Annotated in this window: 54 protein-coding genes, 2 tRNA genes and 1 other RNA gene (2 of these 57 running past the window's edge); 26 read left to right on the forward strand and 31 right to left on the reverse strand. The window is 69.7% G+C overall.

Features of this window, described 5'->3' with window-relative positions; all coding sequences use genetic code 11:
* A protein-coding gene (locus NE234_RS16485; protein WP_252781163.1) for a penicillin-binding protein crosses the window boundary here: on the forward strand, window positions 1-298 show its 3' portion. Its footprint begins 2,027 nt before the window's first position; only the last 298 of its 2,325 coding nucleotides appear in the window; the start codon falls outside the window, past its left edge; the stop codon is at window positions 296-298.
* Window positions 299-371: 73 nt separating this feature from the next.
* Here the strand turns inward: NE234_RS16485 and NE234_RS16490 are convergent, their stop codons facing one another.
* Window positions 372-821, reverse strand: coding sequence for a GatB/YqeY domain-containing protein (locus NE234_RS16490; RefSeq protein ID WP_252781164.1), 450 nt, complete (start codon window positions 819-821; stop codon window positions 372-374).
* A gap of 66 nt (window positions 822-887) precedes the next feature.
* Here NE234_RS16490 and NE234_RS16495 point away from each other — a divergent pair, with 66 nt between their 5' ends.
* From NE234_RS16495 to NE234_RS16505, 3 genes are all read left to right on the forward strand, one after another.
* Window positions 888-1,790: a metallophosphoesterase gene (locus tag NE234_RS16495; RefSeq protein ID WP_252781165.1), complete on the forward strand. Its 903-nt coding sequence runs from the start codon at window positions 888-890 to the stop codon at window positions 1,788-1,790.
* A gap of 156 nt (window positions 1,791-1,946) precedes the next feature.
* A tRNA-Pro gene (locus NE234_RS16500) sits at window positions 1,947-2,020 on the forward strand.
* A gap of 446 nt (window positions 2,021-2,466) precedes the next feature.
* Window positions 2,467-2,976: a hypothetical protein gene (locus NE234_RS16505; protein ID WP_252781166.1), complete on the forward strand. Its 510-nt coding sequence runs from the start codon at window positions 2,467-2,469 to the stop codon at window positions 2,974-2,976.
* Window positions 2,977-3,274: 298 nt separating this feature from the next.
* Here the strand turns inward: NE234_RS16505 and NE234_RS16515 are convergent, their stop codons facing one another.
* A complete protein-coding gene (locus tag NE234_RS16515) occupies window positions 3,275-3,991 on the reverse strand; it encodes a site-specific integrase (RefSeq protein WP_252781167.1) in 717 nt (238 codons plus the stop codon).
* Window positions 3,973-4,242, reverse strand: a complete 270-nt coding sequence (locus tag NE234_RS16520; protein WP_252781168.1) for an N-terminal phage integrase SAM-like domain-containing protein — start codon at window positions 4,240-4,242, stop codon at window positions 3,973-3,975. Before NE234_RS16520 ends, NE234_RS16515 begins: the two co-directional genes overlap by 19 nt.
* Window positions 4,243-4,261: 19 nt before the next feature.
* Between NE234_RS16520 and NE234_RS16525 the strand changes: the two genes are divergently transcribed.
* Window positions 4,262-5,029, forward strand: a complete 768-nt coding sequence (locus NE234_RS16525; protein ID WP_252781169.1) for an HAD family hydrolase — start codon at window positions 4,262-4,264, stop codon at window positions 5,027-5,029.
* Between the two features lie 415 nt (window positions 5,030-5,444).
* The gene (locus NE234_RS16530) at window positions 5,445-7,364 is read left to right on the forward strand and encodes a tetratricopeptide repeat protein (RefSeq protein WP_252781326.1); all 1,920 of its coding nucleotides are present in this window, start codon (window positions 5,445-5,447) and stop codon (window positions 7,362-7,364) included.
* Window positions 7,365-8,016: 652 nt separating this feature from the next.
* On the opposite strand, the gene NE234_RS16535 is transcribed toward NE234_RS16530, so the two are convergent.
* Both NE234_RS16535 and NE234_RS16540 read right to left on the reverse strand, forming a co-directional pair.
* Window positions 8,017-8,376 (reverse strand): hypothetical protein, encoded by a 360-nt coding sequence (locus tag NE234_RS16535; RefSeq protein WP_252781170.1) that lies wholly within the window; start codon window positions 8,374-8,376, stop codon window positions 8,017-8,019.
* Window positions 8,377-8,614: 238 nt separating this feature from the next.
* Window positions 8,615-8,914, reverse strand: a complete 300-nt coding sequence (locus NE234_RS16540; RefSeq protein WP_252781171.1) for an NUDIX domain-containing protein — start codon at window positions 8,912-8,914, stop codon at window positions 8,615-8,617.
* Window positions 8,915-9,219: 305 nt separating this feature from the next.
* Here NE234_RS16540 and NE234_RS16545 point away from each other — a divergent pair, with 305 nt between their 5' ends.
* The 5 genes from NE234_RS16545 (at window position 9,220) to NE234_RS16565 (ending at window position 13,333) form a co-directional block, all read left to right on the forward strand.
* Window positions 9,220-9,624: a hypothetical protein gene (locus NE234_RS16545; protein WP_252781172.1), complete on the forward strand. Its 405-nt coding sequence runs from the start codon at window positions 9,220-9,222 to the stop codon at window positions 9,622-9,624.
* A 91-nt stretch (window positions 9,625-9,715) separates the two neighbouring features.
* Window positions 9,716-10,444, forward strand: a complete 729-nt coding sequence (locus NE234_RS16550; protein ID WP_252781173.1) for a hypothetical protein — start codon at window positions 9,716-9,718, stop codon at window positions 10,442-10,444.
* Window positions 10,441-10,803: a transcriptional regulator gene (locus NE234_RS16555; protein WP_252781174.1), complete on the forward strand. Its 363-nt coding sequence runs from the start codon at window positions 10,441-10,443 to the stop codon at window positions 10,801-10,803. Before NE234_RS16550 ends, NE234_RS16555 begins: the two co-directional genes overlap by 4 nt.
* Window positions 10,800-11,537, forward strand: coding sequence for an ABC transporter ATP-binding protein (locus NE234_RS16560; protein WP_252781175.1), 738 nt, complete (start codon window positions 10,800-10,802; stop codon window positions 11,535-11,537). Before NE234_RS16555 ends, NE234_RS16560 begins: the two co-directional genes overlap by 4 nt.
* A 5-nt stretch (window positions 11,538-11,542) precedes the next feature.
* Window positions 11,543-13,333, forward strand: coding sequence for an ABC transporter permease (locus NE234_RS16565; protein WP_252781176.1), 1,791 nt, complete (start codon window positions 11,543-11,545; stop codon window positions 13,331-13,333).
* A 62-nt stretch (window positions 13,334-13,395) separates the two neighbouring features.
* Here NE234_RS16565 and NE234_RS16570 read toward each other — a convergent pair whose 3' ends face one another.
* The gene (locus NE234_RS16570; RefSeq protein ID WP_252781177.1) at window positions 13,396-14,160 is read right to left on the reverse strand and encodes an SDR family oxidoreductase; all 765 of its coding nucleotides are present in this window, start codon (window positions 14,158-14,160) and stop codon (window positions 13,396-13,398) included.
* 101 nt (window positions 14,161-14,261) lie between these two features.
* Here NE234_RS16570 and NE234_RS16575 point away from each other — a divergent pair, with 101 nt between their 5' ends.
* Both NE234_RS16575 and NE234_RS16580 read left to right on the forward strand, forming a co-directional pair.
* Window positions 14,262-15,104: a helix-turn-helix transcriptional regulator gene (locus NE234_RS16575; protein WP_252781178.1), complete on the forward strand. Its 843-nt coding sequence runs from the start codon at window positions 14,262-14,264 to the stop codon at window positions 15,102-15,104.
* A 480-nt stretch (window positions 15,105-15,584) separates the two neighbouring features.
* Window positions 15,585-16,670 carry a phosphatidylinositol-specific phospholipase C domain-containing protein gene (locus tag NE234_RS16580; protein ID WP_252781179.1) on the forward strand — a complete coding sequence of 362 codons (1,086 nt, stop codon included), beginning with the start codon at window positions 15,585-15,587 and terminating at the stop codon, window positions 16,668-16,670.
* Between the two features lie 90 nt (window positions 16,671-16,760).
* Here NE234_RS16580 and NE234_RS16585 read toward each other — a convergent pair whose 3' ends face one another.
* The 3 genes from NE234_RS16585 to NE234_RS16595 all read right to left on the reverse strand — a co-directional run bounded on the left by NE234_RS16585 (window position 16,761) and on the right by NE234_RS16595 (window position 18,960).
* A complete protein-coding gene (locus NE234_RS16585) occupies window positions 16,761-17,540 on the reverse strand; it encodes an IclR family transcriptional regulator (protein WP_252781180.1) in 780 nt (259 codons plus the stop codon).
* A 117-nt stretch (window positions 17,541-17,657) separates the two neighbouring features.
* The gene (locus tag NE234_RS16590; protein ID WP_252781181.1) at window positions 17,658-18,221 is read right to left on the reverse strand and encodes a DJ-1/PfpI family protein; all 564 of its coding nucleotides are present in this window, start codon (window positions 18,219-18,221) and stop codon (window positions 17,658-17,660) included.
* Between the two features lie 139 nt (window positions 18,222-18,360).
* Entirely contained in the window at window positions 18,361-18,960 is a 600-nt protein-coding gene (locus NE234_RS16595) for a peroxiredoxin-like family protein (RefSeq protein ID WP_252781182.1), read from the reverse strand.
* Between the two features lie 71 nt (window positions 18,961-19,031).
* Here NE234_RS16595 and NE234_RS16600 point away from each other — a divergent pair, with 71 nt between their 5' ends.
* Window positions 19,032-19,673 carry a TetR/AcrR family transcriptional regulator gene (locus NE234_RS16600; protein ID WP_252781183.1) on the forward strand — a complete coding sequence of 214 codons (642 nt, stop codon included), beginning with the start codon at window positions 19,032-19,034 and terminating at the stop codon, window positions 19,671-19,673.
* Between the two features lie 12 nt (window positions 19,674-19,685).
* On the opposite strand, the gene NE234_RS16605 is transcribed toward NE234_RS16600, so the two are convergent.
* The 5 genes from NE234_RS16605 to NE234_RS16625 all read right to left on the reverse strand — a co-directional run bounded on the left by NE234_RS16605 (window position 19,686) and on the right by NE234_RS16625 (window position 23,450).
* Window positions 19,686-20,381, reverse strand: a complete 696-nt coding sequence (locus NE234_RS16605) for a hypothetical protein (protein ID WP_252781184.1) — start codon at window positions 20,379-20,381, stop codon at window positions 19,686-19,688.
* Between the two features lie 131 nt (window positions 20,382-20,512).
* Window positions 20,513-21,619 carry an AAA family ATPase gene (locus NE234_RS16610; RefSeq protein ID WP_252781185.1) on the reverse strand — a complete coding sequence of 369 codons (1,107 nt, stop codon included), beginning with the start codon at window positions 21,617-21,619 and terminating at the stop codon, window positions 20,513-20,515.
* Window positions 21,616-22,266 (reverse strand): nicotinamide riboside transporter PnuC, encoded by a 651-nt coding sequence (pnuC, locus tag NE234_RS16615; RefSeq protein ID WP_252781186.1) that lies wholly within the window; start codon window positions 22,264-22,266, stop codon window positions 21,616-21,618. The genes NE234_RS16610 and pnuC overlap by 4 nt, the downstream gene beginning before the upstream one ends.
* Window positions 22,267-22,372: 106 nt before the next feature.
* The gene (locus NE234_RS16620; RefSeq protein ID WP_252781187.1) at window positions 22,373-23,188 is read right to left on the reverse strand and encodes a PIG-L family deacetylase; all 816 of its coding nucleotides are present in this window, start codon (window positions 23,186-23,188) and stop codon (window positions 22,373-22,375) included.
* Between the two features lie 34 nt (window positions 23,189-23,222).
* Window positions 23,223-23,450 (reverse strand): hypothetical protein, encoded by a 228-nt coding sequence (locus tag NE234_RS16625; RefSeq protein ID WP_252781188.1) that lies wholly within the window; start codon window positions 23,448-23,450, stop codon window positions 23,223-23,225.
* Between the two features lie 172 nt (window positions 23,451-23,622).
* Between NE234_RS16625 and NE234_RS16630 the strand changes: the two genes are divergently transcribed.
* Both NE234_RS16630 and NE234_RS16635 read left to right on the forward strand, forming a co-directional pair.
* A complete protein-coding gene (locus NE234_RS16630; protein WP_252781189.1) occupies window positions 23,623-24,573 on the forward strand; it encodes a D-alanyl-D-alanine carboxypeptidase family protein in 951 nt (316 codons plus the stop codon).
* Window positions 24,574-24,585: 12 nt separating this feature from the next.
* Complete coding sequence (locus NE234_RS16635; protein ID WP_252781190.1) at window positions 24,586-26,349, forward strand: S9 family peptidase; 1,764 nt, start codon at window positions 24,586-24,588, stop codon at window positions 26,347-26,349.
* Window positions 26,350-26,379: 30 nt separating this feature from the next.
* On the opposite strand, the gene NE234_RS16640 is transcribed toward NE234_RS16635, so the two are convergent.
* Together NE234_RS16640 and NE234_RS16645 are read right to left on the reverse strand one after the other, a co-directional pair.
* Window positions 26,380-28,101, reverse strand: coding sequence for an ABC transporter ATP-binding protein (locus NE234_RS16640; protein WP_252781191.1), 1,722 nt, complete (start codon window positions 28,099-28,101; stop codon window positions 26,380-26,382).
* A gap of 870 nt (window positions 28,102-28,971) precedes the next feature.
* The gene (locus NE234_RS16645) at window positions 28,972-29,634 is read right to left on the reverse strand and encodes a TetR/AcrR family transcriptional regulator (protein WP_252781192.1); all 663 of its coding nucleotides are present in this window, start codon (window positions 29,632-29,634) and stop codon (window positions 28,972-28,974) included.
* A gap of 157 nt (window positions 29,635-29,791) precedes the next feature.
* Between NE234_RS16645 and NE234_RS16650 the strand changes: the two genes are divergently transcribed.
* Window positions 29,792-30,511, forward strand: coding sequence for a hypothetical protein (locus tag NE234_RS16650; protein WP_252781193.1), 720 nt, complete (start codon window positions 29,792-29,794; stop codon window positions 30,509-30,511).
* Window positions 30,512-30,572: 61 nt separating this feature from the next.
* Here the strand turns inward: NE234_RS16650 and NE234_RS16655 are convergent, their stop codons facing one another.
* From NE234_RS16655 to ffs, 7 genes are all read right to left on the reverse strand, one after another.
* Entirely contained in the window at window positions 30,573-31,637 is a 1,065-nt protein-coding gene (locus NE234_RS16655) for an aspartate-semialdehyde dehydrogenase (protein WP_252781194.1), read from the reverse strand.
* Window positions 31,634-32,902 (reverse strand): aspartate kinase, encoded by a 1,269-nt coding sequence (locus NE234_RS16660; protein WP_252781195.1) that lies wholly within the window; start codon window positions 32,900-32,902, stop codon window positions 31,634-31,636. The genes NE234_RS16655 and NE234_RS16660 overlap by 4 nt, the downstream gene beginning before the upstream one ends.
* A gap of 243 nt (window positions 32,903-33,145) precedes the next feature.
* Window positions 33,146-33,709 carry a DUF5063 domain-containing protein gene (locus NE234_RS16665; protein ID WP_252781196.1) on the reverse strand — a complete coding sequence of 188 codons (564 nt, stop codon included), beginning with the start codon at window positions 33,707-33,709 and terminating at the stop codon, window positions 33,146-33,148.
* Window positions 33,702-34,301 carry a recombination mediator RecR gene (gene recR, locus NE234_RS16670; protein ID WP_252781197.1) on the reverse strand — a complete coding sequence of 200 codons (600 nt, stop codon included), beginning with the start codon at window positions 34,299-34,301 and terminating at the stop codon, window positions 33,702-33,704. Before recR ends, NE234_RS16665 begins: the two co-directional genes overlap by 8 nt.
* 225 nt (window positions 34,302-34,526) lie before the next feature.
* Window positions 34,527-34,883, reverse strand: a complete 357-nt coding sequence (locus NE234_RS16675) for a YbaB/EbfC family nucleoid-associated protein (protein ID WP_252781198.1) — start codon at window positions 34,881-34,883, stop codon at window positions 34,527-34,529.
* Window positions 34,884-35,106: 223 nt separating this feature from the next.
* Window positions 35,107-37,224: a DNA polymerase III subunit gamma and tau gene (locus NE234_RS16680; protein WP_252781199.1), complete on the reverse strand. Its 2,118-nt coding sequence runs from the start codon at window positions 37,222-37,224 to the stop codon at window positions 35,107-35,109.
* A 22-nt stretch (window positions 37,225-37,246) separates the two neighbouring features.
* An RNA gene (gene ffs, locus NE234_RS16685) (signal recognition particle sRNA small type) lies at window positions 37,247-37,343 on the reverse strand.
* A 50-nt stretch (window positions 37,344-37,393) separates the two neighbouring features.
* On the opposite strand from ffs, the gene NE234_RS16690 reads away from it, so the two are divergent.
* The 3 genes from NE234_RS16690 to NE234_RS16700 all read left to right on the forward strand — a co-directional run bounded on the left by NE234_RS16690 (window position 37,394) and on the right by NE234_RS16700 (window position 39,519).
* Entirely contained in the window at window positions 37,394-37,735 is a 342-nt protein-coding gene (locus tag NE234_RS16690; protein ID WP_252781200.1) for a DUF952 domain-containing protein, read from the forward strand.
* A gap of 10 nt (window positions 37,736-37,745) precedes the next feature.
* A tRNA-Ser gene (locus NE234_RS16695) sits at window positions 37,746-37,833 on the forward strand.
* Between the two features lie 465 nt (window positions 37,834-38,298).
* Window positions 38,299-39,519 carry an ATP-binding protein gene (locus NE234_RS16700; RefSeq protein WP_252781201.1) on the forward strand — a complete coding sequence of 407 codons (1,221 nt, stop codon included), beginning with the start codon at window positions 38,299-38,301 and terminating at the stop codon, window positions 39,517-39,519.
* A 393-nt stretch (window positions 39,520-39,912) separates the two neighbouring features.
* Here NE234_RS16700 and NE234_RS16705 read toward each other — a convergent pair whose 3' ends face one another.
* A complete protein-coding gene (locus NE234_RS16705) occupies window positions 39,913-40,605 on the reverse strand; it encodes an SDR family oxidoreductase (protein ID WP_252781202.1) in 693 nt (230 codons plus the stop codon).
* A gap of 175 nt (window positions 40,606-40,780) precedes the next feature.
* Between NE234_RS16705 and NE234_RS16710 the strand changes: the two genes are divergently transcribed.
* Window positions 40,781-41,710, forward strand: coding sequence for a helix-turn-helix transcriptional regulator (locus NE234_RS16710; protein ID WP_252781203.1), 930 nt, complete (start codon window positions 40,781-40,783; stop codon window positions 41,708-41,710).
* Between the two features lie 391 nt (window positions 41,711-42,101).
* Entirely contained in the window at window positions 42,102-42,497 is a 396-nt protein-coding gene (locus tag NE234_RS16715; protein WP_252781204.1) for a hypothetical protein, read from the forward strand.
* A 106-nt stretch (window positions 42,498-42,603) separates the two neighbouring features.
* On the opposite strand, the gene NE234_RS16720 is transcribed toward NE234_RS16715, so the two are convergent.
* The gene (locus NE234_RS16720) at window positions 42,604-43,947 is read right to left on the reverse strand and encodes a ricin-type beta-trefoil lectin domain protein (protein ID WP_252781205.1); all 1,344 of its coding nucleotides are present in this window, start codon (window positions 43,945-43,947) and stop codon (window positions 42,604-42,606) included.
* A 267-nt stretch (window positions 43,948-44,214) separates the two neighbouring features.
* A complete protein-coding gene (locus NE234_RS16725) occupies window positions 44,215-44,772 on the reverse strand; it encodes a MarR family winged helix-turn-helix transcriptional regulator (RefSeq protein WP_252781206.1) in 558 nt (185 codons plus the stop codon).
* A 151-nt stretch (window positions 44,773-44,923) separates the two neighbouring features.
* Here NE234_RS16725 and NE234_RS16730 point away from each other — a divergent pair, with 151 nt between their 5' ends.
* Both NE234_RS16730 and NE234_RS16735 read left to right on the forward strand, forming a co-directional pair.
* Window positions 44,924-45,838 (forward strand): NADP-dependent oxidoreductase, encoded by a 915-nt coding sequence (locus tag NE234_RS16730; protein ID WP_252781207.1) that lies wholly within the window; start codon window positions 44,924-44,926, stop codon window positions 45,836-45,838.
* 34 nt (window positions 45,839-45,872) lie between these two features.
* Window positions 45,873-46,838 (forward strand): alpha/beta hydrolase fold domain-containing protein, encoded by a 966-nt coding sequence (locus NE234_RS16735; RefSeq protein WP_252781208.1) that lies wholly within the window; start codon window positions 45,873-45,875, stop codon window positions 46,836-46,838.
* Between the two features lie 158 nt (window positions 46,839-46,996).
* Here NE234_RS16735 and NE234_RS16740 read toward each other — a convergent pair whose 3' ends face one another.
* The 3 genes from NE234_RS16740 to NE234_RS16750 all read right to left on the reverse strand — a co-directional run bounded on the left by NE234_RS16740 (window position 46,997) and on the right by NE234_RS16750 (window position 49,710).
* Window positions 46,997-47,887 carry an alpha/beta fold hydrolase gene (locus NE234_RS16740; RefSeq protein ID WP_252781209.1) on the reverse strand — a complete coding sequence of 297 codons (891 nt, stop codon included), beginning with the start codon at window positions 47,885-47,887 and terminating at the stop codon, window positions 46,997-46,999.
* A gap of 72 nt (window positions 47,888-47,959) precedes the next feature.
* The gene (locus tag NE234_RS16745) at window positions 47,960-48,865 is read right to left on the reverse strand and encodes an epimerase (RefSeq protein WP_252781210.1); all 906 of its coding nucleotides are present in this window, start codon (window positions 48,863-48,865) and stop codon (window positions 47,960-47,962) included.
* A gap of 143 nt (window positions 48,866-49,008) precedes the next feature.
* A complete protein-coding gene (locus tag NE234_RS16750) occupies window positions 49,009-49,710 on the reverse strand; it encodes an HAD family hydrolase (protein WP_252781211.1) in 702 nt (233 codons plus the stop codon).
* A 107-nt stretch (window positions 49,711-49,817) separates the two neighbouring features.
* Here NE234_RS16750 and NE234_RS16755 point away from each other — a divergent pair, with 107 nt between their 5' ends.
* The gene (locus tag NE234_RS16755; RefSeq protein WP_252781212.1) at window positions 49,818-54,035 is read left to right on the forward strand and encodes an nSTAND1 domain-containing NTPase; all 4,218 of its coding nucleotides are present in this window, start codon (window positions 49,818-49,820) and stop codon (window positions 54,033-54,035) included.
* Between the two features lie 9 nt (window positions 54,036-54,044).
* On the opposite strand, the gene NE234_RS16760 is transcribed toward NE234_RS16755, so the two are convergent.
* Together NE234_RS16760 and NE234_RS16765 are read right to left on the reverse strand one after the other, a co-directional pair.
* Window positions 54,045-54,398, reverse strand: a complete 354-nt coding sequence (locus NE234_RS16760) for a CU044_2847 family protein (protein ID WP_252781213.1) — start codon at window positions 54,396-54,398, stop codon at window positions 54,045-54,047.
* 73 nt (window positions 54,399-54,471) lie between these two features.
* Window positions 54,472-55,683 carry an MFS transporter gene (locus tag NE234_RS16765; RefSeq protein ID WP_252781214.1) on the reverse strand — a complete coding sequence of 404 codons (1,212 nt, stop codon included), beginning with the start codon at window positions 55,681-55,683 and terminating at the stop codon, window positions 54,472-54,474.
* 81 nt (window positions 55,684-55,764) lie between these two features.
* On the opposite strand from NE234_RS16765, the gene NE234_RS16770 reads away from it, so the two are divergent.
* Window positions 55,765-56,104 carry the 5' portion of a CGNR zinc finger domain-containing protein gene (locus NE234_RS16770; protein ID WP_252781215.1) on the forward strand. It continues 257 nt past the right edge of the window, so 340 of the gene's 597 nt are visible here — the first part of the coding sequence; its start codon is at window positions 55,765-55,767; its stop codon lies off the right edge, out of view.

Genomic DNA, 56,104 nt, shown 5'->3' on the forward strand with positions numbered 1-56,104 from the left:
CAACGTCCAGGGCATGCCGGTGCAGCAGGCCAAGCAGAAGATCGAGAAGGCCGGGTTCAGCGTGCAGATCTCGCCGCGCGCGGTCGACTCGAACCAGCCCGCGAACACCGTCGTCTACACCTCACCGAGCAGCGGACAGCAGGCCGACCAGGACACCACCGTCATCCTGTTCCTCAGCAACGGCAGCGGCTCGGTCGGCGCCGGCGGCGCTAACGCCAACGGCAAGGGCAAGCGCGGCAACGGCAAGGGCAACGGCAAGAAGGGCGGCGGCTTCAGCTGGCCGCCGTTCGGCAACTGACCTCCGGAACGGCACAAGGTCCCGTCCCCGGCCGAGCCGGGGACGGGACCTTTCTCGTATGCGCGAAGAGCGGTCAGCCGGCGAGCTGACGCTTGACCTCTCCCGAGACCCGCTTGCCGTCGGCGCGGCCGGCGACCTTCGGCGTGACCGCCTTCATCACCTGGCCCATCGCCCGCGGCCCCTCCGCGCCGATCTCCGCGATCGTCGCGGCCACCAGATCAGTCAGCTCGGCGTCGGACAGCTGGGCCGGAAGATAGTCATCCAGGACCACACCCTCGGCCCGCTCCGCCTCCGCCTGCTCCGTACGGCCCGCGTCGGCGAACGCCTCGGCCGCCTCGCGGCGCTTCTTGGCCTCCCGCTGCAGCACCTTGACGATCTCGTCGTCGGAGAGCTCGCGCGCCCGCTCGCCCGCGACCTCCTCGTTGGTGACGGCCGTCAGCGCCATGCGAATGGTGCGGGTGCGCACCTCATCGCGTGCCTTCATCGCGGCCGACAGGTCGGCCTGCAGCTTCTCCTTCAACATAGGAACAATCTTGCCCTGCGTACGGGCTTCGGCGCCCGGCAATAATCGGTGCGTCGTTCTGGCACGATGGGGAGGGTGCGAAAGAGATACGCGATCCCCCTGGGCGTCCTCGGCACCGGGGTCGCCGGCATCGGTTACGCGTCGGTCATCGAGCGCAACTGGTTCCGGCTCCGCCGCTACGACGTGCCGGTGCTCGCCCCCGGCCAGCGGCCCATCAAGATCCTGCACATCTCCGACACGCACCTGACGCCGGGCCGCCGTCGGCTGATCAAATGGGTCAGCGCGCTCGACGCCCTCGAGCCCGACCTGGTCGTCAACACCGGCGACTCGATCTCGCACCGCGACGCCATCGGCCCGTTCCTCGACCTGCTCGGGCCGCTGCTGGACCGTCCGGGCGTCTTCGTGTACGGCTCGAACGACATGTACTCCCCGGTCCCGAAGAACCCCGCCCGCTACCTCTGGCGCACGAGCCAGAAGGACTACAGCAAGCGGCGGACCGTCCCCGACCTGCCGTACCGTGAGCTCGGCGCCGCGATGACCGCCGCCGGCTGGCTCGACCTCAACAACGCGACCGGCACGATCAAGGCGGGCGACACCGAGATCTGGCTCGGCGGCATCAACGACTCCCACATCAACAGGGACCGGTACGACGAGATCGCCGGCCCGGCCCAGGGCCCGCTCAGCATCGGCGTCATGCACTCGCCCGAGCCGCGCAACCTCGACCGCTTCGTCGCCGACGGCTACCAGCTGCTCCTGGCCGGCCACACCCACGGCGGCCAGCTCTGCGTCCCGTTGTACGGCGCCCTGGTCACCAACTGCGGCATCGACCGGGCCCGTGTGAAGGGCCTCAGCCGGCACGGTGACGCCTGGCTGCACGTCTCCGCCGGCCTGGGCACCTCCCCGTACGCCCCGGTCCGCTTCTGCTGCCCCCCGGAGGCCTCGCTGTTGACGTTGGTCCCGGCGTCCTGAGCGGCGCTTCGGCCTTGATCCCTGGCACCCACTGCGCCCTAGGGTCGGCATCCGCCAGGGATCAAAGGCCGGTTCGGCGGTAACCATGGCGCGGGGAGGGTCAAAAGTCCGCTAGACTCGTCGAGGCGCAGGCGTTGAAAGACGACCTGCAGCCACCGGGGTGTAGCGCAGCTTGGCAGCGCGCTTCGTTCGGGACGAAGAGGTCGTGGGTTCAAATCCCGCCACCCCGACACAGGTCAAGGGCCACTCGCGATCATCGCGAGTGGCCCTTCTTGCTGGCGTACAGCAGCGAAGTACAGCAACGCCTACGAGCGAGCTGCTTGCCAAGACGCTCCAACGCTCGGGAAGCACAAGGCTCCGTAAGTTGACTTACGGAGCCCCGTCGGGGACCCCTGCGTAACGATGGTTCTCCCCTTCACCGAGTTACAGCAGCGCCTACGAATCGAGTTGCTTGCCGAGACGCTTCAACGCCTTGAGCGTCTTGCCGTCGGACACCTCGGTGTAGACGTTCATGGTCACGTCGATCTGAGCGCGTCAAGGGGTGCAGGGCGCCCCAGGGGACGTCGAGCGCGCCAAGCATACTTTTAGACCCTTATCTACAGGGGTTGCCAGGTATCGATTCATCCAATACCGTTAGACCTGCCAACCCCGGCCAAGCAAGGTCTCTGGAGGTGTGATGATTCAGATCACGCTCGGCAAGAAGAAGCCCGTCGACCCCGACAGTGATCCTCTCCAGCGTTCGCAGATCGGCTGGGAAGAAGGCTTGACAGGCGAACAGCTCTTCGCGACCGCTCGCGGCACCTGGGTCATGGGTACGAAGGCCGATCAAGAACGGTACGCCGTCATCAGCGGTGACGGCCGCATCCGCGGGGCCATCGAGATCGATGAGATCGAGCCCACCAATGACGGACGCCGTGCCTTCATCGGCCGGCTCCTACAGCCCGGCGATCCCGTCTACGACCACTACATCGGCAAACGAGCCCCCAACGGCAAACAGCAAAACCCCATCACCTACTTCTCCTCGCCTCTCGACCAGCGTGTCTGCGCCTGCGACTGCGGCACCCCTATAACACGAGGCGATTTCCTCCCCGGCCACGACCAGCGCGCTATTCACGAACGGATCGCCAAGATCGGCACCGTTAAGAACTTCATCGCCTGGTTCGATGAAACGTGGCCTGCCGGCTGACACCGGCCGAACCCAACCGCGAGCCAAGGCCCATCCACGAAGAGCGCGCAGGTTCCGATCCCAGGCCATCCAGGATCTCCGGAACCTGCGCGCTTCCGCTTCCGGCGTGATGATCTACTGGCACGTGGAGCGCACGAATGTCTGTATCTACTCCTAGCTCGAGAGCTGTTCGTCATCTGAGGTCGCGGCGGTGATCGAGGGTCTGCTGCGACGCTGCACGGATACCGAGATCGAGTTGAACTACGTCGAACACACGGCGCGAACCTCGTCGGTTCACCTTCACCAAGTAGAGCAACGCCTACGAATCGAGTTGCTTGCCGAGACGCTTCAGCGCCTTGAGCGTCTTGCTGTCGGAGACCTCGGTGTAGACGTTCATGGTCACGTCGATCTGAGCGTGCCGCAAGATGTGCATGGCGACGCGGGGATGTACGTCGAGCGCAGCGAGCAGCGTGGCGCAGGTGTGCCGAGTGTCGTGAACGGTGATCCGGCGAACGCCCGCTCTGTCGCACCTCGTCTCGAACCGGCGGTTGAAGTTGCGCGGCTCGAACGCCGTCCCGTTCCGGGTGGTGAAGACGAGACCCGACTCTGTCCACTCCTCCCCCACCGCGGCCTTGCTCTGCTCCTGGTCCTTCCGCCGGGCACGCAACGCGGCCACGCAGATCTCCGGGAGGGGCAGCGTCGCGTCCGAGGCTTCGGTCTTGGTCTCACGGTGAAGGAGCTGTCCCCGAACCCGCTGGAGCTGCCACATGATGTCCAACTCACCGGCGTCGAGGTTGACGGCACTCCACGGAAGCCCGATGACCTCACCCTCGCGGAGACCCAGAATGAGGATCAGGACGTACGCCGCGTAGAGCGGATCACCGTCCCGCTTCGCCGACTCCAGGAAACGGCGCGCCTCGTCGACCGTCCAGGGCTTCACCTTGCGCTTGCGCGGCTTGGAGACCTTGAGCAGGCCGGCCACGTTCTTGGCGATCAGCTCCTCAGTGACCGCGTTCGTCAGCGCACTGCACAGCACCGTCCAGGCATCCCGGATGGTCCGGCCGGAGGCGATCTGTTGGCAGAGCAGTACCGCTTACCCCGCGCGCAGCAGCGCCGCTTCTTCTCCGGTCGCCGGGCGTCCTTGCCCTGGGCGCAGCACTGGCAGGTCTCCCGAAGCGTGTTCAGCCAGGCCCGCACGTCCCGCACGGCGAGCTTGTCGAGCCGCTTCTTGCCCAGGCCCGGCAGGATGTAGAGGCGCGTCAGGGTCTCGTACGTCGCGCAGGTCAACGGCGCGTAGTCCGGTTCCTTGACGACCTCCCGAAGCCAGTACGCCAGGTACTCGGCCAGGACCGGCGACTTAGTAGCAACGACCCCGCCCCGCACTGCCCTGGCCGACGTCCTGGCCCGCAGCCGGCATCTGCTGTTCGACTTCGACGGCCCGATCTGCGGGATCTTCTCCGGACTGCCCGCCCCCACCATCGCCGCCCACCTACGCGACCTGGTCACGGGAGAAGGCATCGAGATCACGGGGGACGCCGCAGCCTCCGGTGATCCGTTCGACGTGTTGCGCTACGCCGCGACCATCAGCCCGGACCTCACCCGGACCGTCGCGGCCGAGCTGCGCGCCATGGAACTTCGCGCCGTCGAGGTAGCCGACGCCACCCCACACGCCCGACAGGTCATCGAGACCGCCCGCAACGACGGACGCGCCATCGCCGCCGTGAGCAACAACTCCCGCGAAACAGTCGCGCGCTACCTCACGACCGCCGGCCTCGCACCGATGTTCACCGCCATCATCGGCCGCACCGAACCAGACCCCCGGCTGCTCAAACCCGACCCCCACCTCATCGGCCAGGCCGCCAAGGAACTGGACGCGGCACCCGCCGACTGTGTTTTGATCGGCTACTCCCTCAGCGACATCCAGGGAGCACACAACGCCGGAACGCTCAGCATCGGCTACGCCAACAAGCCCGGCAAGCTCGAACGCTTCACCACCGCCGGAGCCGACGCCGTCATCACAGACATGGCCGAACTCATCCCGCACCTCACCAGGCGGCAGCCCGCTACCGACTGACCAGGAGACAGCGAGACACCGCCGCGAGCACCAGACGAGACACCAGCGCTCCAGGGGCGAAAGACGGCCAGACCTGCCGGATGAGGACTTTCTTTACGTCTTCAAGGGCGCCCCGGCTACGCCGGGCCGCCGGCGGCCGCCCGGCCCTCGGGCCGGGCCTGCGGCCTCTGCGGGCCGATCCCGGCCCGAACCGGGCGGCCGCCCCACTCGCGTGGAGGCGCCATGAATCCGGGGAAGCAGACCATTCCGGCTGGGCGATCGTCATCTGCCGGGGTCACGATTGCGCTTCTGTCTGGTTTTGCGGTGTGTCGGGTGGCAGCCTGGATCGTCGAGGCGGGTTAGAACGGGGTGCGCATTGGGTCGGCAGGACTGGTTTGGGCGGGGCGGTATTTGGGCTGTCGTAGCGGCCTTGTTTGTGGCTGTTCCGGCCGTGATGACGGCGGCGGGGGTTAAAGACTGGCGGTTACTCGCGCTGGGGGCCGCCACTGCTGCGGTGGCGGGGGTGTTCGCCGGCCCAGCGCAGGAACGTTTCAAGAGTCTCATCACGCGCCGCGATGAACAGTCCAAAGCACTCGCTGCGGGCAGCATCACCACGGGTGGCAGAGCCTTGCGGGTGCGTGATGTCACCGACCCGATCCGGCTTGGGATCCATCCAGCCCCGGCACTACGCCGATACGGCCACGGTGCCGCGTCGGCGATGGCCGAGCGGGTACCGGTGTACGTTCCCCGCGACATCGATGAGGAGATACGGCAGACGATCGCCCGCAGTGGTTTCGTGTTGCTGGTCGGCGACTCCGCGGCCGGGAAGTCGCGGGCTGCGTTCGAGGCGATCGTTGCGGAACTGCCTGATCATGTGTTGATCGCCCCCACCGACCGGAAAGCGTTGCCCGCCGTGCTGAGTGAGGCGGCGCTTCATCGACGGTGTGTGCTGTGGCTCAACGATCTGGAGAGATATCTCGGCGCTGAAGGCCTTACCCGCACCGCCGTTGCCGGGCTGCTGGCTGGGAATAACCATCGCGTGATCGTCGCCACGCTGCGTGCGACCGAAGAGGCCCGATACCGCGATGCCGGCGAACTAGGGGACGGGGACGCCCGTCAGCTTCAGCAAGATGTCCATCAAGTCTTGGACCAGGCCCACCGCATCCATGTCGGACTGTCGTTCACGCCCGCAGAACGCATCCGCGCCGAAGACCTGGCTACCGAGGATCCGCGGATCAGCGACGCCCTCACCCATGCCGACGCATACGGAATCCCCGAATACCTTGCCTGCGGTCCGCAGTTCCTCGCCGAATGGGAGAACGGTTGGGCAAAGGGCACCCATCCCCGAGGCGCCGCGCTGATCGCCGCCGCCGTCGATTGCCGTCGCGCTGGATACACCGACCCTCTACCTCGTGCACTGCTTGAAGAAATCCACACCCACTACCTCGCTGAAAAAGGCGGCACGCGGCTGCGCCCCGAAGCTATCGAGAAGGCGTGGGAGTGGGCGACGAGAGTTCGGGACAATGGCAACGCGCTCCTCCAGGACACCGAAAGCGGAACCGTGGAGGTGTTCGACTACCTCACCGACATCACCCAGCGCCATACTCCGCCCGGCGACCATGTCCCCGACCACATCGTCACTGCCACACTCACTTACGCAAGCCCCGTCGACGCCCGCACCATCGCCGGCACCGCCCACGCGCAAGGGCGCTATCAACTCGCGGAAAAGGCCAGCCGCCAAGCCCTGACCGCAAACACCGAACAACTCGGACCCGATCACCCGGACACCTTGACCAGCCAGAACAACCTGGCTTTGGCGCTGTCTGATCTGGGACGGTTGGAAGAGGCCGAGGCCGAACACCGCGCCGTCCTAGATGCCCGTATTCGGGTGTTGGGGCCAGAGCACCCGAACACCTTGACCAGCCGGGGCAACCTGGCTGTGGTGCTGTCTGAACTGGGGCGGCTGGAAGAGGCCGAGGCCGAACACCGCGCCGTCCTAAATGCCCGTATTCGGGTGTTGGGGCCAGAGCACCCGGACACCTTGACCAGCCGGAACAACCTGGCTTTGGTGCTGTCTGAACTGGGACGGTTGGAGGAGGCCGAGGCCGAACACCGTGCCGAGTTGGAGGCGTGTATTCGGGTGTTGGGGCCAGAGCACCCGAACACCTTGACCAGCCGGGGCAACCTGGCTTTGGTGCTGTCTGAACTGGGGCGGCTGGAAGAGGCCGAGGCCGAACACCGCGCCGTCCTAGATGCCCGTATTCGGGTGTTGGGGCCAGAGCACCCGAACACCTTGGCCAGCCGGAACAACCTGGCTGCAGTGCTGATTCGGTTCAAGCAGAAAGAGAATGGCTGACGCGCCGCTTCCGGTCCTCGCAGCCTAGCGGCTCCTGCGGTCCGGGTCGGCTTGTCCTCTGATCACGGCGGTTCTCGCCGCGCATCGGAATGACGCTCGTACAGCACGCAAGTACAGCAACGCCGCAACACAGCACCAGCCACGGCCGTACGTCACCACATATCGGGACAGGACATGCCAGCGCTGGCTATGGCTTTGCCGAGAGTTCGGGACGAAGAGGTCGTGGGTTCAAATCTCGCCACCCCGACCAGCCCAGAGGCCCTGTACCGCGACGGTACAGGGCCTCTGTCCATGTTCGGCCGCCTAAGAGGCCGCCTATCGCCTCTGGCCAGGCCGACTTCGATCCGAACGCCTTGCCGATGATCTCGGCTTCTCCTGTGATGACCGGGCGGAGCTCCTGCCGTTAGACGGCCTCGGTAGTCGCGGTCGTTTGGCGTGACCGACCAGTCGCGCGATCCGCTTGATGGGCGCGCCGTGCCTTATGACTTAGGGCCATCCCCGAGACGGTCTTTGCCTGCTTTGGGGGTAATCGCGCTGGTAGGGCGGGTATCCGGAGTCGAAAGCCGGCGACGAAGGGATCCGATCATGAATCAGTGGCGCAAGAGCACGCACAGTGATCCTTGGTTTACCGAGTGCGTGGAGGTGCGGGTGGTCACCTGGCAGGAGCTCGAGGATACGGCGAGCAGCTAGAGCCGCGTCCGAGACCGCTCAACTGGCTGTAGGTCACCAGCGCGGGCAGCGTGACCGCGCTGGTGTCCGCTCCCTCCCCGGGCAGTTCCAGGGTTCCGCGCCAGGTCTGCACCGTGATGGATGCGACGATGCGGCAGCGGCACATCACGAACTCTACGTCGCCGTAGGAGTACAGGCACGGCCACCCGTGGCGCTCGTCGATCCGCCCGATGTCCCATGGCATCCCGTAGACGGCGGCCAATTCGTGAAGGCCGGCACCGAGGTGAAGCGACCCGACCCTGCCGGTCGATCCGAACTCGACCAAGACGTCGAGTACATCCATTCGCAGAACCCTCTTGTACGCCCACACGACACTGCGGCAGATCCTCGAACAACCTGCCGATCATGGCATCCACCCCTCGGGCCACGACCGAGGTCGACGCCTCGAACGCATCGCCGGAGGTTCTCCGAAGGACTGCTGAACCGCGATGAGCCGCGACCTCCCGGAATGACCACCCCCGGAACCCGCTGACGTTCTCATCGGCGAGTTCGTCGTCGGACAGCATGCCACGCGGCCGGAATCACTCGGTACGGACGAGGAAGTAGTCGTTCACGACGCCGTCATAGCCCGGCGCGTGGTCGGTCCCCTCGACTCTTTGACGCCCTACGTGCGGCGGGTCGGCGTCGATGACGAGACCTACCTCTTCGAGCAGTTCCCGGCGCAGTGCGGCGAGCGCCGGCTCACCGGTTTCGACGCCCCCACCGGGAGCCGCCCACACGACGGTCCCCGTCGTCTGCGGCAGGGTGAACCGGCACAACAGGATGCGGCGTCTTCGTCCAGAACGATGGCGCGCACCGAGTGCCGCAATCTCCGAGGACATCGCGGAAGCGATAGCCACACCCCTGGACGCGGCGAGATCATCGAAGGATGAGCCGGCATCAGTGGAAGGCGTTGCGCCCGGCGAGCGGCCGGTCCATGACAGGAGTGAGACGCCGTCGCGGTCGCTCGGCCTTGGTCGCCATGCTGGTTCTCCCGGGCATGGCGGCATGTTCGAGTCCTGGTGCAGGCGGCCGCGTCGATACCTCATCACCGCGGCGTACCTACCAGAGCCTGGTCACGATCGTCCCTTCCCGCCATGTCTCCTACCCCCAGCAGTTACCGCCGGGGGGATGCTCGCTCGAGGGGATGCCACCGGACCAGTACCCCATCTGGCTGTGCGTGCCGGGCATGGTCACCTCCGGCGTGAACGAGTCGAACTACCCGACGACCGGGTGCGACCCGGCCTACGAGCGCCGTATGCGACCACCCACCTCTGAGCTCGAAGAGGCGACGCGCCGGGTGCGGGAGGAGTTCCGCCTGGGTCCTCCAGTGCACTGGCGGCTGGACTGGCTCGTGCCCTTGTCGCTGGGTGGCGCCAACGACCTGCGGAATCTCTGGCCCATCCCCTGGCCCGAGACCGCGGCGCGGAAGAAAAAAGTGGATCAGGACATATTCCGGGCGGTCTGTGCCGGGACCGTCAACCTCACCGCGGCACAAGGTGTCATAGCGGGCAATTGGGTCTTCGCAGAGCAGTCCCTCGGTATCGACTGATCGGGACCGACGACGGCACCCGCTCCCCGGGCCCGTCACACGTCTGAGGAAGTCTGTTGCGGAGATCGGTTTGTAATGGAAACCTGCTGCCATGACAGACGAAGCGGCCGCCGCCGCGGACATCGCCCGAGAGGTGCTCTCGACCACCCGGCAACTGGCCCGGCGCGTACGCCGTGCGCAGCGCGGCACCTGGTTCCCGCTCGTGCTGCTCGGCCTGGTGGTCCTCGCGGCCGCGCCCTTCTACCGCTTGGGCCGGCACGCCGTCACCTGCGACCCGACCCGGGGCGCCCGCGGCGGCGTCGAGATCATCAGCGGCGGCGCCTGCACCCAGGTCGTCGGGTGGCCCGCCGGCGTCTACTGGCTCCTCGCCCTGGTCATGGCGTACGCGGCGATCGCCGCCTTCTACGTCTACCGGGCGCGCAGCCGCGGGGTCGGCGCCCGCATCCTGCCGTACGTGGGCGCGGGAATCGCCGCCGGACTGGTCTTCGGCATCGCCTCCGCCTGGGCTCGGCAACTCGGCCTGGAGGAATACTCTCCGGGCGGTCCGGTCGCCGTCGGGCTGGTACCGCTGATCTCCATCGGCCTGGCGCTGTTCGTGCTGGCCCGGGTGGAGGGCAACCGGCCGCTCTTGGCGTTCGCCATCGGTTATCTGGTGATCGCGGTCCTGACGTGTGGGATGGGAACGCGGAGCCTGGGGCTGCACATCCGCTTCGACCTCGCCCCGACGTGGAACTTCCTGCCGGGCCTGGTCGTCGCCGGCGGTGTGCTGCTCCTCGGCGGCGTGGGCTTCGCCCTGGCCGAACGGCGGCGCAGGGCATGACCCATCCGGCGAACGCACTCGACGACGTCGTTCACCAGCGCATCCGGCTGGGCATCCTCACCGTCACCCACGAGGCACGGCGAGTGGAGTTCGGCTTTCTGCGGACCACGTTGGACCTGACCGCCGGCAATCTGTCCCAGCATCTGACCGTGCTGGAGAAGGCCGGGCTGGTGGAGATCGAGAAAGGCTACGAGGGCAGACGCGGCCGTACGTGGATCGCTCTGACCGCAGCCGGCAAGAAAGCGCTGTACGACGAGATCGCCCAGCTCAAACAGCTCATCCGCCAGGTCGAGGAGGCTCCTGCGGCCGGCCCGGCCGCCGAACCCGCACGGATCGACAACGAACGTGAGGGCGGATGAACGAGTTCGGCGGTGTGCTGCAGGTGTGCGGCCTGTTCAAGGAGCATGGCCAGGGACAGAGCTTGGTTCGCGCGGTCGGCGGAGTCGACCTGTACGTTCCGGCGGGGCAGATGCTGGCGGTGATGGGGCCCAGCGGCTGCGGGAAATCCACACTGCTGCATCTGCTGGGGGGCCTGGAGCGGCCCACCGATGGACAGGTGTGGCTGGCCAGCCGGCGCATCGACACCGCGAGTGAGCGGGGTCTGGCCCGGCTGCGGCGCCGGTCGGTGGGGTTCGTCTTCCAGGCCTTCCATCTGGTGGAGGAGTTGTCGGCGGCGGAGAACGTGGAACTGCCCGCGCTGTTGGCCGGGCGCTCGGCGCGCGCGGCCAGGCGCCGCGCGGCCCTCCTGCTGGAGCGGTTCGGGCTCGCCGACCGCGCCCGGCATCTGCCCGGGCAACTGTCGGGAGGACAGCGTCAGCGGGTGGCCATCGCCCGGGCCCTCGCCAACGAGCCGCCGGTCCTGCTGGCCGACGAGCCGACCGGGAACCTGGACACCGCGGCGACGCTCGATGTGCTGCGGATCTTCGCGGACCTGCGTGCCGCAGGGCAGACCCTCGTGGTCGTCACGCATGACGGGCGGGTCGCGGCCACCGCGGACCGGGTGATCTCGATGCGCGACGGGATGTTCGTCGACGACACCCGGCCGGCAGGCGGCACCGGGCGCCTCGACGGCCCGTTCGGGTCGGAGGGCTGACGGCCGTGGGCCGCATCCTGCTCGTGTTCCGTCTCGTTCTGGCCGACGTGCGCCGCCATCCCGGCCAGGCGGTGATGCTCCTGGTCTCGATCACCGCCGCCACCGCCATGCTGAGCGTGGGCATGTCGCTGAACGGCGCGACCGAAACGCTCTACCGGCAGACCCGTGCCGCCACCGCAGGTCCGGACTTCGTGGCGTTCTCCCCAGGCACCGGCCGAACCGCGACGTCGGCCCTGACTTCGTTGGCGCACGCGCCCGAAGTCGTCGCCCACAGCGGACCGTACCGCCAGTTCTACACGACCCTCACGGCGCACGGCGCCACGGCGAACGTGGTGATGCAGGCCGCCGATGCCACACCCGGCCCGACCGACCGTCCCTTGGTCACCTCGGGCACCTGGGTACGCCCCGGAGGCGTCGTGATCGAACGCGGCTTCGCCAACGCTCTGGGCGTCCACGTCGGCGACCATGTCACCGTCGCCGGCCACTCGCTTCCGCTCGTCGGGATCGCCGTGACCGCGGCTTACACCGTCTACCCGTTCGCGCAGATGGGGGTCGACGGGCTGAGCGACTACAGCGGTCTGGTCTGGCTGAACGAGCCGGACACTCGAGCGCTGGTCTCCCCGCATATGTCGGTGACCTCCGCCATCTACCTGAAGTTGCGTGACCCCGCCGCGACCGGAGCGTTCCTGGACTCACACCGGGCGTCCGTGGATCCCACCCAGGCCACCACGCACTTCGTCACCTGGCAAGACATGGCCGTCCAAGACTCGGTCATGCTCAAGGACGGCCAGCCGATCCTGGTCATCGGCAGCTGGCTGCTCTGTTTCCTGGCCATCGCCGGCGTGGCCACGCTGGCCGCCGGACGCGCCGCCAGGCAGACCCGCCGGGTGGGACTGCTCAAGGCCGTCGGCGCCACACCCGGCCTCATCGCCGCCGTCCTGCTCGCCGAATACCTGACCCTGGTGCTCCTCGCCGACGCACTGGGGCTGACCGTCGCACGGCTGACCGAGCCCACCATCATCAACCCCACCGCCAGCCTCATCACCGCCGCCACCGGACCGACCGGCACCACCATCGCCGTCACGACCATCATCGCCTTGGCCGTGGCGGCCCTCACCACCCTCGGCCCGACCATCCGGGCCCTGCGCACCGAAACCGTCACCGCACTGGCCGACACCGCCCACCAGCCCCAACACCGAGCCCACCTGACCAGGATCTCCGCACTGCTGCCGACCCCGCTCCTGCTCGGGCTCCGCCTGATCGCCCGCCGACCCGGCCGCGCGTTCCTGCACGCGTGCACCATGACGGCCGCACTGACCACGATCACCGCGCTGCTCATGGAATACGCCCAGCCCGCCAGGGGCTACGGCCTGGACGGCTCTCCCAGCCTGACCAACCTGAAGGACGCCCAAGGACGACACCTGATGCTGGCCGTCACCGCCGCGCTGATCACCCTCGCCGTCATCAACACCATCACCATCACGTGGACCACGGCACAAGAAGCCCGCCCCACCATGGCCATCGCACGCACCCTCGGCGCCACCCCCGGACAGATCACCGCCGGACTCTCGGTCGCGCAACTACTGCCGACCCTGCCCGGCGCGCTCGCCGGCATCCCCCTGGGCATCATCCTGTGCCTGCCGTTCACCGCGGGGAACGTGACCTGGCCGCCCGCGTGGTCGCTGCTCACCGCCGCACTCGCCGCCCTACCGGCGACAGCCGCGCTCACCGCCATACCCGCCCGCATCGCAGCCCGCCGATCCGTCGCGCAGACCCTCAGCGCCGAGGCGACCTGAGGGGAGAGCGCCGCCGGCGTCGAACACGGAGTGCCCTTCTCGGCGTCGGCGGCGCGCGTCGGTCATTTTCCGTGCGGGTCGGAGGAGTTGAGCGTGGCGACGACCTGGTCGTAGTCGCCGCGGGCCTCCCCGTAGCGCAGGAACTTCACGCGCTCGACCTGGATCTCCTTCGCGTCGGGCCGGGTCTCGAGCAGCTCCATGACCTCCGTCACGAACTCGTCGAGCGGCATCGCGAACTCGCTCTCCTCCTGGCCCGGCAGCAGCGAGGTGCGGACGGCCGGCGGCTCGAGCTCCACGATCTTCACGCTCGTGTCGGCGAGCTGCAGCCGGATCGACTCGCTCAGCATGTGGATGGCGGCCTTGGACGCGTTGTAGCTCGGCGTGACCTTGAGCGGCGTGAACGCCAGACCCGAGGAGACGGTGACGATCGTGGCGTCCGGCTGAGCCTGCAGGTGCTCGATGAACGCGGCGATCAGCCGGATCGGGCCGAGCACGTTGGTCGTCACGACGGACTCGGCCGAGGCCAGGAACGACTCGGGCCGGTGCCAGTCCTCGATCTTCATGATGCCGGCCATCGCGATGAGGACGTTCAGGTCCGGGTGCCTGGCCAGGACCTGCTTCGCGGCGGCCTCGATGCTCGCGGCGTCCGCCGTGTCGATCTGCACGGTGTCGATGCCGGGGTGCTCGGCGGCGATCTGTTCCAGCAGTTCGGTACGGCGGCCGCCGACGATGACGGTGTTGCGCTTGGCCTGGAGTTCGAGGGCGAGGGCGAGACCGATGCCGCTGGTGGAGCCGGGGATGAAGATGGTGTTTCCGGTGATGTCCATGGCTCCAGACTCACCGGTCGAACACCCTGCGTACAGAGAGCGGTCATCGGGGGATCGGCGGTCCCTGGTTCGCCCGGAGGCGCCGGCCGAATAATGGGTGCATGGATCGTGCAGCACTCGCGGACTTCCTGCGTCGCCGCCGCGACGCGCTACGCCCCGAGGACGTCGGGCTTCCCGAGGGCGCGCGCCGCCGGGCTCCCGGCCTCCGGCGGGAGGAGGTCGCGGCCCTCGCCGTGATGTCGACCGACTATTACACGCGGCTGGAGCAGCAGCGCGGTCCGCAGCCGAGCGAGCAGATGCTCGCGTCGCTCGCCCGGGCGCTGCGGCTGTCGAACGACGAGCGCGACTACCTGTTCCAGGTGGCCGGACAGAACCCGCCGGCGCCGATGTCGGCCGCGACGTACGTCGCCCCGGCGCTGCTGCGGGTGCTGGACCGCCTCTCCGACACCCCGGCGCTCATCCTGTCGAACCTGGGCGAGACGCTCGTGCAGAACCGGATGGCCGAGGCACTGTTCGGTGACAAGTCGGGCTACACGGGCCTCGCCCGCAGTGAGATCTACCGGTGGTTCACCGATCCCTCGGAGCGGCTGCGCTATCCCGAGAACGACCGGGACCGGCAGAGCCGCGCCCAGGTCGCGAACCTGCGCGCGGCCTACGGGTCGATGGGCCCGCACTCCCCGGCGGGCGACCTCGTACGGGCGCTGCAGAAGGCGAGTACGGAGTTCGCCGCGTTGTGGGAGCGGCACGAGGTGGCCAAGCGTTTCGAGGACCACAAGACGCTCGTCCATCCCGAACTCGGCCCGATCGAGGTGGACTGTCAGGTGCTGTTCACCGAGGACCAGTCGCAGGCACTGCTCGTGCTCACCGCCGCCCCGAACACCGAGGACCACGAGAAGCTGCGGCTGCTCGGGGTGGTCGGGCACCATCGCTTCGCCGAGACCTGAGACGGCCGGCCTGCGCGCATGTAAGGACCTACAGGGCGATTTCCCTGCGCCGGCATTGTCCGGGTCAGGTTGTGGGGGTCGCCGTTGAGCAGCCTCTCGGCTGCTTCGGCCTCTCAGCCCGTTCCCTATGGATCCCGTCCTGGCGATCCGTTCGGTCGAGCTCCCTCGCACGTCCCGTAGGCCAACTCCCACTCTGCCCCGGTACGTCTCCTGCCTCAAGGGACCAACGTCCCGGGCCACGGGACCTTCGTCCCGAATCCGCGTATGAAACCGCCCTCACTCGGCCCACTACTGGACCGGGATGCCCGCGTCAATTAGTGAGTTCATACGGAGATCAGGGTCTCTTCTCGACGGATCCTGAGGTTGACAGAATCGACTTCACATCGGCGATCGAATGCCTCTTCCTCCATAGCCGCGAACCGGCTAAATATTCATCCGTACGCTCTTTCTTCCTCACCGTACCGGTTTAGCGTTCCCCTCGTGGAGCTGAAACTAGGAGGCGAGATGCTGGTCGGCCTTCGACGGTGCGTCGCGGTGGCCGCGGCCGCCATGCTGGCGGGAGCGCTCGGAGTGGGCGGCTCGGTCCTGTCGGCGCGTACGGCACGGGCGGACGTGTCGCTGGCGCAGACGACCGTGGTCGGCGTGCACAACACCTACAACCCCGACGCCTACCCGTACCTGGCCAAGGCCCTCGACGCCGGCGCGTCGATGGTCGAGCTCGACGCCTGGGACGACGTCTTCACCCGCGAGTGGAAGGTCAGCCACGATTCGCTGACCAGCAACAAGAACAACTGCGTCGACGCGTCGAGCCCGTCCGACATCTACTCGGGCAGCGCCAATAAGGACCTCGGATCATGCCTCGACGACATCAAGTACTGGCTGGCCGCGCACCCCGGAAAAGGCCCGATCTACGTCAAGGTCGAGCTCAAGGCCGGATTCCAGAACAACTACGGTATGGGGCCTGCGGCGTTCGACGCCGAGGTCAACTCCCATGTCGGAAGCGTTCTGTACCGGCCCGCCGACCTCCTGGGCGGCCACGCCAGTCTCGATGAGGCCGCCCGGGCGAACGCCTGGCCGAGCCGCGCCGCGCTCGCCGGGAAGATCATCATGTACGTCATCCCGGGCACGGTCGAGCTGGGCAATCCCACCGACACGCTGCACACGGACGTGGAGTACGCCACGTACCTGAAGAACCTCCGCGCGGCGGGCAAGATGGCGACCGCGACGACGTTCCCCGCCGTCCTCGGCGCGGCGTCCGGCGACCCGCGCACGCAGTACGCCGACACCTCGATCCGGCCGTGGTTCGTCGTCTTCGACGGCGACGCCGCCACGTACGTCAACGGCGTCGACACGTCCTGGTACGACACGAACCACTACCTGCTGACCATGACCGACGCGCACAACGTCTCGCCCGCGATCGACCAGTACGACCCGCCGGTGTCCGACGCGCAGGCCCGGGTGGCCAAGCTGGCCACCGACCACGCGACCGTCGTCTCCTGCGACTGGTACGGCCTGTCGAGCGTGCTGTCCCAGGTGCTGAACCGCGGCGCCGCGTCGGCGAGCTGAACCGGCCCCGGGGCCGCCCCTCACGGCGGCCCCCGCAGGCGCGCCCCCCAGCCGCCCCGGAGTGGTCCGCGGCCGCGCCGGGGCAGCGGCTCAGCAGGGGCTGAGCAGGTCGGCGCCCTGTCGTACGGCCTCGATCATCCGATCGCGATGGGCATCGAAGTACGGTGCCGGGGCCGAGGCCGCCACCGCGCCCACGACCGTGCCGCGATCGTCGCGGACCGCGGCCGCCACGCAGGCCAGGTCGGGGCGGAACTCCTCGATCTCGTCGGCGACTCCCGTGGCACGGACCCGTGCCAGCTGGTCCTCCAGGTCCGCGAGCCGGGTGACGGTCCGGCTCGTCAGCCGGCGCAGTCCGGCGCCCGCCAGGTAGTCGCGGCGCTGACCGGCCGGGAGGAAGGCCAGGAGGACCTTGCCGAACGCCGTCGCGTGCGCCGCCTCGTGGAACCCCACGTCCAGCGGACGGACCCGGGGCGTACGCGGTGAGTCGACGACGTCGGCGACCACGAGGTGTGCGTCACGCAGCACGCTGAAGTAGACCGCCGTGCCGCCGACCCGGTGCGCGTGCCGGAGCGCGTCGGCGACGCCGGGGCCCGGCCGCAACTGTTCGTGCAGCCGCTGGTGGAGGCCGGCCACCTGGTAGCCCAGGCCGTATCCGCGGGCGTTCGGCAGCCGGACGAGGTAACCCTCGTGGACCAGTGTGCCCAGGAGGTGGTACGTCGTCGACAGCTTGAACCCGCACCGGCGGGCGACCGCCTTGGCGGTGACCCCGTCGCCGGCCGACGCGACCGCCTCCAGGACGCGAAGGGCGCGTTGCACCGAGCCCACCAGGCCGTCGGGCACCGGCCGGCACTCGTCGGTCTCCACGGTCATCGCGGCACCTCCCTCGGGCGTGCCCGCAGCGTAGGACACCCGAGCGGCGGCGTCATCCCCCAGGGCCCGCGCACCGCGCCGGGTGCGGTACGGCGCGCGGACGGGAGGGGCGTCCCGTCAGCCGACGGGGGCGGCGACCCGAAGGATCTTGAGGAACTCGCGCATCCAGGCGGGGTGGTCCGGCCAGGCGCGGCCGGTGACGATCGAGCCGTCGATGTGCGCCTCGCTGTCCACGAACGAACCGCCGGCCGCCTCGACGTCGGGCGCGAGCGCCGGGTACGCGCTGGAGGAGCGGTCGCCCAGGACGCCCGCGGCGGCGAGCACGAGCGGGCCGTGGCACAGCGCCGCGATCGGCTTGCCCTCCTCGGCGAAGTGCCGGACGATGCGGAGGCACTCGGCGTCGCCGCGGATGTACTCGGGCGCGCGACCGCCGGGGATCACCAGCGCGGCGTAGTCCGCCGGGTCGACGTCCGCGAACGCCACGTCGGCCGGCCACATACGACCGAACTTCTCGGTGTACGTGTCGAAGCCGTCCACGAAGTCGTGCACGACGAACTGCAGCTTCTTCGCCGTCGGAGCGGCGATGTGCACCTCGTACCCCTCCTCCAGGAGCCGCTGGTACGGGTACATGACCTCGAGGTCCTCGGCCGCGTCGCCCGTGACGATCAGCACCTTCGGCATGGTGCAGCACCTCCGTGACTGTGGGGAAACACCGTACGACCGATCGTGTCCCGTCCCTGCTCACAGGGTCAACCGCGGAGATTCCACCCGCCGGAAAAACGGACAAATCACCTACGTACTCAGCGCTCCCGAGCGGTCCTCAACGGCACTGCTCGCGGAGCGTCGGAGCGCGGGAGGCGAGGGTGAGGAGTTCGTCGACGGACCACTGGTCGTAGGCGTGTTCGCCGTACTTGCAGGCGATGACCGTGCCGTCCTCGGCGATGAGGAGGTCGGCCGGGAGGCCGAACCGGCCGCCGTGCGGGATCGCCGCGGGCGGGCGCTCGCGGCGGCGGGCGACCGCCCAGGCGCTGCGCAGCACCGCCCGCGTGATCGGTCCCCAGGCGCGCGGGTGCAGCAGTGCGCGCTTGGCCGACTCGACGCCGAACTCCACGTACATCCGCTTGCCGGGGTCGGCGACGACGGGGAACGGCAGGTCCGTGACGTACTCGCGCAACTCCTCGGCGGGCGAGTGGAAGAGCACCACCTCCCGGACGCCGGCCGCCTCGATCTCGGCGTGGCGGCGAATGATCGACCGCAGGTGGAGGTTGCAGACCGGGCAGCCCGCGAAGCGGCGGAACTGCAGGTGGACGAGGCGCCCCGGCGTCAGGAGCCGGAACGGGGAGCCGATGACCGGGGTGAGTTCGCGGTCCTGGATGACGCTGCCGGGGTGGACCTTCCGTGCATCACCGGATGCGGTCATCGCGGCACCTCCCTTGTAGGCGTACAACATACGCTAACACTCGTGCGCGTGCCTTGTACGCTTTCGAGACCATGCCACGCCCACGCTCGCTCACCGAGTCGCAGATCGCCGCGGCCGCGCTCACGGTCATCGACCGCGACGGGCTCGCCGCCCTGACCATGCGCGCCGTCGCCAAGGAACTCGGGATGGGGACGATGTCCCTCTACCGCTATGTCGACGATCGCGAGCAGTTGGAAGGGCTCATCGTCGAACGCGTGCTCGGCGCGGTCGACACCACGCCACCGGTCGGCGGGTCGTGGCGGGAACGACTCGTGACCATGGTGGAGCGCGTACGGGACGCGGTCGCCGCGCACCCGGAGGTGGTGCCGCTGACGCTCACCCACCGGCAGAGCTCACCGAGCAACCTGCGCTGGGCGGAGACGGTGCTCGGCATCCTCACCGAGGCGGGGATCGACGGCGAGCGCCGCGTCATCGCGCTACGCGGCCTGATCGCCTACGTGGTCGGGGCGATCCAGCTGGAGCACCTCGGCCCGCTGTCGGGCGCGGGCACCCGGCGGATCGCCGCCCTGCCGGCCGGCGAGTTCCCGCTGATGGCCGAGACCGGGCGGCTGGCGGCGACAGTGCCGACGGACGAGGAGTTCCGCGCGGGCCTCGCGCTCCTGCTGAACGGGCTGGAGCACGAGGCCGGCGCGGGTGGGGCTCGCCTCGAATGATCCGGAGGCGGCTCAGCGGACCTTGACGACGTCGCTCGGGGACGTCTCGACGTCGAACGCCGACGTGCCGGGGAAGTACGCCCGCCACGCCCCGGTCTTCCGCGCGGTGAAGCTCTTACGGAAGCGGCCGTCCCGTCCCGTCGTGGTGGAGCCCATCAGCCGCCAGCTCGACGCGCCCGTGGCCTTGAAATAGACCCGGATCGGCTTACCCGCATAACCGATGTACCACGGCGCTTGCCGGTATTTGACGTGCATGAGCCGGCCCGTCACCGTGACCTTTCCCCCGGCGCGGACGGGTTCGGGCGCGGCGTTCAACGCCTTGATCTGGGTGTTCCCCTTTTCCCAGTACGAGGCCGAGCGTTCGGCGAGGGCCTTGCCCTTCGCGTTGTAGGCGGTGACCTTGACGGTCCACTTGCCGAAATTCGGGCTGCAGTTGACATCGATGATGTGCGGCTCTCCCGGCCGGGCGGTCTCGCTGTAGGCGCGCTCGCCGCTCGGCTTGTAGAGCCGCATCACGACCTTGCTCACGCCAGGGCCGTCGCCCGCCCACGTGACGTCGTCCTCGGGAGGAGTACAGCGCTCGACGTAGTTGACGATGAGGCGATTCGAGACTGTGAGCTCGACCTTCGGGGTATCCGCGGAGGCGGGAGATGCGACCCACAGCACGGGAACGAACGACGCGACGGCGGCCATCGCCACGTGGCGCATTGACATATCTCACCGATTTCTCGTGGGACATTCTCGAGAGAAAGGAATGATCTTCGCAGACGCCCGATCCTCCATCAATCCGATTCCGGGATCCGGCCTCTACCGGCCGCACGCCGAATGGCCGCCGCCGGTCAGAGCGGGGCGGTGAAGGTCCAGCCCTTGCCCAGGAGGGCGTCGATCGCGGCGACGGCGGTGGCGAGACGGTCCTCGTGGGTCCCGGTGACGACGACGTACGGCAGGGCGCGCCGGTCGAGCTCTTCACGGAACCGCGCCGACATCCGTTCCCGGATCGACTCGCCGTCGCGCCAGCCGTCCTGTTCGAAGGGCACCCCGGCGGTGTCCGTGAGGATCCACAGGTCGTGGCGGGCGCGGGCGTGCAGGCGCTCGACGTCGGGCGACAGGGTGCCGAGGTAGCGTTCGTGCCACAGGGACGTGGCGAACGCGTCGGTGTCGCAGATCAGCAACGGCGAACCCGAGCGGGCGGCCGCGTCCTCCAGGGCGAGGTGCCGTTCGGCGATCAGCGTGAACTCCTCCGGTGACCAGTCGAGGTCGCCGATCCACAGGCCCGGGTCGGTCCGCCGGGCGGCGGCCAGCTTCTCCTCGCAGTAGACGCGGCCGTACTCCGGGACCCACCGGGTCGCCGCCCAGACGCCGCCGCGGGCGGAGTAGTGCGCGGCCAGGGCCCGGCTGAGCGTCGTGGTGCCCGAGGACTCCGCGCCCAGGACGACGACGCGCCGGGCCAGGTACGCGCGTACGGCGGGCGTGAGCCACTCCCAGCAGCCGACGGGGTCCCGGCGTACGGCGGTGCCGCTGACCGGGAACCGGTCGCGCGGCGGGTCGACGGGGACGTGCGCGGCGGCGAACCGGCGCGCGAGTTCGGGGCCGTACGCCTCGGAGCTGAACACCACGTCGACCGGCGGCAGGCCGAGCGCGCCGACGCCCTGCCCGGACGCCGCCTCCAGGCCCGTACGGAACGCCGCGACGTGCGCCGCCCAGATCTCGTCGGAGTCGTAGTCGACCTCGACGTCGTCCATGACCGGGACGACCTCGACGTTCGGCTGGGGGTGCCGCTCCCGTAGCCAGGCCGCGCGCAGGGCCAGGGGGATGCTCTCCACGGTCGAGGCGGCGACCACGACGGTGACGCGATCGCAGGCGGCCGCGGCCGTGTCGATCAGGTGGTGGTGGCCCGCGTGCGGCGGATAGAACTTCCCGATGACCAGCCCGTGCCGGTAGTTCATGGGGCCACCGGCGCGGACGCCGTCCGCCGCTGGGTCCAGTCCGTCCGCCAGGCGAGCAGCCCGGCGACGCACAGCGCGAGGAAGACGACGTACAGCACGCTGGTCAGGTAGAGGTGCTTGTAGGCGTACAGCGGGATGTAGATCAGGTCCGCGCCGATCCACAGCCACCAGGACTCCAGCAGCTTGCGGCTCTGGCCGTACGTCGCGGCCAGCGAGATGGCGGTGGTCAGCGCGTCCCAGAAGGGGACGTTCGAGTCGGTCCAGGTGCCGAGCACCCACGTCAGCAGGCCGGTGGCCGCGAGGCCGGCGGCCGTGATCCCGGCCCACTCGACGCGGGACGTGCGCTGGACGACGCGTTCACCGCGGTCCCGCCCGCCGTACAGCCACTCCCACCAGCCCCAGACCTGCAGGACGACGTAGACGGCCTGCAGGCCCGCGTCGGCGTACAGGCCGCCGTCCACGAAGATCAGGCCGAGCAGGAGGACGTTGGCGATGCCGACCGGCCAGTTCGCGATGTGCTGGCGGACGACGAGCCAGACGTTGATCGCTCCGGTGACGAAACCGAGGACCTCGGCCCAGCTCGTCGGCGTGCCGCCGAGGGTGACGGCGGGTTCCAGCAACGGACCCAGCAGGCTGTGCAGCGACAATCCGGCACGCTCCAGTGATCAGTCGACGGCCAGCAGAACCCTACAGGTCGGACTTTCATCGCAGGAGGTGGCAATTCCGGCATGCGTCGCGGAAACGAGACCTCCGTCAGCGGAGGCCGGCGAACAGGTCGTCCTCCCTGTCGGGGGCGGGAACGGTGCTGAAGCGGCGCACGAAGTCCTCGCGGCCGAGCACCTGGCGCTGCACCTCGTCGGGCATGCCCAGCATGAAGCCGGTGTCTCCCTGGCTGGCGTGGGCCTTCAGGGCCTTGAGCTTGCGCTCGAAGTACGCGGAGACGTCGACGACGGTGGTGATCTCCTCATCCGGCGTCCCGAAGTCCTCCGGGAGCTCGAACTCGCCCATGTCGACGCCGGTGCTGCGCAGGTGATCCATCATTTTGGCGATACCGGCCCGGGAGATGGCGGTGTGGTAGAGCTTGCGGGGGATTCCCGTCGCCTCCGCGGCGGCGACCGCGATCCGGTGGGCCTGGATGTGGTCGGGGTGCCCGTAATTGCCGTTCTCGTCGTAGGTCACCACGACCTGGGGGCGGTACCGCTCCATCAGCTCGGCGAGCCGGCCCGCCGACTCGTCGAGGGGGACGTTGGCGAACACCCGGGCGTCGGCGTTGGAGTCCCAGCCGGCCATGCCCGAGTCGGGGTAGCCGAGGAGTTCGACGTGGCCGATGGCCAGGTGCGCGACCGACTCGCGGAGCTCCTCCAGCCGGAAGCGGCTCACCTCCGCCGGGTCGTGCCCCGGCTCACCGGGCTTGACCCCGTCGGGGCCGTCGCCCTGTTCCCCGTTCGTGCAGGTCACCAGGACCGTACGGACGCCCTCCTCGGCGTACCGCGCGAAGACGCCGCCCGTGCCGATCACCTCGTCGTCCGGGTGGGCGTGCACGGCCATCAGTGTGAGTTCGGATTCCATGGGCCCCAGCATGCACGTAACGGGGCCCCTTCGGTCAGCGGGAGCGGCGGCGACGACGGCGCCGCCAGATCTTGGCGCACTCGGCGCAGGTGTTCGGGGGAGGCGCGGAGGTGGACTCTCCGCGCACGGTCATGACCACGCCGCAGTAGGCGACGACGGTGGACCCGGCGGGCCGGGCGGGCGGCGGGTAGCCGTGTGTGACCTCCTCGTCACCGGTGCCGTCGGGCCTCAGCGCGAGCTCTGTCGAGGATCTCGGCGTCACCCCTCAACGGTACGACGCGAAACTGTGAACGTCCCGATCAGGGGCGGAACAGCCGTCGCACGCCGTATCCGACTGACCGGATCCGGCCCATAGATCCCCCGAGTCCTGTTTGCAGCTGAATTGATCTACTGCGAGCATGCTTGCTTTCCCCCCACAATCCTCAGGAGTCCGCATGCGTCGCAGCGCACGCCTGGCCGCCGCCACCGTCGCGGGGGCACTGATCTCCTCACTTCCGCTGGCCGCCCCAAGCGCCCTCGCGGCCGCGCCGTCCCGTACGACCGCCGCAAGGGTCGTGACCGCCGCCTCCGCGCCGTCCGGCGTCGCGGCCAAGGGCGCCTACATCTACGACGCGTCCAAGGGCAAGAAGCTCTGGGGACGCGCCACGACCACGAAGCGCCCGATCGGCAGCATGACCAAGGTCATGACGGCGCTCGTCGTGATCCGCGCCGGCAACCTCGACCGCACGGTGACCATCAAGAAGTCCTACGTCGACCACGTCAAGAACAACGACGCCTCGACCGCCGGTCTGAAGACCGGCGACAAGCTGACCGTCCGGCAGCTGCTCAGCGGCATGATGCTGCCGTCCGGCTGCGACGCGGCGTACGCCCTCGCCGACGTATACGGCCCCGGGCAGACCAAGTTCCTCGCCAAGATGAACAAGACCGCCAAGTCGCTCGGCATGACGAGCACCTACTTCCGGACCGCCGACGGCCTGCCCACCTCCACCAAGAAGGAGGGGTACTCCACGCCGAGCAACGTCATCAAGCTGACGACGAAGGCGATGGCCAGCTCGACGTTCCGGTCCATCGTGGCGCAGAAGACCTACAAGCTGTCCCAGACCAGCAGCCACAAGGCCTACAGCTGGACGAACACCAACCTGCTGCTCGGCCAGTACAGCGGCACGATCGGCATCAAGACCGGCCACACCGACGCCGCCGGGTACTGCCTGCTGTTCGCGGCCAAGCGCGGCGGCCGCACCATCTACGGCCTCGTCCTCAACAGCACGACCACCGACCCGAACCGTCGCTTCACCGACGCCGCCAAGATGCTCGACTGGGCGTACGGCACCAAGTCCGCTCAGCTCCACCTGCAGTCCGTGCCCGCGGGTCCGCAGACGGACTGACACACTTGACCCATGGGTGACGACGAACGCTGGAAGGCCCGCTTCCGGGCCGCTCGGGTGAGCCTGCCCGGCTGGGCGCACGACGCGCCGCACCGGTCGGTGTACCGCTCGAACGCCACGGGCACGTGGGAGATCTACGCGTGGGACCGTACGACCGGGGACCGCAGGCAGGTCACCGACCGGCCGAACGGCACCTGGATGGCCGGCATCGAGCCGACCGGCGCGTGGATCTGGTGGTTCTCCGACACCGACGGCGACGAGTTCGGGGTGTGGAAGCGCCAGCCGTTCGGCGGCGGGCCGGACGAGCCCGCCGTTCCGGGCCTGGAGCCCTCCTACCCCGCCGGGCTCTCGGTGGGATCCAGCGGCCTCGCCGTCATCGGCCGGTCCACGGACGGCGGCACGACCATCCACGTGTCCCGTCCGGGGGCCGACCCGTACGTCCTCTACTCCCACGCCGAGGACGCCTACGCCATCGACCTGTCCAAGGACGAGTCGCTCATCGCGATCAACCACAGCGAGCACGGCGACAGCCGGCACATGGCGCTGCGGGTCGTACGGACCGGCGGCGAGACCGTCGCCGACCTGTGGGACGGCCCCGGCAAGGGGCTCGGCGGCCTGGCGTTCTCGCCCGTCCCCGGAGATCAGCGGCTGCTCGTCGAGCACGAGCGCCGGGGCAAGCCCGAGCCGCTGATCTGGAACCCGGTGAGCGGCGACGTCCAGGAGATCACGCTGGACCTCCCCGGCGAGATCGGCGCGGACTGGTACGCCGACGGGTCCGCGCTGCTCATCTCGCACTCCCACCACGCGCGGGACGAGCTCTACCGGTACGACCTGGCGAGCGGCGAGCTCTCGCGGATCGACACGCCGCGCGGAGTGATCGGCAGCGCCACGGCGCGTCCCGACGGAACGGTCGAGTTCTCCTGGTCGTCCTCGGCGTCCCCGCCCGTGATCCGGTCCACGACGGGCGAGGTCGTGCTCGCCCCGCCCGGCCCGCCCGCGCCCGAGTCCGTTCCGGTCGAGGACGCCTGGGTCACGGGTCCGGGTGGTGACATCCACGCCCTGGTCTCCAAGCCGGAGGGCCCGGGGCCGTACCCGACGGTCTTCGACGTCCACGGCGGCCCGACCGCCTACGACTCCGACGCGTTCTCGCCGGACGCCGCCGCGTGGGTGGACCACGGATTCGCCGTCGTCCGCGTCAACTACCGGGGGTCCACCGGCTACGGCAGCGCCTGGCGCGACGCCATCGAGGGCCGCCCCGGGCTGACCGAGCTGGAGGACATCAAGGCCGTCCGCGACTGGGCGGTCTCCTCCGGGCTGGCCGACCCGGCGCGGCTCGTCCTCACCGGCGGCTCCTGGGGCGGGTTCATCACCCTGCTCGGCATCGGGACCCAGCCGGAGGACTGGACGGTCGCGATCGGCATCGTCCCGGTGGCCGACTACGTCGCGGCCTACGAGGACGAGATGGAGGCGCTGCAGGCGTTCGACCGGTCGCTGTTCGGCGGCTCACCGGCCGAGGTGCCCGAGCGGTACGAGGCGTCCTCCCCGATCACCTACGTCGAGCGGGTCACCGCACCGGTGCTGGTCATGGCCGGGGAGAACGACCCGCGCTGCCCGATCCGCCAGATCGACAACTACCTGGCCCGCCTTCAGGAGCTGGGCAAGGAGCACGAGGTCTACCGGTACGACGCCGGGCACGGCTCCCTGGTGGTGGAGGAGCGCATCCGCCAGGTCGCCGCGACCATCGACTTCGCCCGAAAGCACCTCGACCTGAGCTGAGCCGTGAGGCCACTGACAAGTCAGGTTGACTCAGGCCGCACGACTCGGGCGGGTGTGGACCGTCCGCGGCCGCTGCGGCATCGGTGTCTCGCCGATAACGACGACTTTGTCGGCCTGCGGCGCCAGGTGCAGGTCGTGGGTGATGAGGATGGTCGTACGGCCGGCCATCAGCCGCCGCAGCGGCTCCAGCACCCGGCGGGCCGTCGGCGCGTCCAGGCCGGTGGTCGGCTCGTCGAGGATCAGGACGGGACTGTCGCGGAGCATCGCCCGTGCGATGGCGATCCGCTGCCGCTGCCCGCCGGACAGCAGGCGGCCCCGCTGCCCGACGGGCGTGTCGTACCCCTGGGGCAGCGCGGTGATGAAGTCGTGCGCCTCGGCGGCCCGCGCCGCGGCGACGATCTGCTCATCGGTGGCGTCCGGCCTGCCGTACGCGATGTTGTCGCGTACCGTGCCGGGGAACAGCATGTTCTCCTGCTGCATCAGCGTCACGGTGTCCCGCAGCGTCGCAAGCGACAGTTCGCGGATGTCGACGCCGTCGAGGCGGATCCGCCCGGCCTGCGGATCGTAGAACCGCAGCAGCAGCTTGGTGATGGTCGACTTGCCCGAACCGCTCGGCCCCGTCAGCAGCACGAGCTCCTCGGGCCCGGCTCGGAACGACAGGTTCTCGATGGCGGGCCGGTCCTTGCCCGGGTAGCAGAAGGTGACATTGTCGAACGCCACCCGTCCCCGTCGCGCGGTCCGCGTACGGGCCGCCGGATGGTTGGCCACCGCGGGCAGGGTCTCCGTGATCTCGACGATGCGCTCGGCGCTCGCCGTCGCCTCCGAAGCCGTCAGATTGACCTGCCCCAGGCTCTGGATCGGGGGGTACAGGTAGCCGAGGTAGGCAGCGAAGGACAGCAGGCCGCCCAGGGTGATGCGATCGTTGGTGAGCTCCCAGGCGCCGAAGCCGAGCACGACGAGGACGCACAGCGTCTCGATGACCTGGACCAGCGGCTCGTACAGCGCGGACAGGCGGGTCTCGGCCATCTTGGCCTCCAGCCATGACAGGCCCTCCCGGTGCAGCCGCCGCTGCTCGGCCCGCTGCCGGTTGTACGCCTGGACGAGCGCCTGGTTGGACAGGCTCTCCTCGACCACGCTCGTCAGCGCCCCATCGCTCTCCCGCTCCTGGACGGCGGCGTCCCGGAATCGCGAGGTGAAGTTCCGCATGGCGAGCCAGAACAGCGGGGCGACGGTGAACGACACGAGCGCCAGATCCCACCGCACGTACAGCGCCGCGACGGCGAAGAAGACGGCGCTGACCGCCGCCGTGACCGTGGTGATCACGCCGGAGGCGACGAATTGCTCGATCGCCTCGATGTCCCCGGTGAGACGGACGATGAGGTCGCCGAGTTTGCGGTCGTCCAGGAAGTCGGGGGACAGCCGCTGGACGTGAGCGAACACCGTGTCGCGCAGCCGGAGCAGGAACCGCTCCCCGACCAGGGTGGTGAGATAGTTCCCGCCGAAGGTCGCGACGCCCGCCAGGACCGTGACCTCCAGCCACATCAGGGCCGGCGTCCAGAAGGCGTGCAGGTTCTTGGCGGCCAGGACGCGATCGGTGATCTCGCCGAACAGCCAGATGGCGACGACCTCGCACGCCGCGGAGAGGATGAGCAGGAGCGCGCCGACCACGAGCCACCGGCGCATCCCGCGCGTGTACGGCCAGAAACGGCGGAACGCCTCCCGCGTCGAAATGCTGGAAGACTCCTCTTCCACGGACGACCGATGCATTGTTTCCTCTTTCCGTGCCACAGAGGAAGGGAGCCGAGGGCCTCATCGGCCCGCCGACTCCCGAACCCCTAGGGCTGATTACCGGTGCGTGGTCGGCTTGGGGAGCGGCTTGGCGGCCTCCTTGAGGTGCTTGCGCGGCGGCTTCGGAGCCGGCTTCTTCTTGGCAGGAATCGGCGCGATCTTACGGAAGCTCATTTCCGTATCCCTTCTTCTCTCCGTCGCCGTTAGGCGCTGACAGGAAAAACACTAGGGTGCCCGCCTGAGAACCCGTAAAGAACGAGATGAGAGTCGCTTGAAATCGCCCTGAGATCGTCTTAAGGCACCCGTCGGCCGCAGCCGGAGCGGATCACCACCCGCGGGCGTCGATGGCTCTGAACAGCCCGGACGCCGACCATGAGCCCTCGACGGCGCCCGTGCGGGGACGGCCGGAACGACGAAACGCCCCGGGATCGGTAACGGCGGGCTCGATCTCGCGGGACGCACATGATCAACTTTTCATGGACGAAAAGAAAAAAGAGCCGACGGGCTGATCGCCCGTCGGCTCTACCCCCCTACGGCCGCTTAGCAGTGCGTGGTCGGCTTGGGGAGCGGCTTGGCGGCCTTCTTGAGGTGCTTGCGCGGCGGCTTCGGAGCCGGCTTCTTCTTGGCAGGAATCGGCGCGATCTTACGGAAGCTCATTTCCGTATCCCTTCTCTCCGTCGCCGTTAGGCGCTGACAGAAAAGACACTAGGAGGCCCGCCTGAGAACCCGCCAAGACGAACATGAGAGCTGTTTAAGATCGAACCCTGAGAAGGCTCAACTGTCTCTGCGGCGCGGCCAGGGGCGCTGAGCCGCCTGCCCTAGCGGTCGGCGCGCCTACCGCCGGAGGTCGCGGTAGGTCGCCAGGGCGTCCCGGACGATGCCTCGCATCCCCGGCACCCGGGCGAGGCCGACGAGGCGGTCGATCAGCGGGACCGTACGCTCGATCAGCCGATAGGTCTTGGCCGCGTCCGGCGAGCTGTCGTACACCCAGTGCAGGATCACGCCCATGCTGTAGAGCCAGAGCAGCTCGGGCAGGTCGGCGCGGATCTCCGCGTCGGCCTTCAGGGTGGAGCCGTCCACGAGCTCGCGGTAGACGGCGACCGCGGCCTCGCGGATCGGCGCCGACTCCTTGCTGAACGGGCTGAGCGGGCTCGTCGGCTCCGCCGCGTACTTGAAGAACTTCCCCGCGAACTCCTTGTACGGCTGCAGCGTGTCGATCCGGGCGCGGACCACCCCGAGCAGCCGCGCGCGGAACTCCCGCTCCCGCGCCAGCACGGCCCGGCACGCCTCGGTGTGATCGTCCTGGGAGTGCTCGTAGTAGAGCTGGATCAGCTCTTCCTTCGAGGAGAAGTAGTAGTAGGCGTTGCCGACGGACACGCCGGCCTCGGCGGCGATCGCCCGCATCGTCGTCGCCTCGTAGCCACGCTCGCGGAACAGCCGCAGAGCGGTCTTCGCGATCAGATCTCTCGTCTGCTCGGACTTGGTCGGTGTGGCCACACGCGACACTGTACGACTCTCCGAGGACCGACCGGGTCCGTCATCCACAGGCCAGAACTGGGTGTGGATTGCGGAAAGCGGCGCGTCCCCTGCCGGAGTGTCGCGCTCCCCACGATCAATGCTGCGACTGGCGCATGCGACAGTACGGGAGGGCTACATGTCGATACGCACCGCCGTCATTGCCGGCTGCGCCGCGGGGTTCTGCACGTTAATGGCCGGTCCGGCCATGGCGCGCACCCACACGCCGACGTCGCAGCCCGGCCTGCTGCACCAGCGGCTGGCCGGAGCGCTGTTGCGGGCGGTGGGGGTCCGCTGGGTCTCCAGTGGCCACTGCTCCCGGCGCGGCGATTCACGTTGCACCTCGTTCGAGGGGCTGCGGGCGGCGACGTTCGCCGGGCTGCTGGCGCTGAAGGAGGCCAGCCACTGCCACCTGACCGTCTCGGGCGGTACCGAGGCGGGCCACGCGGCGGGACGCTACAGCCACGGCGCCGGCTACAAGCTCGACCTCCTGCCCAACCGGTGCCTCGACAGGTACATCCCGGAGCACTTCGAGCGCGTCCCGACACGGGGCGACGGCGCGGTGCAGTACCGCGCGCCCGGGCCGGTGATGTTCGCCCGTGAGCGGTCCCACTGGGACATCACGTTCGGCGGCGCACCGGACGCTCTGCCCGGCCGTAAGGGCGTCAGGACGCCGCCCGGACGCGACCCGGATCGGACCGGACGGGGGGAGGACGGATCCGAGGCGGAGCAGCCGGACAGGCCGGGAGCGGGTCACGCACCCGGCCGTCCGGTGGGCGCGCCGGGGGCGACCGCCCCGGACCGCGGCCACGGGAACGGCGGCCCCACCGGGGTCGATGACGACGACGCGGACGACTAGGTTTCCCGTGAAACACGAGCGTCCCGGCGGTGCGCCGCACCGCCGGGACGTCTCGGGTCGGTCAGAACTCGGCGGCGACCAGCTCGGCGATCTCCGCGGCGTTCAGCGCGGCGCCCTTGCGCAGGTTGTCACCGCAGACGAACAGGTCCAGGGTGTTCGGGAAGTCGATCGCCTGACGGATCCGGCCGACGTACGTCGGGTCCGTGCCGACCACGTCGGCGGGCGTCGGGAACACACCGTTCGCCGGGTCGTCCATGACGACGACGGTCGGGGCGGCCTCCAGGATCGAGCGGGCGCCCTCCACCGTGACCGGCCGCTCGAACGTCGCGTGCACGGCCAGCGAGTGCGTCGTGATCACCGGCACCCGTACGCAGGTGGCGGAGACCTTCAGGTCCGGGATGCCCAGGATCTTGCGGGACTCGTTGCGGAGCTTGAGCTCCTCCGACGCCCAGCCGCCCTCCTTGAGCGACCCCGCCCACGGCACGACGTTCAGCGCCATCGGCGCCGGGAACGGCGACTCGGTCTCACCGAGGCGGTTCTGGATCGCCTTGCGCACGTCACCGGCCGTCTGGCCGAGCGTACGGTCGCCGGCGACCGCCTCGATCTCCGCGTACAGCCGCTCCGTGCCGGCCACTCCCGCCCCGGACACCGCCTGGTACGAGGCGACGACGAGGGAGTCCAGGCCGTACTCCGCGTGCAGCGCGCCGATCGCGGCCATCATCGACAGGGTGGTGCAGTTCGGCGTCGAGATGATGTTCCGCGGCCGGTTCCGTACGGTCTCGGGGTTCACCTCGGGAACGACGAGCGGTACGTCCGGCTCCATGCGGAACGCGCCGGACTTGTCGACGACCACCGCGCCGCGCTCGGCGGCGATCGGCACCCAGACCTTCGACACCTCGTCCGGCACGTCGAACATCGCGATGTCGACGCCGTCGAACACGTCGGCGGTCAGCTCCTGCACGACGAGCTCCTCGCCGCGTACGGGCAGCCGCTTGCCTGCGGAACGGGCGGAGGCGACGAGACGGATCTCGCCGTAGACGTCCTCACGGGAGGACACGATCTCCCGCATGACGGTGCCGACCGCGCCGGTGGCGCCGACGAGGGCGAGGGTGGGCTTCCTGCTCATCGGCCGGTACCTCCGTAGACGACGGCCTCCACCTGGTCGGCGTCCAGGTCGAACGCATGGTGGGCGGCGGTGACGGCGGCGTCCACGTCGTCCTGGTCGACGACCACCGAGATCCGGATCTCCGAGGTGGAGATCATCTCGATGTTGACGCCCGCGTCGGCGATCGAGCCGAAGAACTTGGCGGTGACGCCGGGGTGGGAGCGCATGCCCGCGCCGATCAGCGAGACCTTGCCGATCTGGTCGTCGTAGCGGAGCGAGTCGAACCCGATCTGGTCCTTGATCTTGTTGAGGGCCTTGATCGCGGCCTGGCCGTCCGCACGCGGCAGCGTGAAGGAGATGTCCGTACGGTTGGTCGCCGCAGCCGAGATGTTCTGCACGATCATGTCGATGTTGATCTCGGCGTCGGCCAGCGTCGAGAAGATCGTCGCCGCCTCGCCGACCTTGTCGGGCACCCCGACCACGGTGATCTTGGCCTCGCTCCGGTCGTGCGCGACACCGGAGATGATCGCTTGTTCCATCTGGTTTCCCTCGATGCTGGTCTTGACCCACGTACCGGTCTTGTTGCTGAACGACGACCGCACGTGGATCGGCATGCCGTACCGCCGGGCGTACTCCACGCAGCGCAGGTGCAGGATCTTCGCGCCGCACGCCGCCATCTCCATCATCTCCTCGTAGGAGATGTCCGGGATGCGGCGCGCCGCCGGGACGATCCGCGGGTCGGCGGTGAAGATCCCGTCAACGTCGGTGTAGATCTCGCAGACGTCCGCGCCGAGCGCGGCGGCCAGCGCCACCGCCGTCGTGTCGGACCCGCCCCGGCCGAGCGTCGTGATGTCCTTGGAATCCTGGGAGACGCCCTGGAAGCCGGCGACGATGGCGATCGAGCCCTCGTCGATCGCGTCGCGGATCCGGCTGGGCGTCACGTCGATGATGCGCGCCTTGCCGTGCGTGCTGTCCGTGATCACACCGGCCTGGGAGCCGGTGAAGGACCGCGCCTCGTGGCCGAGGTTGGCGATGGCCATGGCGAGCAGCGCCATGGAGATCCGCTCGCCGGAGGTGAGCAGCATGTCCAGCTCACGCGCGGGTGGAAGGGGGCTGACCTGGTTGGCGAGATCGACGAGCTCGTCCGTCGTGTCGCCCATGGCGGACACCACGACGACGACGTGGTGCCCGTCCTGCTTCGTGGAGACGATGCGCTGGGCGACGCGCTTGATGCTCTCAGCGTCGGCGACGGAGGAGCCACCGTACTTCTGCACGACTAGGGCCACGCGTGTGCACTCCTCGGATCGGGATCAGGCAGTCGAACGCCGAGTCTACCGAGGTCAACGCGATACCCAGAGTAATTTGTCCCGCTATGCGAGATTTCCCGAAAGTCGTGTAACGGCCGGGAAACCTTGCGCGAAACGAGCCGGTCGTCACGAGATCCAGGACGGGCCCGGAAGGCCGGACGGCCGGACGGCCGGCCACGGAGTCACCCCGCGACCGGCCGTCCGTGCCGCCGATCACCGGGCTCAGCCCGCGACGGGCTCCTCCATGACGTCCAGCCGGGCGCTCGCCGAGACGGCGTACAGCGCGCGCAGGGCCGCGCCGGCGTGGTTGCCCCAGTGGTTGAAGTAGCTGTACTGCCACCACCACAGCGCCTCGAGCTTGCGGTCGGCGCTGTAGTGACGAAGCCCGTGCACGAGGTCGCTGGCCACGTCCACCAGGTCGTCCGACAGGCGGTAAACGGTGGGCTCGGCGTCCTTGTACGGGTCGAAGACCTCGGCGTACTCGTCGACGGCGGTCAGGCGCTCGGCCAGCCCCTGCCGGATCGTGTCCAGGTCCGGGTCCTCCCCGACGTCCGGCTCCCAGTTGTCCGGCAGGATCACGTCGGTGCTGGCGCCGAGCTGCGCCCCGGCCAGCGCGATCTGCGACACCTCGAGCAGCAACAGCGGCACCGTGTGCCCACCGGCCTCGCCCGTCGCGACGGCGTTCAGGCCGGTCAGGTAGTTCTCGGCGTGCTTCGCCACACGGTCGGCGAGCGTCAGCCAGCTGTGCTCCGAATTACTGTTCTCAGCAATGCTGTTCTCAGACATCGAGCAGCCTCCGTCCTTCGAACGCGCGACCGAGCGTGACCTCGTCGGCGTATTCCAGGTCGCCTCCCACCGGCAGTCCGCTGGCCAGCCGGGTGACGGTCAGACCCATCGGTTTCACGAGCCGGGCAAGATAGGTGGCGGTCGCCTCGCCTTCCAGGTTGGGGTCGGTCGCCAGGATCAGCTCGGTCACCTCACCGTCGGCGAGGCGCTGCATGAGCTCCCGGATGCGCAGGTCGTCCGGGCCGACGCCCTCGATGGGGCTGATCGCTCCGCCGAGCACGTGGTAGCGCCCGCGGAACTCCCGCGTCTTCTCGATCGCGACGACGTCCTTCGGCTCCTCGACCACGCAGATCACGTGGGTGTCGCGGCGGGCGTCGCGGCAGATCCGGCACTGCTCGGCCTCGGCGACGTTCCCGCAGACGCTGCAGAAGCGGACCTTGTCCTTGACCTCCCGCAGCGCCTCGGTCAGCCGCGTGACGTCGGCGGGATCCGCGGCGAGCAGGTGGAAGGCGATCCGCTGCGCGCTCTTCGGCCCGACGCCGGGCAGCCTGCCCAACTCGTCGATGAGGTTCTGGACAACCCCTTCGTACACGGTCCCTCCCTTCTCCTCGTCGACGCGCTCACCGGCACGGGGAGCGCCGTCATGACTGGACGTACTCGTGGAGGCCGCTCACAGCGGGTGGGCGCTCCCACGCGGCACCGGCCGCCATGGGTGACGTCCCGGACGCGCTTCGAGACCTCCCGATCGAAGCGCGCCCGTACGGCGCAGGGCGGGTCCACGGTCGCCACAGCCAAGTGGTGGATCCGCCGCGTCGGGTCACATACCGGGCAGGCCCAGTCCGCCCAGGCCGCCGCCCAGTCCCTCGGTCAATGGTCCCATCTTCTCCTGCACGAGGGTCTGGGCCTCTTCCGACGCATTGTGGATCGCCGCGAGCACCAGGTCCGCGATGGTCTCCGCGGTGTCCGCCGGGTCCGCCGGGTCGATGGCGGCCGGATCGATCACGATCTTGACGACCTCGTTCGATCCGTTGACGGTCGCGGTGACCAATCCGCCGCCGGCGGTGCCCTGGATCTCCGTTTCGGCGAGTTCGTGCTGCAGGCTCAAGAACTGTTCCTGCATGCGCTGCGCCTGCTGCAGCATCTGCTGGATATTCGGCTGGCCACCGGGTTCCACGGTGCTCTCCTTGTTCGATCGTCCGTTGAGACGAGACTACGGGGTCCGACCCCGATCCGGTATGCGGCTCCGGGCAACCCGTACGGCCGTCCCATAACGCCCCCGACCGGGCGGCGAGCCGCGTACGGACGACTCGGCGAAGCCGCCGATCGGCCGAGAAGGATGCCCCGTTCACGGCGGGATGACCGTGGCGTTACCGAGCCTTTCGCCGGACGTCAGGTCGTCAGGTGTTGTCGAACTCCTGGATCACCTTGCCGCCGAGGACCTGCTCGATCAGGGCCATGCCGGTGAGCGCGGCCTCGCTCCCCGCGTCCGCGTCACCCTCCGGATCGACCTCGTCCGCCTCGTCCACCGGCTCGGGCGGCGGCGGAACCGGGGTGGGCGGCGGCGGGGGGACCGGCGCGGACGGGGACGGGGACGGCGTACGAGGCTCGCGAGGCGTAGCCGCTGGAGCGCCCCAGCCGCCCGAATCCGGGGGCGGCGGCGCGGGCCGCGCCCCCTGGCCCGACGATCCACCGGCGAGGATCGCGTCGATGCGCCAGTCGACGCCGAGGATCTCCTTCAGCGCGTCGCGGAGGACGACGTCCTTGCCCCCGGTCGTGAACCCTCGCCGCTTGCCGTCGTTCGCGAACGCCAGCGTGAGCACCTGACCCTCGAGCGACGCGACCTCCACGCCCTCCATCAGGATCCAGGCGACCTTGCTCCGCTGCTTGACCGCCTCCAGGATGTCCACCCACATCCGCCGGATCGCGGCCACGTCCACCCCGCCGGACGGCGCGGCCGCTCCGGAGTTCCCGTTCGGCGTCCCGGCCGACGGCGCGGTGGGAGCGGGCGACGACGCGGTGGAGGGTGTCGGCCAGTCGGCGGCGGACGCCCGGCTCGAGACCGGCGCCGACCCGGAGGCGGTGGCCGGCACGGGCCAGTCCGTGCTGCGGGCACCGCCGGGCGACTCCTCGCGCTGCGCGGGCTGCGCCTGAGACGCGGGCTGGGTCTGCGGCGCGGGCTGGGTCTGCGGCGCGGGCGGGCTCGACGGCCGGGGCCGGGCGGCCTCGACGGGCGCCTCGGCCCGCGGAGCGGCCGGCCGCGGTGCCGGAGGGCTCTGAGGAGCGGACGGCTGTGCGTGCTGCTGCGGTACGGAGGCGGCGGGAGCCGGAGCCGCCGGGACCGGAGCCTGGCCGCCGATGGCGACGCGGCGTTCCAGCCGCTCCAGACGGGTCAGCAGCGAGGCCTCGTCGTCGTACGCGGCCGGCAGCAGGATCCGGGCGCCGATCAGCTCGAGCAGCAGGCGCGGCGACGTCGCCCCGCGCATCTCCGTAAGGCCCGTGTGCAGCAGGTCGGCGGCGCGCGTCAGCTCCGCCGGACCCAGCCGGGACGCCTGCGCCTGCATCCGCTCGAGCTCGTCCGGCGGCACGTTCAGCAGGCCCGTCGCGCCGGAGTCGGGGATGTTCGACAGGATGACCAGATCGCGGAAGCGCTCCAGCAGGTCGGCGGCGAACCGCCGCGGATCCTGCCCGCCCTCCATGACCCGGTCGATCGCGGCGAACACCGCCGCCCCGTCCCGCGCCGCCACCGCGTCCACGACCTGGTCCAGCAGGGACGAGTCGGTGTAGCCCAGCAGGGACACCGCGCGGGCGTACGTGATGCCCTCCTCGCCCGCGCCCGCGAGCAACTGGTCGAGGATCGACTCGGAGTCACGGGCGGACCCGGCCCCGGCGCGGACGACCAGCGGGATCGCGGCCGGCTCGTACGGCACGCCCTCCTTCTGCAGGATGTCCTCGAGCAGCTCGCGGAGGGTGCCCGGCGGGATCAGCCGGAACGGGTAGTGGTGCGTACGCGACCGGATCGTCCCGATGACCTTCTCGGGCTCGGTGGTCGCGAAGATGAACTTCAGGTGCGGAGGCGGCTCCTCGACGAGCTTCAGCAGCGCGTTGAACCCCTCACGGGTCACCATGTGCGCCTCGTCGATGATGTAGATCTTGTAGCGCGCCGCCACGGGCGCGAAGAAGGCGCGCTCCCGCAGATCACGGGCGTCGTCCACACCACCGTGGGACGCGGCGTCGATCTCGATCACATCGATGTGGCCGGCCCCGGACGGCCCGAGCGCGACACACGACTCGCACTCGCCGCACGGCTCGGGAGTCGGACCCTTCTCGCAGTTCAGCGAGCGGGCGAGGATCCGCGCGCTCGACGTCTTGCCACAGCCCCGCGGACCGCTGAAGAGGTACGCGTGATGGATGCGCCCGTTGCGCAACGCCTGCTGCAGCGGCTCGGCGACGTGCTCCTGCCCCTTGAGCTCGGCGAACGTCGCTGGCCGGTACTTGCGGTACAGAGCCAGACTCATGGGGGTCCGTCCTCGTCGAAAAGCAGAGGACCCCCCGCACACCCGTCAGAGCCTGCTTATCCTTGCTGCCTTCCGGCCCTGGGGAGGTTCACAGGATGGACGCCGTGCGAGGGGTCTGATCCGAGTCTATGGCATCCGGGGCACGGGTTCGGCCCGTACGCTCGGCTTCATGGCGAGCGATCTGCGGGACACGCGTGCACCGATCTTCCACATCGCCGAACGGGCCCAGTGGGAGGCCGTGCGAGACGCCGGCCGCCCGTACGAGGTGTCGACCCGCGGCCGTACGCTGGCGGAGGAGGGCTTCATCCACGCCTCCCGCGACGAGGGCCAGGTGAGCAAGGTGCGGCACGCCTTCTACGCCGACCTGGACGATCTGGTTCTCCTCGTGATCGATCCGGCGGGTCTGGACGTCCGCCACGAGCCCGTCGGCGACGACGTCTTCCCCCATATCTACGGCCCGATCCCGCTCGAGGCGGTTATCGAGGTTCGCGCACTGCCCGAGAACCGGTAGGCTCTGCGGCGGAGGATTCGCCTAGTGGCCTAGGGCGCACGCTTGGAAAGCGTGTTGGGGGCAACCCCTCGCGAGTTCGAATCTCGCATCCTCCGCCACGCCGCACAGGCGGAGCGCGAGGCCGGTACCCACGGGTGCCGGCCTTTCGTGATCTCTAGCCTCGACCTGAGCGAATGCCGGTCATCCGTCCGCCGCGTCACACCTATTCGTGACTCGCGTTCGCGGGCCGCCGCCAGGCCGACCTCCTGGCGACAAGCAGTCTGCACGCACTGACTTGATCACCAGCGCCTACTGGGCTCTACACGCACTGATCGCGGGTGGCCCCGAGTCCACTGCGCACTTCCCCCGCCCGCGACTTGGCGGAGCGGACCGTGGACGTCCGCCCATGCCTTAGACCGCAGAGGCCTTCGGCGGATGACCCATGAGCTTTTCGGTAGACCGCCCACCAATCCTTCGGCAGATCGCCCACGATCGGTTCGGCAGAACGCCCACACAACCTGGTCTAGCTGCGGTACTCTCGCCGAGTGCAAGGCGATGGATTGTATGCCCGACACGCTGAGGCGATGGCGCTCGAAGCGCTCACCGACACTCGCGTCGTGGTGGTCAACGGCGCTCGGCAGGTAGGTAAGAGCACGCTGGCCAAGTTGATCGTCGAACGATCTCCCGGCGCGCGGGAGTTCTATCTGGACGATCCTGCCGTACGTGCGGCGGCTGAGAGTGACCCCAGCGCCTTCGTGAAGCACGATGACCTGTTGTTGATCGACGAGATCCAGCGGGTCCCGGAGTTGTTGTTGTCGATCAAGAGGGAGGTCGATCGGGACACGCGTCCAGGCAGGTTCCTGCTGACTGGTTCCGCTCGTCTCCTGGGGCTGCGTGATCTCCCTGACGCGTTGCCCGGGCGATCCGAGACGATCGAGTTGTGGCCGCTGTCGCAGGGGGAGATCGACGGAACACCGGACGGGTTCGTGGACGCGGTGTTCCGCGAGGGCGTTGAGGTCTCTCTGCCCGCCTGCGAGTTGACCAAGCGCGACTACGTGGCCCGGGCATTGCGCGGCGGTTATCCGGAAGCCGTCCGGCGGGATCCGGGGCGCCGGAGGGCGAGGTTCTTCGACTCGTACATCACGGATCTGGTGACGCGGGATGTACGGCAGATATCCGATATCGAGCGGCCGGCGGAGATGCGTCGGCTCCTCAGCGTGGTGGCCGCGCGGATGGGGACGTTGGCCGTGGTGCAGTCGATGGCCAACGATGTCAGCCTTCCGCGGATGACACTTTCACGCTATCTGGATCTGTTGGAGCTGGTGTTCGTCATTAGGAGGATTCCCGCCTGGTCGTCCAACCTGACCACTCGCGCCATCTCGACACCCAAGTTGATCGTCACCGATTCCGGACTGGGTGGAAGACTCATAGGCATGTCGGAGGAGCGTGCCAAGGATCCGACCGCCCTGGTAGGGCCCTTGTTGGAGAACTTCGCGATCGGCGAGGTGGCGCGCCAGCTCAGTTGGGCCGAGGAGCCCGTTCAGCTCTTCCATTACCGCGACCGCGATAAGGTCGAGGTCGATATGGTGCTCGAGCATGCGTCCGGTCAGGTGATCGGCATCGAGGTCAAAGCGGCCGAGACCGTGCGGGGCGAAGATTTCCGTGGCGTACGGCACCTCGCGGATCGGCTTGGTGACCGATTCCAAGCGGGGTTCGTCTTGTACGCAGGCGAACAGTCACTGCCTTTCGGTGACAAGCTCAAGGCACTGCCGATGGCTGCGTTGTGGCAACTAAGAGCACCCTGAGCCTACGTGCGAAGTGGCGTTCCTACCCGCCATCCCACATGCGGAGCGTCGCAACCGGCCGCACGCACCGGGCGACCTAGTCTCAGTCTTAGTCTCATTCGCCGACGTTCGCCGCTGTTCAGCAGAGGTCGCCGTTTCGCTCCTGCGCAGGTCCCAGACGGTACCGACCTGGCCCGGACGTGGTCCTCAGACTTGGAAAGCGTGTTGGGGGCAACCCCTCGCGAGTTCGAATCTCGCATCCTCCGCCAGCTTGATCAGGCAAGACGTCGGCCGGCACCCCGAGTGTGCCGGCCGACGTGCTTCTGGCCTTGGCGTGCCTCGATCACTCACCGGAGGCAGCACTGACCTCAGCCCGGCATGCGGCACGCGGCGTGGTGTGACAACCGAGCGTGGTCAGGCGGGCTGGCCCATGGGCCGGATGGTCAGGGTGTTGAGGTCGACGCCCGCCGGCTGGTCGAGGGCGAAGCAGATGGCCTCGGCGATGGGCTCGGGAGGCAGGGCGAAGGGGGGAACGCCGGCGCCTTGCCAGAAGGGGGTGTCGATCATGCCGGGGTTGACAAGGGTGACACCGATGCCGCGGGTCGTGGCGTACATGCGCAGGTTCTCAGCGAGTCCGGTGGTGGCCCACTTGGTGGCCGAGTAGAGATTGCCGGGAGAGTTCTTCAGCCCGGCGACGCTGCCGATGAGCACCAGCCGTCCGCCGGTGGCCTCCAGGTGGGGCAGGGCGGCGTGGGCCAGCAAGGCGGGGCCGAGGACGTTGGTGAGGACCATGGACGACCACCGGGTCGGGTCGCCGTCCCCGATGGAGTCACCGGTCATGAATCCGGCGTTGGCCACCGCCGCGTCCAGGGCACCGAAGTGCTCCACGGTGCGGGTCACGGCCGACTCGGTGGCCTCCCAGTCCGCCGCGTCCGAGACGAGACCCAGCACCCGGTCGGGGTGGCCGGCGTCCTCGAGGAAAAGCTTCAGTTTGTTCTCGTTGCGGCCGGTGACCACCACACGGTGGCCGCGGTCGAGGAGCAACCGCGCGGTGTGGGCGCCGATACCGCTGGTCGCTCCGGTGATCAGTACGGTCTTGCTGGCCATGGTCATGCTCCTGAGGTGTGGATGGGGGACGGCGGACGGCGGCCCGCGATGAAGGAGGGCCGTTCGAGTCCGCCAAACCCAAGGAAATCGGCGCCGTAAGAGGCGGACAAGGTTGCGTTTATGGGGGGTATAAACGCAACCGCTCTATCGGCCGGACCATGGATACCCTGGACGAATGGAACCTCCGTCCGAAAACCACACCGGTGATCCCACCGACAACCGCTCGGAGATCCGCGACTTCCTCATCAGCCGACGCGCCAAGCTCACTCCGGAGCGGGTCGGACTGCCCACCAGCCGGCGCCGACGGGTTCCTGGACTACGGCGCGAGGAGGTCGCGGCCCTCGCCGGCGTGAGCACCGAGTGGTACACGCGGCTGGAGAAGGGCCACATCGGCGGTGTCTCCGAGGACGTGCTGGAAGCGGTCGCGCAGGCACTGCACCTCAATGAGGACGAGCGCACCTACCTGTTCGAGCTGGCCAGAGCGGCTCGCCCGACCCGCCGCAGGCCGAACCGCCGCAAGGACGTCAGGATCCCGTCCTCCGTCCAATGGATGGTGGACTCCATGACCATGGCCCCCGCCTTCGTACGCACCGGCCGTCTGGACATCGTCGCGAGCAACGCGCTGTGCAGGGCCCTGTACTCACCGATGTTCGACAGCGACACCACCGCCGACCGGGGCTGCGCCAATTTCGCCCGTTACTTCTTCCTCGACCCCGGCTCCCCCGACTTCTTCGTCGACTGGGAGGAAGGCGCGAGGGCCACGGTCGCGGTGCTCCGCGCCGAAGCCGGACGTGAACCTCACGACCGGGTCCTGCGTGAGCTCGTCGGTGAACTCTCCACGCTCAGCCCCGACTTCCGCACCATGTGGGCCAGTCACGACGTCCGAATCCGTCACGAAGGCGTCAAGCGGCTGAACCATCCCGAAGTCGGCCGCGTGGAGATGACCTTCCGCGACCTGAATCTGCCCCTGCCTCAGCGGGCCGTCCACGACCTGATCATCTACACGGCCGAGCCGGGCACCCCTTCGGAGGACCGCCTCAAACTCCTCGCCAGTTGGACGGCACCGCAGACCTCACCCACGGAACCGATCCGGCCGCCCCGCTGACCTCACGCGTTCATGAGGTGGCTGTCCAGGGGTTGATCCACCTCGCGGATCGGCCTGGTGACCGATTCCAAGCGGGGTTCGTCTTGTACGCGCTGGAGGTGACCAGCACGCCGGAAGTGCGGCCCGCCGGTGGCGGGCCTCAGATCGAGTTCCTCATCCGGTGGGCGGCTGACCGGCCCGACGTATTTCCTGGTCACGGTTTGGATCAGCGTGGCCGCCGGGGGCGTCGTACGCCGCGAATCACCCCGCTATTGGCGAATCGATACTTGGTTCTTCGCTCTTGCTCCGGCGTTGACATCTTGGCCGCATATTCCAGGTAGCGCCACCTTAGGGAGTTTTCAATGCGATAATCCCTTCGCGCCGCACGGTGCAGTGTCCTCGAGGAGCACGAATGAGAATCCCGTTCAGAGCAACACTCGGCGTGCCGATGGCGGCTGTGGTGGCCGCGGGCGTCCTCGCACTCTCGGCCGGTCCCGCCTCGGCGTCCTCACACGGCAAAGAGGTGGCTCAAACGTTCGGCGGCAGTCTCCACGGCTGCGTTGTATCTCTCTACTACAACAAACACACGGGCTGGGCGTATGCCGATACCGGCGTATGGGCCGGCGGCCCTTGGCAGTGCAAGGGCTTCGTCAAGAACAATCACGGCGGCAAGAGCTGGACGGCGAAGACCGCCACGGACGCATGGAGCGGAGGGGTGTGGCGCCCCCGCGGGTACAAGGCTCAGGCATGCTCGTACGCCTACTACAAGGGCAAATACCAAGGCTGGCGCTGCACGAAGTGGTACTAAGGGCCGTGTCCCGCTTCGTTGAGGAGATCGCCCGCCGGGCCGGCACCTCACAGGTACGGGCCCGGCGTGCTTCAGTCGGCATGTGGCCGCTCGGTCACCTGCGACATCAATTCCACTTCTGATTGTTGCCGCCGTTGCAGGTCCACAGCTGCACCAGGGTGCCGTTGGCCGTCCCGGCGCCGTTGGCGTCGAGGCACAGGCCGGACTGCACGTTGGTGATGGTGCCGTCGGCGTTGACGTTCCATTGCTGGTCGGCGCCGCCGTTACAGTCCCAGATGACCGCCTTGGTACCGGACGAGGTGCCGGCGTTCGCGGCGCCCAGACACTTGCTCCCATAGACCTGGAGTTGTTTGGCAGAGGTCTGCGCCCATTGTTGGTTCGACCCGCCGTTGCAGTCCCACAGCTCGACCTGCGTGCCATTGCTCTGCGAGAGGTTCGGGACGTCCAGGCAACGGCCGGCGTTGACGTTGCGCAGCGGCGCCGGCGAGGACGGTGGAGGCGGGGTGGGTGAGGAACCGCCGCCCTGGAACTGCGTGAAGAAGCTCCACACGACTCCAGAAGTCCAGGTCCGCCAGCCGTCACACGTACACCCGTCGATGGGGCCGGGGTCGTGCCCTGCTCCGTCGAACGCGGCCCAGACGACGGGGTACCCCGACCGGCATCCGGAGTAGGTGGTCACGATGTGCGTCAGGCTGCCGTACGCCGGCTCGGGCGGGTTCTGCGGCGTGCAGCCGTTGTTCCTGACGAACGTGTCGCGAAGGGACCGCCCCGAGGCGATGGGCAGCACGTTGTCCCTGATGCCGTGAAGCCCGATGTAGGCGACGGGCTGGGTGCCGCCGCTGCATCCGCTGAGGTTCGCGCCGGAGTAGACCGCGACGGCACGGAAGACCGTCGGCCGGGCACAGGCGAGGGCGTACGTCATCGCGCCGCCGTAGCTGAAGCCCGACGAGAAGATCTGGGTCGTGTCGACGCACAGGCCACCCTCGATCTGCCGGAGCATGTCGTCGACGAAGGTGACGTCCTGGCCGCCGGAGTTGGCCCAGCCGTTGTTGATGCCCTGGGGCGCGACGAAGATCGTCGTGTTGCCGGCGCTGTCCGCCAGCCGCCGCAGTCCGTAGTAGGACCAGTTGTAGCCGTCGGTTCCGCCCGAGTCGACGTCGTTCGCGGTGCCGCCGACCCAGTGGAAGCCGAAGATCAACCGGTAGGGGTGGTTGCTGTCGTAGCCGCTGGGGACCCGCAGGATGTAGCTGCGGTTCTGGCCGCTGCTCTGGATCGTGTGGGTTCCGCTCGTCAGCGTCGGAGCCTGACCGCATCCGGCGGTCGCCGCCGCGGGGCGGGGCGCGGTCGCCGACGGCGTACGGCCGAGGCTGCTGCTCAGCGCCGTCCCTCCGGTGGCCAGGACGAGGAACGCCGCCACCACGATGGGCACGAGAAGCATTTTTCGTCTCATCTACTCCTCCTTCACTCGGAGAGAGGGGCCGCCGCGTCTCACCGGCTGCCCAACGACGATGTCGAATCGATTCGACGTGAGGTTACGAGCAGCCTGAAACCAGGTCAACGCTCGTCGTCAACGTCGGCTCACGGGCGAAGCGGAAGCTCACGCCGCGCCCATCCGTACTGGTCAGGGCGCCGGAGCGCGCCCCGCCGCCGACCCGAGATCCGGCGTCGTTTCACGACGGTTTTCATGGAGCGGGGAATGACACGAGGGGCGAGCCGGTCAGTCCTCGTCCGTGCCGCTCCAGCGGGTCTGGCGACCGGAGGGCCGCGGCAGGGTGCCGTGGACGAGGATCTGCTCGTGGATCTGTTCGAGGGCCGTCTGCAGCGGTGCGAGCAGGCCGGGGTCGAGTCCGTCGAAGAACATCCGCTTCACCAGGGCGGCGTGGCCCGGGGTGGCCCGGTGCAGCGCGTCCCGGCCCTGTGAGGTGAGCACGGCGTCGGTCGCCCGGGCGTCGGCGCTCGACGGGCGGCGCTCGACCAGGCCGCGCGCCTCCATGCGCAGCACCTGGTGGGAGACCCGGCTCCGCTCCCAGCCGATGCGGATCGCCAGGTCGCTGAGCTGCAGCCGCCCGCCGGGAGAGTCGGCCAGGGCGTTGAGGACGTGGAAGTCCTGGAGGGAGACGTCGCCCTCGGCCTGCAGTCCGCGGTTGATCTCGTAGTTGAGCCGCAGCGCCACCCGCATGTAGGCGAACCAGGTGGCCTCCTGTTCGGCGGTCAGCCCGCTCCCGGCCGGGCGCGTCGCCGGCCCGTCCGCACTGTCCCGCAGGTCCTTCGGCATGCCAGCTCCTTTGCATGGTGCCGCCGGGCGCCGTGATCAGGCTAACCAATGCCCGACGGGCGGGACGGCACATCGGAACTATTTTCGTGACACATCACGTTAAGGTGCATTGCGTGACACATCACGCATAGTGCGGTGAGTGGAGGCGGATATGACGAAGGCGGTCGTGCTCAGCGACTACGGACCCCCGGACGTACTGGTCCCGGGCGAGGTCGAGATCGGCCCACCGGGGCCTGGGCAGATCCGGGTGAACATCGAGTTCGCCGGGGTGGGACCGACGGACCTGGCGATCAGGTCGGGTCACCTGAAGGGCGCGTTCGGCAACCGCCCGGGGTCGGTCCTCGGCTTCGAGGCGGCCGGCGTGGTGGACGCGGTCGGCCCCTCGGTGAGCGACGTACGGCCGGGTGACCCGGTCGCCGTCTTCCTGCCCGAACTCGGCGGCTACGCCGGGCAGGTGCTGGCCCGCTACTGGGTACGGGTGCCGCGGTCCGTCAGCGCCCAGGACGCCGCGGCCCTGCCGGCCTCCGGTGAGGCGGCGGCACGGGTCGTCGACGAGACCGGCGTCGCCGCCGGTGAGACCGTGCTGATCGTCGGAGCGGCGGGATCGGTCGGGCTGATCGCCGGACAACTCGCCGTCGCCCGGGACGCCCGGGTGCTCGCCGCGGTACGCCCCGGCGACTTCGACCTCGTAACGGAGGTGGGCGCCACCCCGGTCGCCTACGGTCCCGAACTGGCGGCGAACGTCCGGGCGGTCGTCCCGTCGGTGGACGCGGTCATCGACGCCTCCGGCGCCGGGGTCCTCGGCGCCGCGGTCGAGCTGGCTGGCGGAGCCGACCGGGTCGTCACGCTGTCGGACCCGCACGCCGCCGACTTCGCCGTCCGGCTTTCCGGGCCGGACGGGTCCCACATCGCGGAACGGCTGCAGGCCGTCATGGCACTGCTGGCCGCGGGAAGGCTGACACTGCGCTCGCAGACCGTCGCCCCGCTGGCGGACGCCGCGCAGGTCCACCGCGACCTGGAGAGCGGCACGCTGCGGACCAAGGTCCTGCTCTCCGCCCAGGCCTGAGACCTTCGACCACCATCTTCAGAGGAGAATCATCATGACCGACCAGGTCAAGCCCGTACTCGAGCCGGCCGCCCAGGCGTTCGCCGATGCCAACTCCACGCCGCCGTTCCTGTTCCAGCTGCCGCCCGAGGAGGGGCGGAAGATCGCGGTGAAGGTGCAGACCGACCCCGTGCCCACGGTGGCGCCCGCCGACGTCGAGGACATCGAGGTCGACGGCGGCCCGACCGGCAGCGTCCGGGTGCGCATCGTCCGCCCGGCCGGCGCGAGCGGCGTCCTGCCCGTCATCGTGTACGTGCACGGCCTGGGCTGGGTGTTCGGCGGCCCGGTGACCCACGACCGGCTGATCCGGGAGTTGGCCGCCGGGACCGGCGCCGCCGTGGTCTTCCCCGACTACGACCTCGCGCCGGAGGCGAAGTACCCGACCCAGATCGAGCAGGTCTACGCCGTCGCCGAGTGGGTCGCCGCCAACGGTGCGGACTACCGGCTGGACGGTTCGCGGATCGCCATCGCCGGGGACTCCGTCGGCGGCAACATGGCCACCGTCGCCACCATCCTGGCCAAGCAGCGCGGCGGCGTGCGGTTCGCCGGGCAGCTGCTGTACTACCCGGTCACCAACGCCGACTTCGAGACCGGCTCCTACCACCAGTTCGCCACCGGCTACTTCCTCGCCCGCGAGGGCATGCAGTGGTTCTGGGACCAGTACACGACCGACCCCGCTCAGCGGGCCGAGATCACCGCCTCACCGCTCCGCGCGACCGGTGACGACCTCGCCGGGCTGCCGCAGGCCCTGGTGATCGTGGCGGAGGCCGACGTACTGCGGGACGAGGGGGAGGCCTACGCGGCCAAGCTCCGCGCGGCCGGGGTGCCCGTCACCGCGGTCCGATACGGCGGAATCATCCACGACTTCGTCGGCCTCAACCCGCTGCGGCACACCTTCGCCGCCCAGGAGGCGATCCAGCAGGGCATCGCCTTCCTCTCCCGCGTGCTCGGCACCGACTGAGCCCGGGCATCGGGCAGCCGGTAGGGCCGGCGCCGCCCCTACCGGTTCCACGTCCGGGATGGTCCCGTGTCCGGCCCGTCCCGGACGGTCTCCGGTTCCCGGTATCCGTCGAGACGCCGGCGGAACCGTCCCCATGGGATCCGGCATGACGCCGAGGTTCAGGCGAGGAAGGTCTCCAATGCGCGGTTGAGCTGTTCGGGTCGCGCGGCCGGCATGGCGTGGTGGGACACGCCGGGCAGGACCGCGCCGACCACGTGGGGCATGAGCCGGCGGGCGTTCGCCGATACCGTGCGAATGTCGTGCGCCCGGCTCTCTCCTGCCAGGAGCAGCAATGTCGGGACGGCGCAGGCGCGCAGTCGCTCAGGCGCGGGCCGGCGCGCCACGACGATCCTCGCGCCGGGGAACGTACGGCCGAGGCACATCAGCTCGAGCCAGGCCGGGTCGACCTCCGTGTTCGCCGTCTCCCATTCGATGAAGGCGCGCACCCGCTGGGCGCTCGGCCGGACGAACATGGGCACGGCGCGCAGGCGGTAGCCCGTTCTGAGGCCGGCGAAGCAGTCGGTCGGGTCGAGGAGCGCGAGCCTGCGCACCCGCCCCGGCGCGTGAAGGGCGTAATTCAGCGCGAGCCAGCCGCCGTACGAGTGGCCACAGACCGACGCGCCGTCGAGGTCCAGCGCGCCGAACAGCGCGTCCAGCCAGTCCATGAATCCGGCCAGGCCGCCGATCGGGCGACCGTCGCCGACGCTACGGCCGGCGTCCCCGATGGTGTCGACCGCGTAGACGCGGAAGGTGCGGCCTAACGCGCCGACGTTGGCGAACCAGACCGTCGACGTGGCACCGGCGCCGTGCAGGAGGATCAGGGGCTCGCCGTCGCGCGGTCCGCACACGTTGACGTGGGTCGTGCCGAACGGCGACGGCACGTCGACGGACTCGACGGGAAGCGGCCACCGGGCCAGGACGGCGTCGTACGCCGCGAGGTACCCGGCTCGCCCCGGCCACGTCTCCACGGCCGGCCGGGGGCGGCCCCGCGGTGACCGATCACCGGCCATGTGATCACCTCAGCTCGTCCAGTCGACTCTAGAACGATCACATGACGCCGTCGAGCACAGGGCCGGCCGTGGTCAGAGCAGGTCGGCCAGTGCGGGCCCGAGCTCGGGGAAGGCGAACGTGAAGCCCGCGTCGCTCAGGCGGGCGGGTACGCAGCGTCGGCCGAGCAGCGCCAGCGCCGGGTCGGTTCGCAGCAGGAGCGCTCCCAGCCGCAGGAGCGGCGTCGGGGTCGGCGGGGCGGGCGGGCGATGCTGGAGCGACCGGAGCGTCGCCATGAGCTCCCGGTTGCGGACCGGCGAAGGGCTGGTCGCGTGGACGACGCCGGTCATCGACGGGTCGTCCAGGCAGCGGCGGACGATGGCGAGCAGGTCCGTGACGTGCAGCCAGCTGATCCACTGCCGGCCGGAGGCGATCCGCCCGCCCAGTCCCCAGCGCACCAGGCCGGTGAGGCGATCGAGCGCGGGGGTGTCGCGGTCGAAGACGACCGCCGTGCGCAGGACGACCCGGCGCTCGGCGGGCGCGTCGGCGGCGGCCGCCTCCCAGGCGCGCGCCACGCCGGCCATCTGCGGCGGCCCGTCGGCGGGCGGATGGTCCTCGGTGATCGTCGCCTCGCCGCCGTCGCCGTAGATCGCCAGCGTGCTCATCTGGAGCCAGGCGATGGGCGGGTCGTCGAGGTGGGACGCCGCCTCGGCGAGGGCCCGGGTCGGCCGGACGCGTGATTCGGTGAGCAGCTCGACGTTGGCCGGGGTGGGCCGTCGGTCCACGAGTTCGCCCGCCAGGTTCACGACGGCCGCGCCCGCCAGTTCCGCCACCCACGGGCCCGTGGTGACGCCGTCCCAGCCGACCTGCCGGCCGGGGCGCCCGGGGTCGTACGGACGCGGCGAACGCGTCAGCACGACGACCTCGTCACCACGCGCGGTCAGGTCGGCGGCGATGCGCCGCCCCAGCACACCGGATCCTCCGGCGAGTACGACCTTCATCTGAGCCCCCGTTCGACCCGGCGACGGTTCTCACCTCTGGAAGATCAAGCTAGGACCTGTCCGGGTGAGCCGTCGCGGCCGGTCTCGGCCGCGCTCGGTGCTCACAGACGGGCAGTGGGCGCCGGTGATCAGCGCATGCGGAGTCAGGGGGCGCTCGCGCCCAGGACCGACCGCACCACGGCCTCCGTGTCGCGGAGGTCGGCGAGGACCAACTCGGCGCCCGCGGCTCTGAGGGCGGCCTCGTCGCTCGCGCCGGTCTCGACGGCGACGACCCGGGCGCCGCCCTCGTGACCGGCGAGGACGTCGTGCGGCGTGTCGCCGATGACGACCGTGTGCGCGGGATCGAAGGAATGGCCGTACTTCTCACTCGCGCGTTCGCGGGCGAGCCCGACCATCGGCGGCCGCCGGAGGTCGTCGAACCCGAACGCCCCGACCTCGAAGTCCACGAGGGTGTGCAGGCCGAAGGCGGCCAGCTTGCCGCGTGCGATCGGCTCCATGTTGCCCGTCAGGACGGACTGGACGACCTCGGGCCGGGCCGCGAGCGCGGACAGCGCCTCGCGGGCGCCCGGGAGCGTACGGCCGCGGCGGCCGATCTCGTCCGCGCGGTCGGCGAAGCCGGTCGCCAGCGCGTCGCCGAAGGCGGCCAGCAGGGTCTCGGTCGGCGTGATCCGGTGCAGGTGGAGCGTCTCGGTGATGATCGCCCGGTCGGTTCTGCCCGCCATCGTCGCGAGGCGTTCGAGCGGGCGGCCGGTGACGTTGTGGAACACCGTCGCGTAGATCTCCGCGCTCAGTCCGCGAATACTGATCAACGTGTGGTCGACGTCCCACAGGACCAGAGTGCGCACGTCGGAATGGTAGATGCTGCGGTCACCGGGCACCGGGGGCGCGCGCGGGATCACGTGATGATCTCGCACGAGCGAGACGTCCGGGTGATGGCGCACAATGGCGTCTCATGGGCCGGCGACCGATGGATGTGGGACGGGTGCGCGCCGCCCGGTTCACACCGGGTCTCGTCCGCGTCCTGAGCGCGGACGGTGCCGGGATCGGGCTGGGACTGCTCATCGGCGAGCGAGAGATCGTGACCTGCGCGCACGTCGTGAACTACTCGCTGGACCGGGACGCGATGGCTCCCGAGCGGCCCGAGGTGCCGATCCAGCTGGACTTCCCGTTCGCGCTGCCGGGCCGCCGGTTCACCGCCGAGACCGTGGCGTGGGCACCGCTGGCCGAGGACGGCCGCGGGGACGTCGCGGGGCTCCGGTTGCACGGTCCTGCGCCGGAGGGCGCGCGCCCGTCGCCGATGGCGCCGGCCGATGACCTGTTCGGTCATCCGTTCCAGGTCTTCGGGTTCCTGGACGGCCACGAGACCGGGGTCTGGGTGACCGGCGAACTACGCGGCTCGGACATCGTCGGGAGCCTGCACCTGGTGGGCGAGGCCCAGAGCGGCCTGCGGATCAGTCCCGGTTTCAGCGGGTCCCCGGTGTGGGACAGCCGGCTGGAGGCGGTCGTCGGCATCACGAGCCGGGCCGCGGTCGGGCGGGGCGCCCCGCCGAGCGCCTACTGTCTGTCCACGGAGACGGTCGTCGCGGCGTGGCCGGAGATCGAGCCCACGCTCCGGCCGCCCTGCCCGTTCCGCGGTCTGGAGCCGTACCGGGAGGCGGACGAGGGGTACCTCTTCGGCCGGACCCTGCCGGCGCGCCGCCTCGCGGAGGAGCTCCCGCGGAACCGCTTCTCGATCGTGTCGGGTCCGTCGGGGTGCGGGAAATCCTCCCTGATGAACGCGGGTGTCGTTCCCCGTCTGAAGCGCCGTCCGGATCTGGAGGTACGGGTCTGCCGGCCCGGCGTCTCGCCTCTCTGGGCGCTGACCGAGGCGATCGCGCCAGGGCTCCTCGGCGCCGGAGCGGAGACCGTGGCGACGCGGGATCACGACGTCTTAATACGGCAGGCCGCCGCCCGGCTGGAGCAGACGGGACGGGACCGGCTCGTCCTCGTCGTCGACCAGGCGGAGGAGCTGTTCGCGCACCCCGCCGAGACGGTCCAGGCGGCGGCCGGGCTGCTCGCGGAGCTCTCCGCCGCCCGTCGCCCGGACGGCCGGCCGCTCGCCTGCGTCGTCCTGGTCGTACGCGGCGACTATCTCGACCAGTTCCTCGAACTCCCCACCGTCGTCCAGGCGCTCGGGCAGGACCGGACCGATCCAGGGAGCGGCATCCGCCCGGTGCTCCCGATGAACCTGCCCGAGCTGCGGCAGTCGATCGAGGGTCCCGTACGCCAGGCGCGGGTCGTCAGGATGGAGGACACGCTCGTCGACCGCCTGCTGCGGGACGTACGGCACCTGTCGAATCCGATCACGCTCCTCGCGTTCGCGATGACCGAGTTGTGGGAGCGTCAGCGGCTCGGCGTGATCACGCTGTCCGGGTACGAGGAGATCAACGGGGTCGCCGGGGCCCTGCGCCGGCACCTGGACCGCGTCCTCGACGAGGAGCTGACCGAGGCCGAGCGGTCGCAGGCCCGTTCCCTGCTCACGTCGCTGGCGATCCCGCATGGAGCGGACGGGTACGTACGACGGCAGCTGCCTCGTTCGGGGGTGAAGGACGAGCACTGGAGGCTGGCCCAGCGGCTCGCCGGGCGCCGTGTGATCACTCTCGACGTGGCCGCGGACGGGACCGAGACGATCGAGCTGGCCCACGACGCCCTGCTGGAGGAGTGGCCGAGGCTCCGCGGCTGGCTCGACGCGGACCGGGAGTTCCTGGAGTGGCGGGCGGGCCTGTCCCTGGCGATGGGTCAGTGGGCGGCCGACGCCGACCGCCGCGCCGGTCTGCTCGGCGGCACCCGGTTGGAGGAGGCCGACGGCTGGGTCGAGCGGCGGAGGGACGACCTCACTCCCGCCGAGCTCGCGTTCGTCGAGCAGAGTCACCGGGCCGAGCGGCGGCGCCGCCGGTTCCTCTTCGGCGGCGCCCTCGCCATGACGTTGATCCTGCTCGCCGGCTCGGCGTTCGCGGGGCTGTGGTACCGAGGCGCACTCCAGGCCCGGAACACCGCGGACGCCGAGGCGGCGAGCGCCAATGAGAATCGGGCGCTGACGGAAGGCGACCCCGCCACGGCGTTGCCTTCCGCCGTCGCCGGCTACCGCGGGGCCACGCCGTTCGCCGCGCTGCACGCCCGGTTGTTCTGGGACACGGCCACCGAGTTGGTGGGGTGGATCCGTCCGTTCGGTTACAGCGAATCCGCCGGCGTGGTGTTCAGCCCGGACGGCCGGTACTCGCTGGCCGATCGGCGGGGCGACGACGTCGTACTGACGAGGCTCGACGATCCGGCGCTGACCGCGACCGTCATCGCCCACGGCGTGTCGATGGCGGGCCGGACGTTCGCGCCGGACGGCAGGTTCGTCGTCTATGCCGACGAGTCCGGGCGGTTGCACTTCTGGGAGGTCGCGAAACGGCGCGAGACGCGCCGTCTGCCCGCCCTCGGCGATCGCGGGCAGCGCATCACCGCGATCGCGGTCTCCCCGTCGGGAGACGCCGTCGCTTATGCCCGCGGCGGCCGGATCTGGATCGCGGACAGCACCACGGGGAAGCGTCTGGCCGCCTTTCCTCAGCCCCTTGACCGGGCGAAAGAGCCCGAGGACCTGTGGTTCGACGCGACGGGGCGGAAGGTGTACACGTGGGGCGCCCACGCAGTCGTCTTCGATCGCGGTTCTGGGAAACGTCGCCCGATCAGTGCCGTCGCATATCACCCCGCGTCCGGTTCGACGTACGTGACGTGCGAGGACAAACAGGCAAAACCCGGAGACGACAGTCAACCGCCGTCCACACTCGATGGCGTGGCGCGTCTCTTCGACGCGACGAGCGGCGAACAGATCGGCCCCACCCGATCACTGGCCGCCCCCTGTACCAGCTACATCTTCGCGGCGAACGCGACGGATCTATTCGTCATCGCCACCGTGGGACCGAGTGACGTACGAGGCGGGGCCCACCTGGAGGTGAGCGACCAGAAGAGCGGAACGGTGACCGGCCGGTTCGAAGTGCCGGACGCGTTGGCGGTGGTGGCCGTCACCGATACCCCGGACGGCACTCAATTGCTCGTCCAGCACTTCTATTCGGTCTATCAGCTGCGCATTCCGCGGCGGGAGAGCATGGTCCGTGCCCTTTCCACGGCCGGGGACGCGCTCATCAGCGCCGATGGGGAGCGCGTCGCGACGATTTCGCAATCCGACGGCGTGGGAGTCTGGGACCGGACGAGCCGGCGCCGCGTCGCGGCGATCCCGCCGCGGGACGCCTGTGCCGGAAAGACACAGTGGCCGACCGTGACGGCGAGCGCGGACGGCACCCTCGCCGCCCTCTGTGGACGTCGTTTGACCGTGATGGACATTCGATCCGGACGACGGATCAGGACCACGACGATCGGCGGCGCCCAGGGCTGGTCCAAAGACGCCGAGCAGCACGACAGTCCTCATCTCGGCCTCGCGACGGGCGGGCTACTGCTCCTGGGCTGGTCCGGTAGCGCCACGGTGCTGGACGTCGGCACGGGACGGTGGGGACCACTGCCCGTGCCCCGGTTCTTCGACACCTACGGCGACTGGACTCCCCGGCCCGGCCATCCTCAGATCGCTGCGGCCCGTCGCGACGGCCGCGGGATCGACATCCTCGACCTGCGACGCGGCGGCCGCCTGGCGGCGACCATCCCGGCACCCGCGTCGACCGGCCGTACCGCCGCTCTCGACATGGTCTTCGACTCCACGGGCCGCAGGCTGGCCGTCGCCGGCATCGCCGACGGGGGATCGGGCGGAGGAGCCGCCCACATCGCCGTCTGGGACGTGGACGAACGGAAGAGGCTCGCCGGGCTGACCCGGTCGGATCCACCCGCGTTGACGGCGCTCACCCGGTCCGGCACGACCCTGGCGATGAGCTCAGGGAACGGCGTCCTGTCACTGTGGCGGTGGGGGCATTCGCCGATCCCGTTCAGGAGCGGCGACCGTACGGACCGCATCCCCGTGCCCGCGTTCCGGCTCGCCCTGAGCGCCGACGGAACCCACGGGCTCTACGACGACGAGGGCTGGCACCTTTTCGACCCGGACCCGAATGACTGGAAACGGCGGCTGTGCGGGCTCATCGACGAGGGAAGGCTCACGGAGCCGCCGGCCAGGAACGTCACCGGGAGACCGCCCTGCCGGTGACGTCTCCGGTCAGTCGTCCGGGTCGTCGGGCACCCGGCGCTCGGCGCCGTTCCGGTGCCATTCCGCGGTGACCTTCAGGTGCGCCTCCGCGGTCGACTCGGCCACGACGACTCCGGCCTTGGCGGTGAGCTTGAGCCCGAACTCGACCGCGATCACGTCCGGCGGCTCCGCCGAATTCCGCATCCGGTCGAGGACCTCACCGGCGAATCGCTGCACCCGGTCCAGCCCCTCGGTGAAGGCCTCGGGCAGTTTGCCGACGACGTCGCGCGCGCGGCCCGCCGGAACGACGCCCTGGAGCTGCCCCGTCACCTCGGCCAGTACGGTCTCCCCGTTGTCAAGCGGGACTTCCAGAAGGTAGGCCACTGCGACATCCCCCTGTCCATTGCATCGACCGGGGAAGTGTAACCGCGATCTTCCTCCCCGTCCGGGGGCGTCGTCAGCGGCGGCGTTCGGTGCACCAGCCGAGGAGCGCCAGGAGGGGAAGGGCCGCGCCGAAGGCGGTCAGCGCGCTCCAGCCCCAGTCGTGGTAGGCGAACGACCCGAGCTGTGATCCCACCGCTCCGCCCACGAAGAAGGTCGCGATGTACGCGCTGTTCAGCCGGGCGCGGGCGGTGGCGTCGAGCGCGTAGATCGTGTGCTGGCCGAGCACGAGCGTGGTCTGCACGGCCATGTCGATGAGGACCGCGGCGACGCCGAGCAGGATCACGTTGTGCCGGCCCAGCGCCGCGATGCCGAAGGACAGGGCCGCGGCGGCCAGGCCGACGGCCGTCATCGGACGGGTCAGCCCGCGGTCGGCCCAGCGTCCCGCCCAGGGGGCGATCAGCGCGCCGCCCGCCCCGACCAGGGCGAACAGCCCGACGCCGAGCTGGGAGTAGTGGAACGGCGGACCGGTGAGGACGAACGCGATCGTCGTCCAGAAGGCGCTGAACGCCCCGAACATCGCGGCCTGGTACAGCGCCCGCCGCCGCAGCGCCGGGTGGACGCGCACGAGGTGAACGGTGGTGCGCAGCAGCCGGCCGTACGACAGGCCCGTCTTCGCGGGATGCGGCGGCAGGGCCGCGCGAAGGACGAACCCCAGCACTGCCATGAGGACGGCGGACGCGAAGTAGATGACGCGCCAGCCGGCGAGGTCGGCCACCAGGCTGCTCAGCGCGCGGGAGAGCAGGATGCCGGTGAGGAGCCCGCTCACCACGCGTCCGACGATGCGCCCGCGCGTGGCGTCCGGGGCGATGTCGGCGGCGAACGGCACGAGGATCTGGACGACGACCGAGGTCGCTCCGCTGACCAGCGAGGCGAGGAGGAGGACGGGGAACGCCGGGGCGGTCGCGGCGACGAGCAGGGCCACGCACGTGATGCCGAGGAGTGCCGCGACGAGCCGCCGGTTCTCGACGCGGTCGCCGAGCGGGACGAGGAGGATCATCCCGGCCGCGTATCCGAGCTGGGTCACCGTGATCAGCGCACCGGCGGCGACGCCGCCGATGTGGAAGGAGCGGGTGAGCTCGGCCAGGAGGGGCTGGGCGTAGTAGAGGTTCGCGACGGTCAGCCCGCAGGACACCGCGAGGAGCAGCACCAGCCAGCCGGGGGGGCCGGAGTCGGGCACCGAGCGGGCGGGGGACGCCTTCGTGCCGGGAGACGAGGGGAGGGACACGCAACCTCACAGACGGGGGCCTGGTCAGGGAGTTCTCCAAAAGGTACCAGTTAAACCGGTTCTCTCATCTAGGGTGGGGGCATGACCACGACGACCGTCCGGTTCCGTGAGGGAGCGGGCCGGGTGTGCCTGGACTTCATCCGCACCCTGCGGTACCGCGGGACGCCGGACGCGACGGAGGAGCTGCCCGACGGCGCGGCCGTCGCCGCCTGGGTCCGCCAGTGCGGCCCCTGCCCCCTCGACGTCGCATCCGAGTCCGCCGACGCCGGCCGCGCCCGCGAGCTGCGCGAGGCGGTTCACGCGCTGATCATCGCCGCCGTCCGTACGGGCGATCCGGCGGCCTGCGGCGACGACGCGCGGCATCGCGTCAACCGGGCCGCGGCGGCGCCCGTTCCCGTCCCCGCCCTCGACGCGTCGGGCC

It is taken from the genome of Actinoallomurus rhizosphaericola (assembly GCF_024055675.1).
In the GTDB taxonomy this organism is placed as follows: Bacteria; Actinomycetota; Actinomycetes; order Streptosporangiales; family Streptosporangiaceae; genus Actinoallomurus; species Actinoallomurus soli.

Excerpts from the sequence above, each read along its gene's own strand:
- NE234_RS16600 (WP_252781183.1), top strand. The coding sequence starts at position 19,032 with ATGCCACGCCCACGCTCGCTCACCGAGTCGCAGATCGCCGCGGCCGCG.
- NE234_RS16550 (WP_252781173.1), top strand. The coding sequence starts at position 9,716 with ATGACAGACGAAGCGGCCGCCGCCGCGGACATCGCCCGAGAGGTGCTC.
- NE234_RS16715 (WP_252781204.1), top strand. The coding sequence starts at position 42,102 with ATGAGAATCCCGTTCAGAGCAACACTCGGCGTGCCGATGGCGGCTGTG.
- NE234_RS16490 (WP_252781164.1), bottom strand. The coding sequence starts at position 821 with ATGTTGAAGGAGAAGCTGCAGGCCGACCTGTCGGCCGCGATGAAGGCA.
- NE234_RS16560 (WP_252781175.1), top strand. The coding sequence starts at position 10,800 with ATGAACGAGTTCGGCGGTGTGCTGCAGGTGTGCGGCCTGTTCAAGGAG.
- NE234_RS16655 (WP_252781194.1), bottom strand. The coding sequence starts at position 31,637 with ATGAGCAGGAAGCCCACCCTCGCCCTCGTCGGCGCCACCGGCGCGGTC.
- NE234_RS16720 (WP_252781205.1), bottom strand. The coding sequence starts at position 43,947 with ATGAGACGAAAAATGCTTCTCGTGCCCATCGTGGTGGCGGCGTTCCTC.
- NE234_RS16690 (WP_252781200.1), top strand. The coding sequence starts at position 37,394 with ATGGCGAGCGATCTGCGGGACACGCGTGCACCGATCTTCCACATCGCC.
- NE234_RS16635 (WP_252781190.1), top strand. The coding sequence starts at position 24,586 with ATGGGTGACGACGAACGCTGGAAGGCCCGCTTCCGGGCCGCTCGGGTG.
- NE234_RS16710 (WP_252781203.1), top strand. The coding sequence starts at position 40,781 with ATGGAACCTCCGTCCGAAAACCACACCGGTGATCCCACCGACAACCGC.
- NE234_RS16700 (WP_252781201.1), top strand. The coding sequence starts at position 38,299 with ATGGCGCTCGAAGCGCTCACCGACACTCGCGTCGTGGTGGTCAACGGC.
- NE234_RS16495 (WP_252781165.1), top strand. The coding sequence starts at position 888 with ATGGGGAGGGTGCGAAAGAGATACGCGATCCCCCTGGGCGTCCTCGGC.
- NE234_RS16730 (WP_252781207.1), top strand. The coding sequence starts at position 44,924 with ATGACGAAGGCGGTCGTGCTCAGCGACTACGGACCCCCGGACGTACTG.
- NE234_RS16605 (WP_252781184.1), bottom strand. The coding sequence starts at position 20,381 with ATGCGCCACGTGGCGATGGCCGCCGTCGCGTCGTTCGTTCCCGTGCTG.
- NE234_RS16505 (WP_252781166.1), top strand. The coding sequence starts at position 2,467 with ATGATTCAGATCACGCTCGGCAAGAAGAAGCCCGTCGACCCCGACAGT.
- NE234_RS16630 (WP_252781189.1), top strand. The coding sequence starts at position 23,623 with ATGCGTCGCAGCGCACGCCTGGCCGCCGCCACCGTCGCGGGGGCACTG.
- NE234_RS16705 (WP_252781202.1), bottom strand. The coding sequence starts at position 40,605 with ATGGCCAGCAAGACCGTACTGATCACCGGAGCGACCAGCGGTATCGGC.
- NE234_RS16755 (WP_252781212.1), top strand. The coding sequence starts at position 49,818 with ATGGGCCGGCGACCGATGGATGTGGGACGGGTGCGCGCCGCCCGGTTC.
- NE234_RS16540 (WP_252781171.1), bottom strand. The coding sequence starts at position 8,914 with ATGTCCTCGGAGATTGCGGCACTCGGTGCGCGCCATCGTTCTGGACGA.
- NE234_RS16680 (WP_252781199.1), bottom strand. The coding sequence starts at position 37,224 with ATGAGTCTGGCTCTGTACCGCAAGTACCGGCCAGCGACGTTCGCCGAG.
- NE234_RS16590 (WP_252781181.1), bottom strand. The coding sequence starts at position 18,221 with ATGCCGAAGGTGCTGATCGTCACGGGCGACGCGGCCGAGGACCTCGAG.
- NE234_RS16665 (WP_252781196.1), bottom strand. The coding sequence starts at position 33,709 with ATGTCTGAGAACAGCATTGCTGAGAACAGTAATTCGGAGCACAGCTGG.
- NE234_RS16735 (WP_252781208.1), top strand. The coding sequence starts at position 45,873 with ATGACCGACCAGGTCAAGCCCGTACTCGAGCCGGCCGCCCAGGCGTTC.
- NE234_RS16570 (WP_252781177.1), bottom strand. The coding sequence starts at position 14,160 with ATGGACATCACCGGAAACACCATCTTCATCCCCGGCTCCACCAGCGGC.
- NE234_RS16740 (WP_252781209.1), bottom strand. The coding sequence starts at position 47,887 with ATGGCCGGTGATCGGTCACCGCGGGGCCGCCCCCGGCCGGCCGTGGAG.
- NE234_RS16575 (WP_252781178.1), top strand. The coding sequence starts at position 14,262 with ATGGATCGTGCAGCACTCGCGGACTTCCTGCGTCGCCGCCGCGACGCG.
- NE234_RS16650 (WP_252781193.1), top strand. The coding sequence starts at position 29,792 with ATGTCGATACGCACCGCCGTCATTGCCGGCTGCGCCGCGGGGTTCTGC.
- NE234_RS16535 (WP_252781170.1), bottom strand. The coding sequence starts at position 8,376 with ATGGATGTACTCGACGTCTTGGTCGAGTTCGGATCGACCGGCAGGGTC.
- NE234_RS16725 (WP_252781206.1), bottom strand. The coding sequence starts at position 44,772 with ATGCCGAAGGACCTGCGGGACAGTGCGGACGGGCCGGCGACGCGCCCG.
- NE234_RS16620 (WP_252781187.1), bottom strand. The coding sequence starts at position 23,188 with ATGGAATCCGAACTCACACTGATGGCCGTGCACGCCCACCCGGACGAC.
- NE234_RS16585 (WP_252781180.1), bottom strand. The coding sequence starts at position 17,540 with ATGACCGTGGAGACCGACGAGTGCCGGCCGGTGCCCGACGGCCTGGTG.
- NE234_RS16545 (WP_252781172.1), top strand. The coding sequence starts at position 9,220 with ATGCCACCGGACCAGTACCCCATCTGGCTGTGCGTGCCGGGCATGGTC.
- NE234_RS16595 (WP_252781182.1), bottom strand. The coding sequence starts at position 18,960 with ATGACCGCATCCGGTGATGCACGGAAGGTCCACCCCGGCAGCGTCATC.
- NE234_RS16555 (WP_252781174.1), top strand. The coding sequence starts at position 10,441 with ATGACCCATCCGGCGAACGCACTCGACGACGTCGTTCACCAGCGCATC.
- NE234_RS16745 (WP_252781210.1), bottom strand. The coding sequence starts at position 48,865 with ATGAAGGTCGTACTCGCCGGAGGATCCGGTGTGCTGGGGCGGCGCATC.
- NE234_RS16610 (WP_252781185.1), bottom strand. The coding sequence starts at position 21,619 with ATGAACTACCGGCACGGGCTGGTCATCGGGAAGTTCTATCCGCCGCAC.